Below are 56,847 nucleotides of genomic sequence, written 5' to 3'. Positions count from 1 at the left end.
GTTGTGGCTGATCCCGTCCACGCTCGGCACGAACAGCATCACCGTCGGCACGTGACCGTTGAGGTTGACCGAGTCGTGCCCGGCCACGGTCGACATCGGACGGTGCGACAGCCCGAGCTCGTCGGCCGCGCGGCGGGCCAGTTCGACACCGTCGGCCGGGAACGGCCGGACACCCCAGCCGTGCGAGCCGGCGATCTCGACCCCGACACGCGCGGACTCCTCGATGCCCGGGACCCGCTCGTGCAGCAGCGCGTCGGCGCGGGCGAGCAGGGCCTCGTCGGGGCTGCGCAGGTCGAGGTTGAGCGTGACCTCGCGGGCCACGGTCACCGGGCTGTTCGGCTCGACGGCCATCCGGGACACCGACGTGTGCAGCGGCGCCTCCTCGGTGCCCAGCTCGTCGGACAGGGTGCGGGCGAGCACCACGAGCTGCGCGGCCCCGAGCAGGGCGTCACGCCGATCGGGCATGGGCGTGGACCCGGTGTGCGACTGGTCCCCTACCACGCGGAGGTCGTACTTGCGGGCCGCCCAGGTGTCGGCGACCAGGCCGACCGTCGTGCCGGTCCCGTCCAGCTCCCGGCCCTGCTCGATGTGGATCTCGGCGTAGGCGGCGACGTCGGCGAGCACCGGGGCACCGGTCCCGGTGTGGCCCATCTCGGCCAGCCGGTCGCCGACCCGGACCCCGGCCGGGTCCCGGGTGTCGAGCGCCGCGGCGGGATCGAGCAGGCCGGTGAACACGGCGCTGCCGAACATGCTCGGCGTGAACCGCGACCCCTCCTCGTTGAACCAGTTGACGACGGCGAGGTTGTGCACGGCGCCGCCCGAACCGGCCCGGTCGAGCACCGCGTACGCGGCGGCCAGCACGCCGTACGCGCCGTCGAACCGCCCGCCCCGGGGCTGGCTGTCCAGGTGCGACCCGGCCAGCACCCACGGGGCGCCCGGGACGAGCTCCAGCAGCCCGAACTGGTTGCCCACCTCGTCGTACCGGACGGTCAGGCCGTGCCCGGTCAGCCACCGCTCGAACCACGCGCGCTGCGCCTCGTCGGCGTCCGACGCGGCCTCGCGGTGCACCCCGCCCCGCTCGGTCGCGCCGAAGGCCGACAGGGTCGCGAAGTCGTCCAGGAAACCGCCGCCGGTGGTCATGCGCCCATCGCAGCACGCGTCCACGGGGCCGGTCATCGGACCGCCGCCCCCGGTTCGACGACGGCGGCTGTGCACTCGCACAGACACCGGCCGCGGAGATGACGGCCCGGTTTCGTTGTGCACCTGCACAGCCCGACGCAGTCAGGACGCGACGATCGGGAGTTCCGCCCGGCCGCTACGCCGTCGATGCTGGCACGACCCACACGACGACCTGCGGAGGCAGCATGGCCGGGGACCGGGGACAGGGACGCGCGACGGTGACCGACACCGACGCCCGCAAGGTCGCGTTCGGCGCGTTCGTCGGCACCGCGCTGGAGTGGTACGACTTCTTCCTCTACGGGACCGCGGCCGCGCTGGTCTTCAACCGGCTCTACTTCGCCACCGACGACGTCGTCGTCTCCACCCTGGCCGCGTTCGCCTCGTTCGCCGTCGGGTTCGCGGCCCGCCCGCTCGGCGCGGTGATCTTCGGGCATCTCGGTGACCGGATCGGCCGCAAGCGCTGCCTGATCATCACCGTCACGATGATCGGGATCGTGACCGGCCTGATCGGCCTGCTGCCGTCCTTCGCGACCATCGGCATCGCCGCACCGCTGCTGCTCACGCTGTTCCGGCTGCTGCAGGGCGTGGCAGTCGGCGGGGAGTGGGGCGGCGCGGTCACCCTGGCCGTCGAGCACGCCCCGCCGGAGCGGCGCGGCCGGTACGCGGCGATGCCGCAGATCGGGGCGCCGGTCGGGACGCTGCTGTCGTCCGGTGCGTTCCTCGCCGTGGCGCAGCTGCCTCCGGACAGCTTCGACTCCTGGGGCTGGCGGCTGCCGTTCCTCGCGGCGTTCCCGCTGCTCGCGATCGCGCTGTGGCTGCGCCGCCGGGTCGAGGAGTCGCCGCTGTTCGAGCAGCTGCTGGCCGAGGACGAGCGTGCATCCTCCCCGGTCCGCGAGGTGCTGGTGCGGGCCTGGCCGCAGCTCGCGGTCGGCGCGGGTACCGCGTTCCTCGGCGTCGGCGGCTTCTACCTGATCACCACCTTCATCATCAGCTACGGGACGTCGCAGCTGGGACTGCCGCGCTCGCTCATGCTCGGCGCGACCCTGGTCGCCGCCGTGGTGGAGATCGGCGTCGTGATCCTCGGCGGGCGGCTCGCGGAGCGGTACGGCGCCTGGCGGGTGACGGTCGCGGGCGGTGTCGCGTCGGCGCTCACCGCGTTCCCGGCGTTCTGGCTGATCGACACGGGATCGCCCGCCGCGGTGATCACGGGGGTCACGCTGGCCACGGCCCTGCTCTCGATCCCGTACGCGGTGTCCGGGGCGCTGCTCACCGAGCTGTTCCCGCCGCACCTGCGGTACTCGGGGGTGGCGCTGTCGTCGAACCTCGCCGGCGTCGTCTCCGGGTTCGTGCCGCTCGGTGCGACGGCGCTGCTCGCCGTCGGCAGCGGGACGTCGACCCTGCCCGCCCTGCTGCTCGTCGGCATCGCCCTGGTCACGGCCGGGTCCGGGGCCGTCGCGCCGCGGCTGTTCGCCGACCGGGACCGCGTCGTCGCCGGGACCTGACCGGGCTGCCGGGCCGGGCGCCCTGGCTACCGGGGCCCGGCCGGCGGGAGCACGCCGTGGAACGCGCGGATGTGCTCCTCCATCAGGTCCGCGGCACGGCCGCCGTCGCCCGCCAGGAGCGCCGCGTGGATCGCGCGGTGCTCCCCGCGCAGCCGTTCCCGCAAGGACGGCCAGTCCACCCGCTCGTGCATGGCGTCCAGCAGCACCCCGCGGACGGACTCCCGGATCGCCACCGTCAGCTCGTTGACCAGCCGGTTCCCGGCCGATCCCGCGATGAGGACGTGGAAGGCGATGTCGGCGTCGCTGAACGCCTCGGGATCGAGGTCGGCGTCCATCGCGTCGAGCTCCGCCGTCATCACCAGCAGGTCGTTGGCGGTCCGCCGGGACGCGGCCAGCCCGGCCGAGAACCGTTCGAGCATCACCCGGGCCTCGGTGACGTCGTCGACCGGGAACGAGTCGACGGCGAGATGGAGCTGGAGCACCCGGCCGAGCGCCCGCGCCGGGGCCGGGACGATCACGGTGCCGGAACCGTCGCCGGTCCCGACCTGGGAGCGGATCACCCCCTGGGCCTGCAGCACGCGGAGCGCCTCGCGCACCGCCGTGCGGCTGGCGCCCAGGGTGCCCGCGAGCTCGCGCTCGGCGGGGAGCCGGTCCCCGGGCCGCAGCGCACCCGAGGTCAGCCCCTGCTCGATGTGGGTCAGCACCATCTCGTAGGTGGCGGTCCGCCCGCCGGTTCCCGATGACACGGCACCTCCCCTTCCGACGCTTCCGATGCTTTCGATGCTTCCGGCGTTCCTGTCCCGCACGGGCGGGTCCGTCAGCGCGGATCCGCCCCGGTCGCGAGCAGCTGCGCGTCGCGGTGCCGCACGGTGAGCTCGCGGTAGACCTCCGCGTTGCGCCGGATGTGCTCCAGCTCCTCGTCGCGCAGGCTGCGCCGGACCTTCGCAGGCACACCGGCCACCAGGGAGCGGGGCGGGACCTCCATCCCCTCCGGGACCAGCGCGTTCGCCGCGACCAGCGACTCGGCGCCGACGACCGCACCGTTGAGCACGGTGGCGTTCATGCCGACCAGGCAGTCGTCCCCGACGGTGCAGCCGTGCAGCACCGCACCGTGGCCGACCGACACCCCGTCGCCGATCCGGGCCGGGGACCCGGGGTCGGCGTGGACGGTGGCGCTGTCCTGGACGTTGCTGCCCGCACCGATCGTCACCGTCTCGGTGTCGGCCCGCAGCACGGCCCCGTAGTAGACGCCGGTCCCGGCGCCCACGGTCACCGATCCGACGACGGTCGCGGTGTCGGCCACCCACACCTCCTCCGCCACGGACGGTGCACGGTCGCCGATCGCCAGCACGTTCTGCCGCACGGCCGGGCCTCCTTCGTCTCCACGGGCCGCGCGGGCTCCCCGGCGGGGAGACCGTGGCGCGGGCACCGCTTGCCTGTGGTCCGACCAAGACGCTAGCTTGGTCGGACCACAGCCTCAACCACCACATCGCCGGAGGCACCCATGCCACGCGTCGGCCTGATGGTCACCTGCCTCAACGACGCCCTGTTCCCGGACACCGGCAAGGCCGTCGTGACCCTGCTCCGCAGGCTCGGCGTCGAGGTCGAGTTCCCGGCCGCGCAGACCTGCTGCGGACAACCGATGGTCAACACCGGCTACGTCGCCGACGCGGTCCCGCTCGTCCGCAACCACCTCGACGCCTTCGCCGGCTGCGACGCGATCATCGCCCCGTCCGGGTCCTGCGCCGGGTCGGTCCGCCACCAGCACGGCATGGTCGCGGAGCGGTCCGGCGACCCGGGCCTGGTCCGCGGGGTCGAGAACGCCCCGCCGACCTACGAGCTGACCGAGTACCTCGTCGACGTCCTCGGGACGACCGACGTCGGTGCCTACTTCCCGCACCGGGTCACCTACCACCCGACCTGCCACTCGCTGCGCATGCTCGGCGTCGGCGACCGGCCGGCCCGGCTGCTCCGTGCGGTCCGCGGGCTCACCCTGCTCGACCTGCCGGGCGACGCCGAGTGCTGCGGGTTCGGCGGGACGTTCGCGGTGAAGAACGCGGAGACCTCGATCGCGATGGGCAACGACAAGGCCCGCCACGTGCGGGAGACCGGCGCCGAGGTGCTCGTCGCCGGGGACAACTCGTGCCTGATGCACATCGGCGGGCTGCTGTCCCGGCAGCGCTCGGGGGTGCGGGTGATGCACCTGGCCGAGATCCTCGCCTCGACCGAGCCGGTGATCACCGGCCGCGCCGAGCGGGCGGCCGATCCGACGAGCGTCGGCAGCGCCACACCCGAGGCGGGCACGGCCCCGCGGGAGCAGGAGACGGTCCGATGAGCGGCACCTTCCTCGGCACACCGGCGTTCCCCACCGCGGCGCGGGCCGCGCTGGAGGACTCCCAGCTGCGCCGCAACCTCGCCCACGCCACGGCCACCATCCGCACCAAGCGCGGCGGCGTCGTCGGCGAGGTCGACGAGTGGGAGCAGCTGCGGCTGGCCGGTGAGGCGATCAAGAACCGGGTGCTGCGGCACCTCCCCCGCTACCTCGAGCAGCTCGAACGCTCCCTGACCGCGGCCGGGGCGACCGTGCACTGGGCCCGCGACGCCGCCGAGGCCAACGCGATCGTCGTCGACATCGCCCGGCGGCACGAGACCGACGAGGTCGTCAAGGTCAAGTCGATGGCCACCCAGGAGATCGAGCTCAACGACGCCCTGGAGGCCGCCGGGATCCACGCCTGGGAGACCGACCTCGCCGAGCTGATCGTCCAGCTCGGCGACGACCTGCCCAGCCACATTCTGGTCCCGGCGATCCACCGCAACCGTGCCGAGATCCGCGAGATCTTCCTGCGCGAGATGAGCCGGGCGGGCCGTCCCGCACCGGCCGACCTCACCGACGAGCCGAAGCAGCTGGCCGCGGCGGCCCGCGCGCACCTGCGGGAGAAGTTCCTGCGGGCGAAGGTGGCGGTGTCCGGGGCGAACTTCGCCGTCGCCGAGACCGGGACGCTGACCGTCGTGGAGTCCGAGGGCAACGGGCGGATGTGCCTGACCCTGCCCGAGGTGCTCGTCTCGGTGGTCGGGATCGAGAAGGTCCTGCCGACCTTCGCCGACCTCGACGTGATGCTGCAGCTGCTGCCGCGCTCGTCGACCGGGGAGCGGATGAACCCCTACACCTCGACGTGGACCGGGGTCACCCCCGGCGACGGTCCGCAGGAGGTGCACGTGGTCCTGCTCGACAACGGCCGCACCGACGTCCTGGCCGACCCCACCGGGCGCCAGGCGCTGCGCTGCATCCGGTGCTCGGCCTGCCTGAACGTCTGCCCGGTCTACGAGCGCACCGGTGGGCACGCGTACGGCTCGGTCTACCCCGGACCGATCGGCGCGATCCTCACGCCCCAGCTCCGCGGGGTCGGCTCGGACCCGCAGACCGACTCGCTGCCGTACGCCTCCAGCCTGTGCGGGGCGTGCTTCGAGGTCTGCCCGGTGCGGATCGACATCCCGGAGGTCCTGGTGCACCTCCGCAGCGAGGTCGTCGAGGCCCACCAGCAGGCGTCGCGGGTCCCGTCGGTGCAGGACATGGCGATGAAGGCCGCGTCGTGGACGCTGTCGTCGTCGGCCCGGACCGGTGCGGCGGAGAAGGCGGCCGGCTGGGGCGGCCGGCTCGCCGCCAGGATCGGGCGGACGGCGCCGGGCGGACGCAACGTGCTCGGCGCGATCCCCGGCGGGCCGGCGGGCGCCTGGTCCGACTCCCGCGACGTCCCCGTCCCCGCCGCGGAGTCGTTCCGGCAGTGGTGGGAACGGACCGACGGCGGGCACCGCGACGACGGCGGCGCCGGCAACGCGAACGGGAACGACGGCGGGAACGGGGACCGGCGATGAGCGCACGCGACGCGATCCTGCAGAAGGCCCGCCGGGCGCTGGCCGACGTGCCGGACACCGAGCCGGACGTCGACGTCCCGATCGTCCGGCCGGCCCCGGCCCGGGACCGGTCCCACGCCGACGTCGTCGACCTGTTCGCCGAGCAGGTCGCGGACTACCGGGCCGTCGTGGAGCGCGCGACGCCCGCGACCGCCGCCGGGCTCGTGGCGGGTGCGCTCGCCGGGCGCTCCCCGCTGGCCGGGGGCGGACGGTTGCGGATCCTCGTCCCGCCCGGCTTCCCCGCCGGGCTGGTCCCCGCCGACGTCGAGGTCGTCACCGACGGGCCGGACGTCGGGGTGTCCGAGCTGGACCGTTGCGACGGCGTGCTGTCGACGGCGGCGATCGGGATCGCCGAGACCGGCACGATCATCCTCGACCACGGCCCCGGCCAGGGCAGGCGCGCCGCCACCCTGGTCCCGGACCTGCACGTCTGCGTGGTCCGGGCCGACCAGGTCGTGCCGGGGGTGCCGGAGGGCGTCGCCGCGCTGGACCCCGCCCGCCCGCACACCTGGATCAGCGGGCCGAGCGCCACCAGCGACATCGAGCTGGACCGGGTGGAGGGGGTGCACGGGCCGCGCACCCTGCACGTCGTCGTCGTGGCGGGTGACGACGGCTGACCGTCCCGGGTCACACTGGGGGCCGGCCGCGGCGACGGGAGTTCCGATGATCGTGACGTTCGACCTGTTCAGTGCGTTGACCGACTCGCGGCGCGGCGGGTCCGGTGCCTTCGCGGAGATCGCCGGTGAGCGGGACTGGACCGTCACCGGCCAGGAGCTCTACGACGAGTGGGACCGGCACAACAAAGCCGGCCAGAAGCGGGTCGACACGAACGCGGGCTGGACGAGCTTCCGGACGTTGTCCCGGGACGCCCTGGCGGCCGCCTACACCGGGCTCGGCCTCACGGCGGACCCGGACGCCGACATCGACCGGGTGCAGCGCGGCGTCGCCGGCTGGCCACTGTGGCCGGACGTGGCGGACGGGCTGCCCGCCGTCGCGGAGCACGCGCGGATCGGGATCCTGTCCAACGTCGACGACGCGCTCGCACTCACCACCCGGGCGCACCCGCTCGTCGACCCCGGCGTCGTCCTCACCTCGGAGCGGCTGGGCGCCTACAAGCCGGCGCCCGCCGTCTACCTGCGCGCACGGGACCTGCTCGGCGACGGGTTCGTCCACGTCGCCAGCTCGGCCCGCGACGTCCGCGGGGCGGTCGAGGCCGGGATCCGCACCGTCCGGCTGGTCCGGCCCGGGCACTCCCTCGACCCCGACGGGCCGGCGCCCGCCGTCACGGTCCACGACGTGGCGGAGCTGGCGGGGGTGCTGGCGGCGATGGACCACCCGGCATAGGGGGTGAAGTCCTCCCCCCAACGGATCGGATGCTGGCCCGGCGCCCCACGATCGTCCACCCTCGGTCCGTTCGTCCCCGACCGGTGAAGGATCCCGATGACGGCGCCCGTCCCCCGCACGCAGGACCGCATGACCCACGACGTCTTCCTCCCGCGGGAGACGGTCGAGCTCCGTGACGAGGCCCGGGCCGCGGTCGAGAAGCGGCTCGTCCCGTTCGCTCGCGAGATCGGCACCCGGGAGGAGTCGGCGGAGTCCTTCCCCTGGGAGGCGTTCCGCGGCCTGGCGGAGGAGGGGATGTTCGCGGTCCCGTTCGGCGCCGACTTCGGGCGGGGCCTCGAGTACCCGATGCTCGGGACCTGCACGGTCACCGAGGAGATCGCCTACCACTCGTCGTCGATGGCGGGGGTGTACGACGGCCAGTGCATCCTCGTCCCGCAGACCCTCGTCCACGCCTCCGACGAGCTGCGGGAACGGCTGGTCCCCGAGCTCGTGTCCGGGCGTACGGCGTTCTCCTTCGCGACCACCGAGCCCGAGACCAGCTCGGACCTGACGGCCGAGCGGATGCAGACCGTCGCCGAGGAGTCGGCAGACGGCTACGTCGTGTCGGGCCGGAAGCGGTGGATCACCAACAGCGTCGTCGCCGGATGGGTGTCGGTGCTGGTCCGGGCGGCGGACACCGGGCGGGCGCACATGCTTCTCGTGGACCTGTCCTCGCCGGGGGTCCGGATCGGCACCCCCGACCTGAAGATGGGGCACCGCGGGCAGATCACCGCGGACATCGTGTTCGACGGGGTCCACGTGCCGCGGGAGAACCTGCTCGGCACCCCGGGCGACGGGCTCAGCGTCGCGTTGTCCGCGCTGGTCCGCGGGCGGATCGGGATCGGTGCCGCCGGTGTGGGCGTCGCCCAGGCCGCACTCGACCTGTCGGTCGAGCGGCTGCGCACCCGGCAGGTCTTCGGGGGCCCGCTCGGCGCGATGCAGCACTGGCAGTTCCAGATGGCCGGGCGTGCCACCGAGATCGAGTGCGCCCGCAGCCTCTACCAGAAGGCAGCGGTGCTGCTGGACCGCGGCGACCGCTCCGCCGAGCCGGAGGCCGCGATGGCGAAGGCCTACGGCACGCGGCTGGCGAACGACCTGGTGCGTGACGCCGTCCAGATCCACGGTGCCGTCGGGTTCGCCCGTCAGGTCTCGGAGAGCGGGGAGTCCTACCGGCTCGAGGAGATGTACCGCGACGCGAAGATCCTCGAGATCTTCGAGGGGGCCAACGAGCTCCAGCAGTGGATCGTCGCGCGACGGCTGATCGGCCGCGACGTCACCGGCTGAGCCCGTGGCCCGAGGATTACGCTGCCCCCATGGCGGCAGTACCCGGCACCGGCCCGGCCGGTGCGCCCCGGCCGCGTGGCAGGCGGACCCAGGGGGAGCGGTCGGCGAACAGCAGGACCCTCATCCTCGACGCCGCCCTGCGGGAGCTCCACGAGAACGGGTACTCCCGGGTCACGACCGTGACGATCCAGCAGCGGGCCGGGGTGTCCCGCGGCCGCCTGCTCCACCACTTCCCGAACCGGGACACGCTCCTCATCGCCGCGGCCCAGTACCTGGCGGTCGAGCGGGTCGCCGAGATGGAACGGTGGGTGGGCGACTCCGAGTACGGCCGCACGACGGGCGGTGACCGTGTCGACCGGGCCGTCGAGCTGCTCTGGGAGACCTTCCGGCAGCCGTACTTCTGGGCCGCGATGGAGCTGTGGACCGTGGCCCGTACCAACGAGGACGTCCGCGCCGAGCTGCTGCCCGAGGAGCGCCGCCTCGGCGTCGCCCTGACCCACGTGATCGCGACGATGTTCGGGCCGGCGCTCTCCAGCCACGCCGCGTTCGACGACTTCCGGGAGCTGCTGTTCACCAGCATGCGCGGGGTCGCGCTCACCTACGCGGTGAGCCCGCGCGACCCGGAGACCGACCCGCACGTGGAGCGCTGGAAGCGGCTCGCCCGGCGGATGCTCGACGTCGACGGCTGACCGGCCGGGTCAGGACACGCCGGCGAACTCCAGTGCCTCGGTCCAGCTCGCCCGCTTCGAGATCAGCCGCCTGTACTTCATGATCTGGGCCGGCCGGTCGATCGTGATCGTCCCGACCAGCCGGTCGCCGCGCCGGTACAGCGCCAGGAAGCGGTCGTCGTCCAGCTCGGCCGACACGACGCGGATCTCGTCGGCGGCCGGTCGCCCGACGAACTGGATCCGGCTGGAGTACCAGTCGGACCAGAAGTAGGGGACGGTCCCGAGCTCCGTCGCGTTCGCCGGGTCGAGGGCGTTCTTCGCCGCGAGTGCGCCCTGCTCGGCTGCGGTGGTCCAGTGTTCGAGGCGCATGACCTCGCCGTCGAACAGGTGGTTCGGGAAGTGGACGACGTCGCCGGCCGCCCAGACGCCGTCGGCGGCGCGCAGGGTCGCGTCGGCCACGACGCCGCCGTCCCGCTCGTGCAGCGCGACACCGGAGCCCTCCAGCCAGCCGGTGCACGGCGCCACGCCGACACCGACGACGACCAGGTCGGCCGGGAGCACCTCGCCGGAACCGAGCCGGACGCCCGTCACCCGGCCGCCGTCGGTCTCCAGGCCGTCCACGGTCTCGCCGCAGCGCAGGTCGGTACCGCCCGCGCGGTGCAGCTCCGCGCAGGCCCGGCCCATGTCCTCGCCGACCGAGCGGACCAGCGGCATCGGCAGGGTCTCGACGATCGTCGCGGGCAGCCCGCGCTTGCGGGCCGAGCTGGCGACCTCGGAGCCGATGAACCCGGCGCCGATCACGACGGTGCGCGCCCCGTCGTCGAGCGCCGCGCGCACGGCCAGCGCGTCGTCCCAGGTGCGCAGCGGGTGGACGCCCGCGACACCGCCGGTGCCGGGGAGCGTCCGTGCGGCACCCCCGGTGGCGACGACCAGCGCGTCGTAGCCGAGCTCGGACCCGTCACCGAGGCCGACCAGCCGCTCCCCGGTGTCCAGCGACGTGGCCGGGTGCCCGAGCCGCAGCTCCACCCCGAGCTCGTCGCGCAGGTGGTCCTCGGTGCGGAACCGCGGATCGGCCGGGCCGTCGTCGCCGGCGTCGAGGAACGCCTTGGACAGCGGCGGACGGTCGTAGGGCAGGTGCCGCTCCGCGCCGACCAGCGTGACCGGCCCGTCGTGGCCGGACCGGCGTGCCGCCTCGACGGCCCGGATCCCGGCCAGCGAGGCGCCCACGACGACGAGATGGTGCACGGACACGCAGGATCTCCTTACGGGACGGTCAGCCCTCGACGAGGCGGAGGGCCTCGGTCGGGCAGGATGCGACGGCGGCCTCGCAGGCCTGGCGGTGCTCCGCCGACGGCGTCGCGTCGAGCACCGCCAGCGACCCGTCGTCCTTGACCTCGAACAGCTCGGGCGCCTCCGCCTCGCACAGCCCGAGACCGCTGCACCTGCTCTCGTCGAGCTCGATACGCAGACCCATGACGCTCACTTCTCCGGGGTGAATCGGAACGGCATGCGCTTCACACCGCGCATGAAGTTGGTGCCCAGCAGCTCCGGCTCGCCGGCCTCGAACTCCGGGATCCGGGTCAGCAGCTCGCGGAACAGGGCCCGCAGCATCGACTTGGCGAGCTGGTTGCCGAGGCAGAAGTGCACCCCGCCGCCGCCGAAACCGGTGTGGTCCCTCGCGTTCGCGCGCGACAGGTCGAACGTCCCCGGGGAGTCGAAGACGTCCTCGTCCATGCAGCCGGACGGGTAGAACAGGACGACCTTGTCGCCGGGGATGACGGTGTGCCCGCCGAGCTCGGTCTCCTTCACCGCGGTGCGGCGGAAGGTCATCACCGGGCAGGCGTAGCGGATGAACTCCTCGATGGAGTTGCCGATCCGGCCCTCGTAGTCCTCCATGAGCCACTGCCGCTGCTCCGGGAAGTGGGTCATCGCCCGGACGGTGAGGCTGGCGGTGTGCCGCGTGGTGTCGGTGCCCGCGACGGCCATCAGCACGAAGAACGACCCGATCTCGAAGTCGTCGAGCGTGCGGCCGTCGACCTCGGCGTCGATCAGCGAGGTGACGAGGTCGTCGGACGGCTCGGCCCGCTTGAGCTCGATCAGCTCGGTCGCGATGTCGTGCAGGTTGGTGGCCGCCTGGATCTGCACCTCGTCGGCCTGCCTGCCGGCCAGCACCTCGTCGTCGGCCCAGGCGACGATGTCCGCGGCGTTCTTCTCCGTGGCCTCCCGCAGGTGCTCCGGGATGCCCATGATGTCGCAGAAGATCCGGGTCGGGAGCAGCTTCGCGCAGCGGGCCACGAAGTCGATCTCGCCGGACGGCTCCGACGCGAAGCCGTCGACGATCTCCTTCGCCGCCAGCGTGATCTTGTCCTCGATGCTCTTGATCTGCTTCGGCGTGAACGCCGAGGCCACCAGCTTGCGCAGCTGGTCGTGCTTCGGGTTGTCCATCGCCAGGAACGACTGGGTCAGCTCGAGGAAGATCGGCGGCAGCAGGTCGAACAGCACGCCCTGGCCGGAGATGAAGGTGTCGTTGTCCCGGCTGACCCTCACGATGTCGGCGTGCTTCACGACCGCCCAGTAGCCCGGGTCGTCCGGGTCCGGGGTGACGGCGTCGTCGACGGGGCGCTGCCAGGAGACCGGCTGCTCGCGGCGCAGGACCGCGAAGGACTCCTCGCGCTGCTCGGAGGTCTGGTTCCAGAACGCCTTGGTGGAGATGTCGACCGGGTAGTGGCCGGGCTTCCGCTCGCCGGTCGCCGGGATCATCTCGACCTCGTCCGGGTCGTACATCTCGGACTCGAAGTCGGTGGCGTCGAAGGTGGCGGTCATCGGTCCTCCTGGGGGCCTCGGCGGCGGTCGTGCGCCTGCGGCGAGGCCGACTACTGGTGACGCACGGTCACGAACAAGTGTGCGAGAAGGGGCGGGCGGCGACATCTCCCCCGGTGGGCGACGTCGTGCCCCCAACGGGAGAGTGCGGCGGGTGATACGGGGCTCCGGCCCGGTGGGGGCTGCCCGCCGGGCCGGATCCCGGGCCCCCGTGCGCGGAGCAGAGCGCGCGCCCGGGGCCGGCTGCTCAGTCGTCGGCGTGGCTGAGCAGCACGTCGTACGGCCGGGCGTCCCGGCTGCCCGACAGGTCGAGGTGGACGTTCTTCTCCTCGACGTAGGGGTCCAGCGCACGCGGGCCGAGCTCGCGCCCGACGCCGCTCTGCTTGTACCCGCCGAAGGGCACCTCGCAGTTGATCTGGTGCGCGTCGTTGATCCACACCGAGCCGGCCTGGATCTTCTCCGCCACGTCCAGCGCGCGGGAGTTGTCCCGGCTCCACACCGACGACGCGAGGCCGTACTGGGTGTCGTTCGCCAGGCCGACGCCCTCGGCCTCGGAGCCGTAGCGGATCACCGACAGCACCGGGCCGAAGATCTCCTCGCGGGCGATCCGCATGTCGTTGCGGACCCCGGTGAAGATCGTCGGCTCGATCCAGTGCCCGCCCTCGTAGCCCTCGACGTGGGCCTCGCCGCCGCCCAGGACGGCGGTGGCGCCCTCGTCCCTGCCGGAGGCGATGAGCTCGAGGATGCGGTCCTTCTGCGTCGCCGAGACGACGGGGCCCATGTCGGTCTCCCAGTCCCGGGTGTCCCCGAGCCGGATCGTCGACGCGCGGGCGACCATCCGCTCCACGAACTCGTCGTGCAGCGAGTCCGGCAGCAGCAACCGGGTCATCGACTCGCAGACCTGGCCGGAGTAGAGCATGCAGCCGTAGAGCACGCCGTCGACGGCGACGTCGAGGTCGGCGTCGTCGAGGACGAGGGCCGGCGACTTGCCGCCGAGCTCCAGGGTCACCGGCTTCACGGTGCCCGAGGCCAGCCGCATGATCTCGCGGCCGACGTCGGTGGACCCGGTGAACCCGATCTTCCCGACGCCCGGGTGCGACGCCAGCCGCGCCCCGGCGTCCGGGCCGGGTCCCGGGACGACGTTGAACACGCCCGGCGGCAGTCCGCACTCCTCCGCGATCCGCGCGAACTCCAGCGCGGACAGGGGCGTCTTCTCGTCCGGCTTGAGCACCACCGAGTTGCCGACGGCCAGGGCCGGGGCGAACTTCCAGAGCGAGAGCAGCAGCGGGAAGTTCCACGGCGCGATCGCGCCGACCACGCCGATCGGCTCCCTGCGGAGCGTCGACTGGCCGAGCACCGGGAACGTCGCCCGTGGCATGGGTGTCTCGAACTCGTAGCGCTCGGCCAGGCCCGCGAAGTACTCCAGGTGCGGCGCGCAGTAACCGACGTGGAAGCCGGTGGCCTGGCGCACGGTGGCGCCGTTGGCCATGATCTCCAGCTCGACGATCTCGTCGAGCCGCTCACCGAGCCTGTCCGCGATCGCACGCAGGACCGACGCGCGGTGCGCGGCCGTGGCCCGCGACCAGCTGCCGTCGTCGAAGGCGGCCCGGCCGGCGTCGACGGCGGCGTCGATGGCCGACGCGCCGCCCGAGGCCGCGGTGGCGACCAGCTCGTCGTTCTGCGGGTCGCGGATCTCGAGCCGGTCGTCGCTGTCGACGTCCTTGCCACCGATCCGCATCGGGAAGTGGCGGACGGTCGTCCCGGCGGTCACGAGGTGGGGTCCAGAACGATCTTGGTGGCCTCGCGCTCCTCGAACATCCGGTACGCCTCGGTCGCCTGCGACATCGGCATCCGGTGCGAGATGAACCGGCTCGGGTCGAGCTTGCCGGCCGCGATCAGCGCGAGCGTCTCGTCCATGTGGTTGGTGATGTTCGCGACGCCCTGGGCGATGGTGACGCCCTTGAGGTAGAGGTCGCCGAAGGGCAGCTCGATCGAGTCCTCGGTGTAGACGCCGGGGATCGAGATGGCGCCGCCGGAGCGCACCAGGGAGCAGGCCGAGAGCAGCGCCGACGGGTGGCCGACGGCGTCGATCACGACGTCCGCCCCGCGCCAGTCGGTGAGGTCCTGCACGGCGTCGGCGGGGTCGGTCTCGTCCGCGTTCACCGGGATCGCCCCGATCGCCTCGGCCTCCTTGAGCCGCGCCGGAACCTTGTCGACGACGACGGTCTGCGCGGCGCCGAGGACGTCGGCCGCCATGGCGGCGCACAGCCCGACCGGGCCCGCACCGACCACGGCGACGGTGTCGCCGGGCTGGATGAACCTGCGGACGGCCTCGTAGCCGGTGGCCATGATGTCGCCGACGAAGAGCTTGTCCTCGTCGGTGCCCTCGCCCTCGTCGGTGAGCGTGCGCAGCGTGCGGTCGGCGTTCGGCACGATCACGTACTCGGCCTGGCCGCCGGTCAGGCTGCCGAAGGTCACGCCGAGGCCGAAGATCATGGTGCCGAAGCACTGGCCGGGACGGTTGCGGCGACAGTTGTAGCAGCTCCCGCAGCTCACGACGCAGGACGCGACGGCCCGGTCGCCCTCGGAGATCAGGCCGACGCCGGAGCCGACGGCCTCGACGGTGCCGAGGAACTCGTGGCCGAGGACGACGTCGTCCTCGATCACGATGCGGCCCTCGTACGGGTGCAGGTCGGTCCCGCAGATCGCGGTGAGGTCGACCCGCATCAGCACGTCACCGGGGTCGGTGATCTCCGGCTTCGGGACCTCCATGACCTCGATCTTGTGCGGCTCGCGGAGCACGACCGCCTTCATGGTCGCCATCTGTGTGGGCGTCCTTTCCTCTGCTCGGGGTCGGCCGTCAGGCGTTCGCGGAGGCGTCCTTCTCGGCGACCAGCTCGCGGTACATCGGGAACAGCGGCTTGGTCAGCGGGACCAGCTTCAGGATCTTGTTGACCGGGCCCTTGGCCTTGACCTCGCCCTTGGCCAGACCGACGGCGAGGTTGTACTCACCGCGCCAGAACTTGTCGCCGGTGTCGGCACGCATCATCAGCGTGATGTCGGCCTTGTCCTCGTCGGCGCCGGTGTGCACCTCCATCGCGGGCTCGTGCATCTTGACCCACATCTCGGTGTCCGGGTCGGTGTAGAGCACGCGGAGGTTGAGGTCCGCGGCGCGCATCTTCGGGCCGGACTCGGCGTGCCCGTCGGCCGCGCGGAACACTCCGCCGATGTAGGTGTCGACCTCGGCGCTGTCGGCGAAATAGCCCATTGTCGGTCTCCTCGTTGAGCAGGGTTCGGTGGCACCGATGCTGTCCGGGGCGCCATCTGCGGGGCATCGCTCCCGGGGGGGTGGGTTCGTGCTCCCATCGGGCGCACGGAGGGTGATCAGCCGGCGGTGGGTGCGGGCTCGGTGTAGCGGCGGCGCAGCTCGCCCTTGACGAGCTTCCCGGTGGCGCTGCGCGGCAGCTCGGCGGTGAAGTCGACGCTGCGCGGTGCCTTGTAGTGGGCGATCCGTTCGCGCACGAACCCCAGCAGCTCGGCCTCGAGCGCCGGTGACGCCTCGACCCCTTCCGGGAGCTGTACGACGGCCTTGACCTGCTCGCCCATCTCCGGGTCCGGGATCCCGACGACGGCCACGTCGTAGACCTTCGGGTGCAGCGTGAGGACGTCCTCGACCTCCTGCGGGTAGATGTTCACCCCGCCGGAGATGATCATGAATGCCTTGCGGTCGGTGAGGAACAGATAGCCGTCGGCGTCCAGGTAGCCGACGTCACCGGTGGTGGACCAGTTCTCGTGCGCCGGGTGCCGTCCCTCGCGGGTCTTCTCCGGGGCGTTGTGGTACTCGAACGCCGGTGTCTCCCGTTCGAAGTAGACCGTGCCGACCTCACCGGTGGGCAGCTCCGCGCCGTCGTCGTCGCAGATCCGGATGATCCCGAGGCCCGCCCTCCCGACCGACCCGGGCCTGGTCCGCCAGGTCTCGGAGTCGATGAAGGTGACGCCGTTGCCCTCGGTCGACGAGTAGTACTCGTGCAGGACCGGGCCCCACCAGTCGATCATCTTCTGCTTGACGTCGACCGGGCACGGCGCGGCCGCGTGCACCGCGACGCGCAGGGACGTCACGTCGTAGGACGCGCGGACCTCGTCGTCGAGCTTGAGCATCCGGACGAACATCGTCGGCACGAACTGCCCGTGGGTCACCCGGTACCGCTGGAGGTGCTCCAGCGCGGTCTCGGCCCCGAACCGCCGCGCCATGACGACGGTGCCGCCGAGTGCGTGCACGATGCCGCCGAACCGCAGCGGCGCGGCGTGGTAGACCGGCGCCGGGGAGTAGTAGACGGTGTCCTCGCCGAACCCGTACATCGGCCCGAAGACGGCCGTGTAGAGGTCGCCCGGCTCGTCGACCTGGATGTCCTGCAGCGCGGGCTTGATCCCCTTCGGCCGGCCGGTGGTGCCCGAGGAGTAGAGCATGTCGGCGCCGCGCGGCTGGTCGGGCAGCGGACCGTCCGGTGCCTGTGCCAGGGCGTCGTCCAGGTCCTCGTGACCCTCGACGGCGCCGCCGAAGGCGATCCGGCGCTCGACGCCCGGGGTCCGGGAGGCCATCGCCACGGCGAGGTCCCCGGTGGCGGCGGAGGCGAACAGGACCCGCGCCCCGCAGTCGGTCGCGATGTAGGCGGCCTCGTCCGCGCTCAGGTGGTGGTTGATCCCGGTGACGTACAGGCCGGACCGCAGCGCCGCCCAGTAGACGTCGAAGACCTCGGGCGCGTTGTCCGAGACGAACGCGACGTGGTCGCCGCGGCGCAGCCCGGTCGCACGCAGCACGTGCGCGAGCCGCCGGGAGCGGTCGTCCAGCTCGGCGTAGGTGACGGTGCGGCCCGACTCGGGCTGGACGACGGCCGGGTGGTCGGGCCGGGTGCGCGCATGAGTGCCTGGGAACACGGCTGCTGCTCTCTCCCTCGAGAACGGACGGGAGCACCGATCGTGTCCGCCCCGGACGCGGGCCGAATCGCTCCTCCGGGGTGGTTCCCTCTCCCCTACCGGGGAAGCGCGCTCACGCCGCGCGGCGGTCGCGGTTGCGCCCGGCGAGGTGCCCGGCGAGCCCACCCATGATCACGGCGGTGAGCAGGGTGAGGACGAGCTGGGCCGGGTCGAGACCGCCGGTGCCGAGCACGACCAGCGGCAGCACCAGCACGTACCCCACGACGGCGGCGCCGGCCCCGTGCACGCGGGGATCGACCGCGTCGCCGATCCGGTAGCCGGCCAGTACGAACGCGCAGATCGCGGTGACGATCAGCCACGCCGGACCGATCACCGGGACCCGCGAGCCCAGCGGCGCGGCGAGGCCGCCGATCACGAGCACGCTGAACGCCAGCGAGGAGCCGCGGACGAGGCTGACCCAGTCCACCCGGTCGGAGAACCAGTCGAATCCCGGGACCGTCATGACGTGCCTCCTCAGCGCATCTGCCGCACGGCCGACGGCAGCAGCAGCGGGATCGTCCCCACCACCAGCAGGAGCATCGCCGGGACGGTCTCCCAGCGGGCCGCGACCGCGAGCAGCACCACCGAGACAACGGCGAGGACCACCGCCGGGTGACGGGCCGCGCGGTACCGCAGCGCCAGGGCGGCACCGGCGACCGCCAGCAGGGCGGCCACGACGACCAGCAGGAACGGCGGGAACGGCGCGGCGGAGCCGATCCCGGCGGCGTCGGTCCCGAGGTCGCCGCCGAGGATGCTCGCGGTCTCCTCGTCGACCGTGGGGTCCGGCCGGAGGCCGGCCCACGCCACCAGCAGCAGCACCGCCGTCAGCATCCACGCCGACGCCGAGACCACCAGCGCCCACGGCATCGTCGACGGCACGGGCTCCCGCGTCTCGGTCATGGCGCGCAGAGTAGGACGGCCGCGCGCCGGGGCCGACCCCTCCGGCCCGGAGACACCCACTACGGGGGGCGGAACCACCACCCCCGGGAGACGTGCGCCCCCGGCCCGCGGCGGTCCACTGTTCCCATGCCGGACGCGCACCGGCCGGGCGCGCCGTTGCCGGGCCGACGTCCGGATCCCGCCGGCCCCGCCGTCGAGTTCCGGGACGTCACGACGATGCTCGACGAGACCCCCGTGCTGTTCCGGCTCGGCCTGAGCCTCGACCCCGGCACGGTGACCGTCGTGATGGGACCGTCCGGGGCCGGGAAGACGACCCTGGTCCGGCACCTGGCCGGGCTGGTCGCGCCGGGCCGCGGCACCGTGACGGTGGCGGGCGCCGACGTCTGGACGGCGGGCGAGGCCGAGCTGCGCCGGATCCGCCGCGGCATGAGCGTCCTCTTCGGCGGGTCGTCGGTGTTCGAGTCGAGCCTGTTCGGATCGCTGAGCGCCTACGAGAACGTCACGTACGCGCTCGACGGCCGCGGCCTGGACCCCGGCCGCGTCGAACGGATCGCGATGCACCGGCTCCGCGAGATGGGGCTGCACGACCGGGCCGACGCGCTGCCCGGCGAGCTGCCGGCGCACGGCCGCAAGCGGCTCGCGATCGCCCGCACCCTCGCCGTCGGGGCGCCGGTCCTGGTGCTCGACGAGCTGGAGACCGGGCTGGACGCCACGTACGCCGCCACCGTCGTCGCCGCGGTCCGCGAGCAGCACGAACGGTCCGGGGCCACCGTCCTGGTCACCACGCACAACGTCGAGCTGGCCCGCGCGCTGGCCGACACCGTCGCGATCCTGTGCCACGGGCGGATCGTGGCCGCCGGGCCGCCGTCGGAGCTGCTGCGCGGGGTGCACGACGCCGACGAGTTCGACCGGCGGTTCCGGCTGTCCGACCTGCTCGGGCCCCCCGACCCGGACGCCACCCGGGCCGAGCTGGACGGCGGCCGGAAGCGGTCCCGGACGATCGAGCTGGATCCCCGCACGGTGGCGCCGGCGCTGCTGCTGATCGCGGTCGTCACCTCGTACTGCCTGTTCCTGCTGCTCACCCGCTGAGCGCACCACCGCTCCCGAGAGGACCCCCGTGCCCGTCCCCCGCCACCGCCGTACCGGATCCCGTGCCGCGCTGCTCGCCGCGGCCGCCGTCCTGACACTCGCCGGATGCTCCTCGACCGCCCCGCGCACCGGCGAGCAGGCCTTCACCCTCACCGGCGCCGACACGACCGTCGCGGTCGCCACCACCGAGGCGGGTGCGGTCCTCACCGACGGCGCGGGCCGGGTGCTCTACGCCCGGGTGCCCGGCGGCGGGCCCTGCACCGGCGGGTGCGCCGCACAGTGGCCCGCCTACGTCGCCGAGGGCGTCCCGCATCCCGCCGACGGCACGCTCAACCCGCTGCGCGTCGACCGGCTCGGCACCGTCGTCGCCCCGGACGGCGCCGAGCAGGTCGCCTACGCCGGGCACGCGCTGCACCGGTTCGCCGGGGACACCGCACCCGGCACGATCGCCGGCCAGGGCGTCGAGGCCTTCGGCGGCACCTGGTTCCCGGTGAACCCGAACGGCGACCCGGTGCGGGCCGCGGCCGTGGCGCCGTAGCTCAGAGCAGCGGGGCGATGATCCCGACGACGACGAAGGCGACCCCCACCGCGAGGCAGGTCGTCGCACCGCGGTGGATCACCCGGATCCGGTGCGACTCGTGGGCGGGCAGCATCCCGGGCACCGCGCCGAGGCGCACCGAGTTCCGGCGCCCCGCCCACCCCATGAGGACGAGCAGGACGCCGACCCCGGCGAAGGCCAGGACGACGCTCACCCGCCACCGCCCGGGGCGGGCGGGACCGTGTTCGGGGCTCCCGGCGGCAGGCCGGGGGTGCCGCCGGTCGGTGCCGAGTCCGGGTCGACGGGCCGGTAGTCGTCGGCGTAGCGGACGTCCCCGCCGGACAGCGAGTCGGTCATCCACTCCCCCCAGGCCGCGAGCCTCCGGTCGAAGTCGACGAGCTGGCGGAGCTTGTCCTTCACCTGGTCGAACTCCGCCGGGACGCCCGGGGTGACCGCGCCGACCCGGCCGACGTTCCAGCCGAACTGGTTCTGCACCGGCCCGAACACCTGCCCGGACGGGACCCCGAACGCGGCCTTCGCGTACTCGGGCTGGAGCTGCTCCGCGCTCACCGTGCCCATCGCGCCACCGGCGTCACGGGTGGCGTTGTCGATGCTGTTCGCCCGGGCGGCCGCCGCGAAGTCGCCGCCGCCGCGCAGCTCGGCGGCGACCCGGTCGGCCGCCTCCTTGTTGGTCACGACGATGTTGGCGAGCTCGCGGGACTCCGGCTTCCCCAGCCGCTGCGCGTACTGCGGGAAGGCGGCCCGCAGGTCGTCGTCGGAGGTGGTCACGCCCTCGGTGACCCGGTTGAACAGCTCACCGACCGCCATCTGCTGGCGGATCTCGCCGAGGACCTTGTCCTCCGAGGTGCCGACGTTGCCGAGCACGGTCACGAACTCGTCCCGCGCGGACGGCCCGGGCCCGAGCTGCTGGGTGACGTACTGGTCGAGGGTCTGGCGCACCTTGGCGTCGGCGACCCCGACGCCCAGCTCGGCGGCGCGGTCCTCCAGCACCATGCTCACCGCGACGGCCTTGGCCGCGTCCCGCCGGAAGCCGTCCATCCTCGCCGGATCGTCGGTGGGCGGCTCGACGCCGTAGAGGGCGCGCAGGGTCTGCACCCGCTCGTCGAGCTCGGGGACGGTGACGACCCGTTCGCCGACGGCGAGCGCCGCGCCGTCCGGCACCTGCCGGGACTGCCACCAGAGACCTCCGCCGACGCCCGCGACGACCGCCAGGACGAGCACCGCGGCGACGATCCGCCCCGGCCACGTCGACCGCGCGGCGTGCAGGGCTTCTCCGGCGGTCCACGCCAGTGTGGACTTGACACGCATCACATCACTCCAACGAGCTGCTCACCGGAGGAGGTACTCCGGGGAGGGGGTCCGGCCGGGGCCCCGGCGGGCGGGAACGCCCGCACCACGAGCCGTGCGGCCAGGTAGGACAGCAGGACGGACAGGGCCAGCAGCAGGCCGAACTCGCGCATGACGGCGAGATCGGACAGCGCCAGCACGGCGAACCCGGTACCCGAGGTGAGGGCGGCCAGGGTCACCGCGGTCCGCAGCCGGGGGTCGCGCGTGCGGACCGCGTCGGCGGTCATGACGGTGAACTCGCAGCCGACGGCGGCGGTCAGCGAGCCCAGCGCCACGGTCAGCGGGTTCAGCGGGGTGCCGGTCACCCACAGCAGGAGCAGGTTGGCCCCGGTGGCGAGGACGGCGGCGAGCACCGCACGTCCGGCATCGCGCCGGTGCCGGAGCCCGACGGCCAGGACGAGCCCCGCCGCCACGAGCCCGGCGGTACCGGCGAGGTAGCGGTCCGCCGAGACCAGCTCGTAGCCCTGCACGGCGACGGCGGGCAGGCCGGAGACCTCGGCGACGAACCCGGGCGGTGCCGGTGGCAGCCCGGCCGTGATCGCGCCGGTGAGGTCGCGCAGCCGGTCCAGGTCGTCGAGCCGGACGCCGAACGACAGCACCGCCATGTCGCCGTCGGGCCGGAGCACCGCCCCGGTGAGGTACGGCGGCAGCAGCCGCACCCCGGCCCGGATCTGCTCCGGGGTGGGGGTCGGCCCGAGGAACGACAGCAGCGACGGCGCCGACAGCGCGGGCCGTGCCTCGTCGCCGTGACCGCGGACGATCTCCTGCTGGGCCCGGGTCATCCACTCCCACGCCTCCGGGGTGAGGACGTCGGCCTGTTCGCCCGCCGGGCCGTCCGCGGTGCGCAGGACGACGGCGAGCTCGCCACCGGAACCGAGAACCCGCTCGACCTCACTCGCGTCGGAGACCGCGGGCAGGCCCTCCGACAGCGCGTCCACGCTGGTCTGCAACGGGAGCAGCGGCAGCGTCGCCCAGCCGGCGACGGCGAGCAGCACGGCCGCGACGACCGCGGTCCGCGCCCGGCGTGGCGGCCGGGCCGGGGCGGGGTCCGGCACGGGCACACGGTCCGGCGCGGCGCCGGGGCCCGGCTCCGGCGCGACGTCCGGGCCGACCCACCCGCCGGGCCGGTAGACGAACCAGCCGACCGCCACCGCGAACGCGACGCCGAGGGCGAGCGTGAGCCCGAGGTCCCGGACGAACGGCAGCGGTGAGAGCCCCAGGGCCCCGAACCCGGCCGCCGTCCCGGCCGCGACGACCGCGACCGTCCGCGGCCGGGCGCCCCGGGCGAAGTAGGTCGGGTAGTAGCTGCCCAGCCCGACCAGCACCGGGAGGAAGGCGACGACGCCGAGCGAGACCGGTCGTCCCGCCCACCCGAGGACGGCGAGGGTCGCCGCGGTCGCGGTGAGGGTCACCGCCAGCGGGACCAGCCGCCGTCGCCGCCGGGTCCAGGGCACCAGGAACAGGCAGAGCCCGATCGCGCCGACCGCGACCGCGCCGATCACCGGTGCCTCGGCGTCGACCGCCGAGCCGAGCGAGGCGGTGATGGCGGGGACGCCGGACACGGTCGCCTCGGCGGGCAGCCCCGCCGCCGAGACGGTGTCGCGGACCTCGGCCACCAGCCGCTCGGTACCGGCCTGGTCCAGGCCCTCCCGCGGGCGGACGAGGATCGCCAGCGACCGCTCGTCCGGCACCACGTACCGCCACTGCGGGCGGGGCGCGCCGGCGTCGTTGAAGACCGCGTTCTCGACGAAGCGCTGGTTGCGCAGGGTCGGCAGCCCCACCGGCAGGCCCTGCACGATCAGCGGGCCGTAGCGGGCGTCGAAGGCGTCGGTCGCGGCGCGGCCGGCCGCGGCCGGGTCCTCACCGCGCTGCTCGGCCGTGATCGAGGCGGCGCGCTGCAGGCCGTCCCGGCGGCCGGTCAGCTCGGCGAGCAGCTTCTGCGACTGCGACGCCATCTGGTTGAGCGTGGTCGCCGGCCCGTACACCGACGCCACGTCCCCCAGCCGGGAGAGCTCGCCCTCGGCCCCGAGCACCTGCGGCAGGACCTCGCGGTCGAGGAGGCCGGGCCGCTCCGGAGCACGGAGCAGCACGACGATCGGGTCACCGCCGAAGGACCGGGCGAGCTCCTCGTAGCGCTGCACCGACGGGTCCGACGACGGCAGGAACGACTCGACGCCGGTCTCGACCTCCACCCTGGACACACCGACGACCGTCAGCGCGGCCACGACGAGTGCGAGGAGCAGCGCGGACCAGGAACGCCCCGAGGGGCGCACGGCCGCGAACGAGGCCCCGCGCCCCTCGAGGGTCGGACGGAGACGACGGAACACGCTCATCGGCCTCCCAGCCCGGACAGCAGTCCACCGCCGCCGGAGTCGTCGGCCGGTGCGTCGGCCGGCGGTGCGTCGCCGCGCGCCGCGTCGCCCTCGGGCTGCGGCCCGGCGGTCGGCGCCGGTCCGGGCGCCGGCCGCCGGTCGGCCGGTCCCGGGTCCGCCACCTGCGGCGGCGGGGCGTCGTCCTCGGGGTTCTCCTGGGTGCCGGGCCGCGGGTACGGGTTGTTGTCGTCCAGCGGCGGGACCTCGTTCAACGGGACCGGGTTGCCCTTGAACGACTGGGCGTGGAACACCGGCATCACCCGGAGCAGGGTGCCGTTCGCGTCGCCGCGCGAGACCGTCCAGCCGAAGCTGGTGAAGAACTGGTAGAGGTCGCCGCCGTACGGCTTCAGGTACTCCAGCATCGGGTTGAGCTGGGTCAGGGCCCGGTCGGCGTCCGGCAGCAGCCGCTGCAGGTCGTCGGACAGGACGGGGACCCGGTCCAGCGTCGGCGGCGCCTTGTCCAGCGTCCGGTCCAGCGCCGGCAGCAGCCCGCGCAGGTCGGCCGTCGTCTGCGGCAGCTCGTTCAGGGCCGCGTTCAGCGACGGCGCCGCCCGGTCCAGGTTCTCCGCCACCGGGGCGAGCCCGCCGGCGAGCCGGGACAGGTCGTCGCCGGCGTCGTTCGCCGCGGCCAGCGTCGGCGGGAGCTCCCGGATGGTGTTCTCCAGGTCCGTGCGGCTGCCCGCGGTGACCTCGGTGACCATGTTCGCGTCGGTCACCAGGTCGGCGATCCGGCCGCGCTGGATGTCCAGCGCGGCGAGCACCGCGGCGGTGTTCGTGGACAGCTGCTCCAGGTCCTTCGACTGGGCGGCGAGCGCGTCGAGCGCCGTGCCGCCCTCCCGGCCCAGCTGCCCGAGGCCGTCGAGCGCGCCGGAGACGCCGGCCTGGGTGTCCCGGGTGGCCGACCCGAGCGACTGCAGGGTCGACGACAGCGCCACCCGCCGGTCCTCGGGCAACGTGCGGATCAGGTCGTCCAGGAGCACCGGGGGCTCGACGGCACCGTCCGGGAGCCGGGAGTCCGCGGGGAGCTCGGCCCCGGCGCCGTCGGTGAGGGACACGTAGGTCTCCTCGACGAGGGTCTTGGCGTTGATCCGGCCGGTCACGCCCTCGTGCAGCGGCACGGCGTTCTCGTCGGTCAGGTTCATGACCACCTCGGCGCGCCCCTCGGGCGTCGCCTCGATGGTCAGGACCTTCCCCACCTTGACCCCGTTGAGCGTCACGTCCGACTGGGGCACCAGGTTGTTGACCTGGTCCACGTCGAACGTGGTGCGGTACTCGTCCTGCGTGTAGCCCGGGACGTAGCCACCGACGGAGGTCCAGAAGAACAGGAACACGAACGCCGACGCGGCGGTGAAGGCGAGCAGGATCGTCGTCCGGATCGCCGGCAGCGCGGAGTGGGGGATCTTCATCGTGGAGTCACCTCCTATCGGGGGGTCGGGGTGAGCTCGTCGGCTCCGGGTGCGGGGATGACGGTCGGGCCGACCTGCAGCAGGCCGCGCAGGATCCCGCCGTTGGCGTCGCGCAGGCTGGTCACCGACGACGTCTGGTAGACGAACGCGTTCAGGTCGGGCAGGTACTGCTCGAGGCCCGCCGTCACCGGGTCGAGCCGGCCGGAGACCGCCTGCAGGTCCGGCAGCGTCGCGTTCAGGTCGTTCACGAACGGCCGCAGGTCCGCCGCGACCGGCTGCAGCTTCTGCGCCACCGGCCGGGCCTTGTCGATCGTCGTGTCCAGCGTGTCGACGGTGCCGTTCAGCCGGTCCAGCGCCGACGGCAGCTCCTCGGACGCGGCCCGGACGTTGTCCAGCGTCGGGTCCAGCTGGTCGGACAGCTGCTGGACGTTGCCGGTCGCCGCTCCCAGGTTGTCCACGACCCCGGGGAGCTCGTTCAGGCTGTCGCGCAACGCGTCGCTCTGTGCCGACACCGTCTTCAGCGTGGTCGACAGCGAGTTCGCCAGGTCGGTGAGCCGCTTCTCGTCGCCGCCCACCGCGGTGGACAGCTGCCCGATCGACGTCACCAGCCGGGCCAGGTTGTCCCGCCGCCGGTCGAGCTGGTCGACGACCGGCTTGAGCCGGTTCACCACGTCGGTGGTGGCCCGTGCGCCGGCAGGCAGGTCCTGCGGCGCCGTGGCCAGTGCGACGTCGGACGCCTCCAGCAGGCTCTGCACCGCGCCCAGCGCGTTGTCGTCCAGGTGGGCCAGGGCGGCGTCGACCTGCACCGGCGGCTTCGCGTTCGCCACCGGGAGGACGCCGTACTGCTCGACCGGCTCGCCGGCGGGCGTGCCCGGGTCCATCTCGATGTACATCTCGTTGAGCGGGCTCTTCGGCCGCAGGACGACGGTCGCGTCGTCGTGGATCGGGCCGTCGTAGTCGTTCCGGTCGATCGCCATCAGGACGAGCGCGTCGCCCTCCGGCGACAGCTCCGCGGAGCGGATGTCGCCGACCGGGACGCCGGACATCCGGACCTCCTGACCGCGGCCCGGCGCGAGCGCGGGTGCCTCGGAGAAGGTCGCGTAGACCATCGTCTCGTTCGCCCACGGGGGGACGAACCGCTGCTGCGACAGGATGTAGCCGCCGCAGACCAGGCCCATGGTCATGACCACGAGCAGCGCCAGGACGTTGCGGCCCAGCCCGGGCTCGTTCCGGACGCGGTCGAGACCGCTGCGGACGCGGGCACCGAACCCGCCCGCCGACTCCGTCTCCGCCGAGTGCTCCGCGGCCATCACCGACCACCCGTCCCGTGGAAGAGCTGCTGGTACATGTTCTCGAGGCTCACGTTGCCGACCGCCGGGACCGAGCCGAGGCCCGGTCCGGGGTGGAAGGCGACGGCGTGCCCGTTCGGGTCCACATAGGCACCGGCCTTGTTCAGGCCGCTGAACATGTGGCCCAGTTCGTCCTTCAGCGGGACACCCCGGTTGTCGACCGCGTCGAACGGCCCCTGGCCGACGAACGGGGTGTTCAGCGAGTCGAGGACCGGCCCGTTCAGCCGCTCCAGCGGTGCCGGGAGGTCGTCGAACACGCGGGTGGCGCCCTCACTGGCCGGGATCAGGCCCTCCACCAGCGGCCGGGTGTCGGCCAGCGCGCCGCGCAGGTCCGAGACCAGGGGGCGGGCGTCGGCGAGCACCGGCTCGACCCGGCCGAGCAGCCGGTCGAGCTCCTGCACGGCGGGCCGCGCCGGACCGGCGGTCCCGGCGACCTTGTCCAGGCTCACGTCCAGGCGCTTCAGCCCGGCGTCGGTGGTGTCGAGGACACCGGGGAGCCTGCGGATCGTGTCCGCCATCGCCGGTGAGGTGTCGGCCAGGACCCGGGTGGTGTCCTGCAGGTCCGCGACGATCCCGTCCAGCTGGCCGGGTTCCCGGTTCAGCGTTCCGGTGGTCGCCTGCAGGCCCCGGACGACCTGGTTCAGGTCGGTCTCCGGATCGGTGCCGCGCAGCGACTCGATCACCCCGGCTCCCGGGCCGAGGGTCCCGGGGGCGGCCGCGAGGAGCTCGTGCAGCGCGTCGTTGCCGCCCGCGGCGCCGAGCGTCTCGTCGAACTGCGTGATCGCGGTGCGGGCGCCGGCCAGCGCGTCCGGCTGGAGGCGCTCGGCGACGTCGTCGAGCTCGGTGGGCAGCCGCGTGCGGTCCAGCGGGATCTGCTCGGTCCACTCCGTGGTGCGGTCCCCGCCGGGGACGACCTCGATGTAGAACAGGCCGGACAGCAGGGTCGTGGGTCGCAGCCGGGCCGAGGGCTGGTCGCCCACGGTGCCGGTGACCTCGTCGTCGACGACGACGGTCACGATCGCCCCGCCGTCGTCGGCGGGCCGGACCGACTCGACGACGCCGGAGTCCACCCCGGCGACCTTGACCTTGCTGACGTCGTCGAAGAGGAACTGGTTGGCGCTGAAGTGCATCTCCCGGGTCTCCGCCCCGGTGAGCCGCATCAGCAGCGTGCTGATCTGCGGCTTGAGCAGGCCGCCCGCCAGGGACACGACCATCAGCCCGATCACGGCCAGCGCGGCCACCCAGAGCGGGAGGCGGCGCCGCACGCGCGGCGTGGAAGTCCGGTCACTCATCAGTTGCCTCCGAGGAGTCCGCCGAAGCCGCCGCCCTCGGACGCGCTGTCACCGGCGTCGGGCTGCTCCTCCGGACGTGCGTTGGACTCGCCGGGGGCGGGGAGGATCCCCTGCGAGGCCTGGCCGGGCGTCTCGCCCGGAGCCGGGTACGGGTCGCCGCTGCGCAGCGGGTCCTCGACGCCTGCGGCGCCGGTGAGGCTCTCGGTCCGCGGGAGCAGGGTGAACCGCAGGTGGTGGCCGGCGGCGTCGCCGTCGGACAGGGCGAAGCTCGCGCTGGTGAACCACTGCGAGATCTCCGGCGAGTAGGGCGCCAGCACCTGCAGCGGGGTGTTCGCGAAGCCGACGGCCTGGGTCACCTTGGGGGCGACCGGGCGGGCGTCCTCCACCGCAGGGGTCAGCGAACCGAGTGCGGGCTCGGCGGACTCCGAGACACCGGGCAGCTTGTCCAGCGGCCGCGGGGCCTCGGTGAGCACGCCCCGCAGGTCCGGGGTGGCGTCGCCGAGCGACCGCGCACCGGGCTGCAGCTGGGTCATCGCCGAGTTCGTCGACGCCAGCGGCTGCTGCAGGTCCTCGAGCGCCTTGCGGGCGGTGGGCAGCGCCTCCGGAGCGATGTCGAGCGCACCACCGAGTGCCTCGCCCCGATCGGCGTCGATCGCGGCGAACGTGGTGTCGAGCTGCCCGACCAGCGACGAGATCTCCTGCTCGCGCCCGGAGAACCGGGAGCTCAGGCTCTCCAGGGACCGGAGCATCGTCGTCAGGTCGCGGCCTCCGTCCAGCGACAGCGACCGGGCGGTCGTGCCGAGGTCGGGCAGGATCTCGGGCCCGGCCTTCGCGACGTCCTGGAGGTCCTGGCCGTGCCCGGCGGCACCGTTGCCGAGCTGCTGCAACGACGACCGGGTCGCGTCCTGGGTGGCCGGGTCGAAGACCTCGGCCAGGTCCAGCAGCTGGACCGCCCCGCGGGAACGGCTCTCCGGGAGGACCTCGTCCTCGCCGAGCTCACCGGCCTGCGGGGTGCCCGAGTCCAGGTCCAGGTACTGCTGACCGAGGCCGGACCGGCCGGTCACGGCGGCCGAGCCGTCCCGGTAGACCGAGGTCTCGCCGTCGTCGAGCTGCATCCGGACCTGCGGCACACCGTCGGCCAGGTCGATCGCGTCGACCCGCCCGACCCGGACCTGCCCGATCCGGACGTCGTTGCCGACCGCGAGGTCACCGGTGTCGGTGATCGCCGCGGTGCGGAACTCGTGCTGGGCGAAGGGCAGCCCCTTCTGCGCGGTCAGCGCCACGTAGAGGGAGAAGCCGGCCGCCACGAAGATCAGCAGGCCGATCACCCCGGAGCGGAAGCGCGCTCCGCGCGCGGGCTTGGCACTCGCCATCACTGGCCTCCCAGGAGGGTTCCGAGCGCGCCCTGCTCCTGCTCGGGCGAGAGCCCGGTTGCGCTGCTCTCGGGGGTGGGCTGGCTCTGCAGCAGGGTGTTCGAGTCCTGGCCCGGCTGGGCCGCCGTGCCCGGGCCCGGCCCGCTCGGCGCGGGCTCGTTCACCTGCGGGTTCGGCGACGGGTCCGGGCCCGGCGCGGGTGCCAGGTCCGGCAGGCCGCCGGGGACGAACCCACTCACCGCGTCCGGGTTCGCCACGTAGCTGGCCCGGAAGTAGTGCGAGAGGCCGTCCTTCTCGTTCGTGGTGAGCGCCCAGTTGCGGATGAAGCCGAGGACGTTGCCCAGGTTCCCGTTCAGGTCCCGGACGATCGGTTCGGCACCGTCCACCGTGCGCTGCAGGTCCGGGCCTGCGGCCCGCAGCTGCGCGGCGACGGGCTGCGCCTGGTCGAGCAGCTCGCTCGCCCGGTCGAGGACCGGGTCCGCCGAGGCGAGCGCGGGGTCCGCCGAGTCGGCGAAGCGGTGCAGCTCCTCGCTGATCTGCACCAGGTTGTCGGTGGTCGGGCGCAGGTTCCCCAGCGTCACCGAGGTCGACTGCGCGGTGCCGGCGAGCTCGCCGAGCGTGGCCCGGGCGGCCGCGAGGGTGCCGGGCAGCTCCTGCAGCGTGCCGCGCAGCTGCGCGTCGCGGGCGGCCGTGGTGCCCAGCAGCGACGTGGTCGAGGCGACCAGGCCGTCGAGCCGCCTGCCCTCGTCGACGGCGAACGCGCCGGTGACCGGCTCCACCTGGTCGACGACCCGGCCGAGCAGCTCGTTCTGGTCGGCCAGCACCGACACCAGCTGGTCGGTGTCGGTCATCGCCGGGCCGAGCGCGGCGAGCGTCTTCTGCACGTTCTCGCCGTTGTTCGCGGTGCCCTGCCCGAGCGTGGTGACCAGTGCCGCGAGCGAACCGGCCGTCGGGTCGTCCAGGGTGTCGAGGATGTTCTGGAGGTCCTCCTCCTGACCGGTCCGGTCGACCCCGATCACACCGTCCATCGGCAGCTCGGGGGCCGCCGGGTCGCCGGTCCTCAGGTCGAGGAACCGCTCACCGAGCAGCGACACGGGGGCGACCCGGACGGTGGCGTCGGTGTGGACCGGCATGGCCCGGGCGTCCACCCGCAGCGGGACCTGGGCGACCTTGCGCACCGGGTCGAACTGCGGCTCCCCGACCTCGCCGACCGTGACCCCGTTGATCTTGACCTGCTGTCCGGCCAGGATCGGGCTCACGTCGGCGAACTCGGTGATCAGGATGCGGCCGTCCTCGGAGTTCCCGATGCCGGCCGCCGCACCGGTGCCGGCCACGATCGCGACGGTCGCGATCACCAGGATCCGCAGGCGGGAGAATCCGAGGGTCATCGCGGACCCTCCCCGCTCGCGTCGCCCAGCTGCGGGAGCAGCGGGGTCTGCGCGCTGTCCCCGTTGCCGGCGGTGTCGTCGGCCTGCCCGGGGGCGGGGGCGACCTCGGGGACGATGCCCGGCGGGGTCACCCCCGGCGGGTAGACGGTCGGCGTGGCGGTGCCGGCCTGGGCGAAGATGCGCATGTAGCGGCCGTTCGCGTCGTAGTTCTGGCCGGCCGAGCCCCACGTGGTGAGGAATCCGGTGACCTCGGGGGTGCAGGGCCGCAGGGTCTCGAGCACCGGGGCGTAGCCGCCGGCGAGCTCGGCCAGGCCCGGCAGGGAGCGGTGCGACGAGTCCAGCAGGCCGGGGGTCCGGTCCAGCAGCGTGGACGCCGCCTCGAGCGTCGGCTTGAGGTCGGCGACCAGCGGGCGCAGGTCGGCCAGCAGCGGGGCGAGTTGTTCGGAGACGCCGGGCAGCTTCTCGGTGGCCGGGCGGAGGTCCTCCAGCAGCGGCAGCGCCTCGTCGGTGACCCCCGGGACCTTGTCCAGGGTCCCCTGCGCGGTCCGCAGCGTCGGCGGCAGCTTGGCCAGCGCCGCCCGCAGCTGCTCGCGCTCCCCGGCGGTCGCCCGCGCACTGGTGGAGAGCTCGTCGATCACGGCGCCGACGTCCTGCTGGCGCCGGGCCAGGGTGTCGACGGTGCCGTTCAGGTCGGTGACCAGGTTCTTGATCGCCGGACCGTCGGTGCCGATGCCGCGCAGCACCGAGCCGACCGCCGCGAGCGCCGGACCGGCCGTCTGCACGGTGGCGTTGAGGTCCTGCTCGTGCCCTGTGACGGTGTTCTGCAGGGTGCCGACGAGGCTCGTCAGCCGCTCCCGGGTCGGCTCGTCGAGGGCGGCGAGCACGTCGGCGACCTCGGTCGGCTTCGGGAAGTCGCCCTCGACCATGCCACCGCTGGGGATCTCGGCGTTGGTCGCCGGCCCGTCCTCGACGAAGAGCAGGCGCTCACCGACGACGGCCTTCCACTGCACGTGCAGGAAGGCACCGGCGTGCAGGGGGGCCAGGTCGTCGTCGACCGAGATCTCGACGACCGCGTGCCCCTCCTCGGGCCGGACGGACTCGATCTTCCCGGCCTGGAAGCCGTCGACGTAGATCGGCGCGTCGGGGATCAGGTTCGGGTTGCCGGCGGGCAGGACCGCGGTGACCGTGTACGGCGCGGTGCCACCGGCGGCCACGAACACGCCGCCGATCACGAGCAGGGCCACCATCCCGGCGGCCAGCTTGCTGAGGATTCCGGCCATCGGTCAGTCCATCCCCAGCGGTCCGGCGGACTGCCCGGCCAGGAACTGCTTGACGAAGGGGTCCTGGTGCTCGAACGCCTCGTGCGCGGGTCCGTAGTGGACGACCTCGCCCTTCCAGATCAGGCCGACGTAGTCGCTGACCTTCCTGGCGGTCTTGATGTCGTGCGTGACCAGCAGGTACGTCCCGCCGTGCTGGTTGTGGACGTCCATGATGATGTCGCACAGCAGCGACGTGCGGACCGGGTCCAGACCGGAGTCGGGCTCGTCGAACAGCACGATGTCGGGGTTCATCACCAGCGCCCTGGCGAACCCGGCGCGCTTCTTCATGCCGCCGGACACCTCGTTCGGCGCCTTGTGCGCCGCCTTGGCGAGACCGACCTCGTCGAGGGCGGTCATGACCGTCTTCTCGACCTCCTTCTCCGTCTTGCGCGTGTGCTTGCGCAACGGGAAGGCGACGTTGTCGTAGAGGTTCATCGAGCCGAACAGGGCGCCGTCCTGCCAGCAGACGCCGAACCGGGTCCGCATGTCGTAGCGCTCGTTCTCGCTCATCGACCAGATGTCGCGGCCGTCCACGAAGACCGAGCCGCGATCCGGGGCCAGCAGACCGACGAGGTGCTTGATCAGCACCGACTTCCCGGTGCCGGAGGGTCCCAGCACCGTGGTGATCGCGTTGTGCCGGAAGTTGAAGTTGATGTTCTTCAGGATCTCGGCGCTGCCGAAGGACTTCGCCAGCCCCTCCACCTGGACGATCGGGTCGTCGCCCTGCCGGAAGTCACGGGTCTCCGTCGACCACCCGGGGCCGCGCGACGCCTGTGCCGTGGTGGCGTGCGTCTCCCCACCGGGCACGGTGGGGATCTGCTGGGTGGGGTACTCGGAGTCCGGAGGGGTGTATCCGGGCTGGTTCGGCGAGGTCACTGATCCTCCTGGACTGCCTGCCGCGGACCGGTGACGGGGCTACCGGCGCGGGTCACGTGCTTCGGGGGCGGTCGGGACGGGTCCCGGACCGTGGACGCGGTGGTCGCGCCCGGGGGGTGGGAGTGCGGACGGCACCGTGGAGCGGGGAGCGACCGTGGTGCGCGGACCGGGCGACGGGGAGCACCGTCCGGTCGGGTAGCCGGTGGGGAGACCGGCCGGGGAGCGTGCGGGGGAGCTGCTCGGGGGAGCGTCGGGGTGGCTTGGTGATCGGGACGGATGCCGGGGCCCGGCCGCGGGGAGTGGTGCGGCCGGGACCCCGGCCGGTCAGTTGGCGATCGGCGAGTTCGTGTCGAGCCCCCAGAAGGCGAGGGTGCCGATCGCGCCGATCGCGGAGATCAGCACCAGATTGATGATCATGGACTTGGCGGTCGCCCGGCCGACGCCGACCGGGCCCCCACTGGCGTTGTAGCCGTAGTACAGCCCCACACCGACGATGACGATCGACTCGACCATCACCTTCGTCAGCGCCGCCGTCATGTCGTAGGGGCTCTGGTACAGCCAGAACAGGTAGAGGAACCCGCCGGGTGACACGCCACCGAGGTTGACCACGGTGACCAGGTACATCGCGAGGTAGAGGATCGCCAGGCCGACGAAGTACATGAACGGCACCGCGATCACGGTGGCCGCGATCCGGGTGCCGACCAGGAAGGACTTGGACTTGATGCCCATGACCTCCATGGCGTCGATCTCGTCGGAGATCCGCATGGAGCCGATCTCGGCGACGTAGCCGCAGCCGACCTTCGCCGCGAGGATCCAGCCCCACATGTACGGCGAGAGCTCGCGCAGTCCGCAGTAGGCGTCGAACACCGCGGAGTACAGCGGGGCGCCGATCTGCTTGAGCGTGTAGCTGGCCTCCAGGCCGCACTGCCCGCCCATGATGAACATCATGAACCAGATGATCAGCGCGGAACTGAAGATCAGGATCCCGGCCTGGCGGAACACCTCGGGCACGTAGCGCCGGAACATGTCCGGGAAGTCCCGGACGACGTCGGCGGTGAACCGGCCGATGTCGCCCGCCTCGTTCAGGCCACCCCGCATCTTGCCGGCGATCGAGCCCAGGCTGACGTCGACGCCCTGCTTCTCGGGTGCCCGGAGCTCGGACTCCTCGGGGTCGCGGCCGGAGCCGCGGTCGTCGAGCTGTGTCATGTCTCCCGACACCTCCTCACTTGTAGACGCTCATCTGCGGGTTCAGGCCGAGCATGGTCAGCGTGAACACGAAGTTGATGACCCAGACACCGGCGAAGCAGATGACGACCGACTGGTTCACGGCCCGGCCCACGCCCATCGGGCCGCCCTTGGCGTTCAGGCCGACGTAGCAGGAGACGACGCCGATGATCAGGCCGTACAGCGCGCACTTCGCGACGCTGCCCCACAGGTCGACCGTGTTGAGCAGGTCGAACAGGGAGCCGTAGTAGCCCGCGTAGCTGGCGTCGAAGATCGGGCCTGCGGCGACGTAGCCACTGACCAGGCCGACGACCAGCGCCAGGATGTCCAGGACCGCGGTCATGATCGTGCAGGCGAGCACCCACGGGAGCACCAGCGTGCGGATCGGGTCGACGCCGAGGACCTCCATCGCGTCGATCTCGTCCCGGATGCGCCGGGCGCCCAGGTCGGCGGTGATCGCCGTGCCGACGACGCCCGCGACGACCATCCCGTTGATGAACGGGGCGAACTCGCGCACCGACGCGAACTCGAAGAACGCACCGAGCCGGTAGGGGATGCCGAAGGTGTAGAAGATCGCGCCGCCGGTCAGGCCCGGCGCACCGAAACCGAACCCGAACGCCGCGAGCGACATCGGCAGCCAGGTGAGCTTGAGGATGTCGAAGCACTGGTCGCGGGTGTCGCCCCAGAACCCGACGGGCTTCCGGACGGCCAGGACGAACACCTTGACCATCAGCTGCCACATCTCGCCCGCGACGACGAACGGTTCGGCGGCCTTCTTCAGCACGCCCGCTCCGCCGGCACCCGTCGTTCTGCGCGGTACCTCGACGGAGTCGTCGGGCGACTGGGTGAGGGTCCCAGGCGTGGTCATGAACTCTCCTTCGAGTCGACCAGTCGTCGGTGGTGTCGGGGGGCCGGGTGCAGGTCGGACCCACCGGATCAGCAGTCTCGTGGGCGGCGACCGGGGTCACACCTCCCGTGGGGGGCGGTTCCCCCTCCCCCTCGGGGGGTATCCGGCCCCCTACTGCCGGCGGGCGCGCAGGAGGACGACCCCGAGGAGGACTCCCGCGAGCGGGGCGCCGGCGCCGAGCCCGCCGAGGACGGCCCCCGGCACCGGATGCACCGGGGCCAGTACCGGCAGCGCGACCGCCCCGGCCAGGACCACGAGGGTGGCCACGAACGCGTCGCGGCGCGGCCACGAGGGGGCGCGCCACACGCGGACGAGACCGATCACCCCGGTGATCCCGGCGCTGAGCAGGGAGCAGCCGAGGAGGTGCACCACCGCCGGGTCCCGCAGCCCACCCGGCCCGCCCCCCGCCCGGGCGGGGACCAGCCCCTCGGGCGGCCCCAGCTCACCGAGCACCCGGGCCAGCCGGTCGCCGGTGGGCGCGGGGCCTGCGGCCGCCGCGACGTCGGTCCACACCCGGGCCCGGAGGTCCTGGCGCTCGCCGGACGGCAGCGCCCTGGCGGCGGCGTCGAGCCGCCGGAGGTAGTCCTGCAGCACGACGGGGACGGCTCCCCGCCGCGCCGCCGGGCCCGGGTGCCGCTCCGTCATCGGGGCGTGGCGGGACGGGACGGACCGTGGCCCGCCCGGTCGTACCCGCTGCGCAGCCAGTGCGAGACGGCCTCCGCGCGGTTCGCGGCACCGAGCTTGCGCAGGATGTGCTTGACGTGCGACTTCACCGTGCCCTCGGAGATCACCAGGCGGGTCGCGATGCGGGCGTTGGTGTCGCCTCCGGCCATCAGCCGCAGGACCTCGACCTCCCGGCGGGTGAGCGAGGGATCGTCCGGCACGCTCCGCAGGTACCCCTCGACGCCCCGTGGGGGCGTTCCGGCGGTGACCCCCTCGCCGTCGCCGTGTCCCCACCAGCCGTCGCCGAGGTTCCCCTCGCGGGCGTCGGAGATCCGCTGCGAGAGCCGCTCGACGTCGGCCCGGACGAGGTCCATCTCGTCCAGGACCATGGTGCGGGTGAGTGCCTGGCCGAGTGCCTGGGCGTAGAGGGTGACGAGCTGCCGGTCGAGCGGGTCCACGTTGCGCTGCTGGTAGTAGCAGTCGGCGTGGACGAAGCCCGCGACCACGCCGTGGACGACGATCGGCGCCGCGCAGTAGCTGCGCGACATGGACGCGTCGGCGATCGGCTTGTTGACCCCCGGCCGCTCCTGGACCTGGTCGACGAGCAGCGACGTGCGCCGGCGCACCATCTCGCTCTCGACCAGGCGACCGTCGAGGGTCTGGGGGTGGGTACGGCCGAGCTCCAGGATCTCCCCCGCCCAGGCGGGGTCCTTCGCGACGTGGACCCGCTCGGGGATCCACAGCGAGTCGGCGACGCGCGAGACGATCGAGCGGTCGAAACCGAGACCGCACGCCGTCGCGGCGGCGGTGTCCAGCAGCGCCGCGCTCGTCCGCGCCTCCCCGAGGTGGGCGAGTGCGGCACGGACCCGCTGGAGCGCCTGGTCCTGGTGTGCGAGGTGGTCGAGCAGGAGCTGCTCGTCGAGCTCCTTGATCGCCTGCAGCAGGGTCACCAGGTCGCGGGACGGGCTCCCCTCGCTCGCGCCGAGCGCGGCCATGACCTCGGACCACAGCGCCCGCAGGACCGACCGGGCCGAGCCGAAGTCGATGACGTGCTCCGGGTGCGGGAGCCGGGTCTGGTCCAGCAGGCGTCGCCCGGCGAGCAGCAGGTCGATGACCTTCCCGGCCTGCCGGCGGGGCATCTGCCGGCCCTGGCCGGGCCACCGGTCCCCGGAGTCGCAGCGCCGCATGTGGGCCACGCGGCTCGTGGTTTCACCCATACCCTCCTCCTCCTCGAGGTGGCATCGGTCGGGCAGTGCTCGCCCCGGCCGTTCCCGGTCAACGACGACGCCGTCCACTTGGGTGCGGACGCGCACCCGGCCGCCGGCGGCCCAAGTTACAGTCACCGCTGACGGTTAATGATGCGACGAAGGTCACCCCAGATGCAAATCGAGGACGGGTGTGAACGGCATCCACGCAGGTGGAACCGCTCCTCGTCGAAAGAACTCCGCGGATTCCACAGTGGAAGAGCGCAGGCGGCGACGCCCGCTCACCTGCAAGGCTGACCGCAAGCCACAATCACCCGTACGGTGTAACGGTCCGGAACTTTGCACTCCGGTACCGCCTGTCCGCCGACATCGACGCCGACGCCGACCCGACCCCGGAGGTCCCGTGCGCACCCCCACCGCCAGCGCCACCACCACCGTCGCCGCCTCGCCGGAGACGGTGTACCACCTGGTCAGCGACCTGCCCCGGATGGGCGAGTGGAGCCCGGAGAACACCGGCGGCCGCTGGGTGGGCACCCCCACCGGGCCGGTCGTCGGAGCCCGGTTCGCCGGCACCAACCGGCGCGGGCTGCGGCGCTGGCCCACCACCACCGTCGTCACCGACGCCACGCCCGGGCGCCGGTTCGCCTTCGAGACCCGCCTCGGCCCGGTCACCGCCGCGGAGTGGATCTACGAGATCACGCCGACCGGCACCGGCTGCGAGGTCACCGAGTCCTGGGTGGACCTGCGCCGCGCCCCCGTCGTCGCCATCGGCCGGGTCGTCACCGGCGTGCGTGACCGCGCGGCGTTCACCCGCGACATGCTCACGACCACGCTCGAGAAGCTGAAGGCGACCGCCGAGCGGGAGGACTGACCGCCCGGCTGGGCCGTCAGCCGCCGTCGAGCACCCCGCGCAGCACGGCGGCGAACTCGGCGGGCTTGCCCGGGTAGCCGAACTCGCCGCCGGCGAAGCCCCCGTGATGGCTCGGGAACATGACCGGCTCGCTGCCGAGCGCGGCCGCGACGCCACGGGCGGTCCGCGAGGTGAAGGTGTCCCCGGTCTCCTCGCCGATGGCGAGCACGATGCGGGTCCGCGCCGCGGTCAGTGCCGCGACGTCCGGGACGAAGTCGCTGACCGCCCAGGACCGGTCGGACAGCAGCGGGTCGTCCCGGGAGCCGTCGTCCTCGGTGGGCAGCCCGAACGCTGCCGGGTCGGGGGCCGGGCCGGCGAGGTAGGCGTCGGTGAGCGGGCCGGTCCAGCTGGTCATCGCGATGAACGCGGCCATCCCGGCACCCCAGCCCTTCGCCTCGTAGGCGTCGCGCCAGGCGGCGCGGGCGCGCCGGGCCTCGTCCGCGTCGGGCAGGACGGAGATCACCGGCGGCTCGTGGGCGACCAGCACGCGGACGTCCGACGGGTACGCCGTGACCAGCGCCAGCGCCGTCACCGCGCCGCCGCTGCTGCCGAACACGTCCACCGGCCCGGCGCCGAGGGCCGTGATCAGGGCGTGCACGTCCGTGGCCTGCACGTCCGGGTCGTGGTCGGTCCGGCCGTCGTGGCGGGTGCTGCGGCCGAGGCCACGCGGGTCGTACGCGACGACCGTGCGCTCGGGCAGGTGCGCGGCCAGCGAGCGGAACCCGGTGGCGTCCATCGGCTGGCCGATCGCGACCAGCGGCGGCGGGCCGCCGGGAGCGGGGTCGGGGCCGTGGACGTCGTAGGTGATCTCGGCGCCGTCGGTGCGGAGGGTGTGGGTGCGCATGCCGTTCCGACCGGCGCGGCACCGGGAACTCATCGGCCGGTGGGACGGGTCAGGGCAGCAGGGCCCGCACCCGCTCCGGGTCCGGCCCGCCCGGACCGATCACCACGACGGCGTCGTCGAAGCCCGCGTCGGCGTAGCGGCGCAGGTGCTCGCCGGTGCGCCCGAGGTCGGCCCCCGCGGGCACCGGGACCGCGTACGCGACGGCACGCCCACCACCGGCGGCCCGGAACCGGCCGAGCGCCGCGACCATCTCGTCGGGTGTGGCGCGGGAGCCCGACCCCAGCCAGCCCTCGAAGTGCCGGGCGGCCTTCTCGACGTTCGCGCCCCACGAGCCGAGCAGCAGCGGCGGCCGGCCGGCCGGCGGGTCGGACAGCCGAGCGTGGTCGTCGCCCCCGGCGGCGAGCAGCGCACGGAGCCGGACCACGTTCTCGTCGAACACGCGGAAACGGGTCCGGTGGTCCCGGTCCAGGGCGGCGTGGTCGCCCCGGGTCGAGCCGGGGCTCACGCCGAGCGACAGCCGGTCCCCGCACACCGCGCGCAGCGAGAGCATCCGGTGCGCGAGCTCGGCGGGGTGGTGCAGCGGGACCTGCACCGTCCCCGTCCCCAGCTCGACGCCGTCGGTGGCGGCGGCCGCGGCGGCGAGGGCGACGAACGGGTCCGGGACCAGCCGGCCGCGGCCGATGATCTCGGGCGCCCACAGGCTCCGGAACCCCGCACCCGCCAGCCGGCGCGCCCACTCCGCCACCGGGTACGGCGGCGCGTCGGACAGGTGCGCGAGCGTCGCGCCCAGGCGCACGGCTACGCCGACCGGTCCGCCGCGAACCGGGCGTACCAGCGCAGCGCGTCGGGGTCGTCGACCGAGGCGATGTTCGCCGCCTTCTCCAGCGGCCTGCCGGACAGCAGCTTCTTGATCGGCACCTCCAGCCGCTTGCCGCTCAGGGTGTGCGGCACGGCAGGCGCCTCGACGATCTCGTCCGGGACGTGCCGGGGCGTCAGCCGGGTCCGCAGGGTGCTGACGATCTGCTGCCGGAGAGCGTCGTCGAGCGCGTGCCCGGGTGCGGGGACGACGAACAGGCCCAGCCAGTACTCGTCGTCCGGCAGGTCGACGCCGACCACCAGCGCCTCGGTGATCTCCGGCATCGGTTCGAGGACGTCGTAGAAGTCGCCGGTGCCCAGCCGCACGCCCTGCCGGTTGAGCGTCGAGTCCGAGCGGCCGTGGATGGAGACGCTGCCGTCGTCGTGCAGCGTGACCCAGTCGCCGTGCCGCCACACGCCGGGCCAGGTGTCGAAGTAGGACTCGGTGTAGCGCACCGCGTCCGGGTCGTTCCACAGGTACACCGGCATCGACGGCATCGGCTGCGTGACGACGAGGTCGCCGACCGACCCGACGACCGGTTCGCCGTCGTCGTCCCAGGCCGCGCAGTCGACGCCGGCGAGCCGGCCGCCGATGCGGCCCGCCCGGACGGGCGCGTACTCGTTCGCGCCGACGAACGAGCCGGAGATGTCGGTGCCACCGCTGGTGGAGTCGATCCGCACGTCCGGGCTGACGTGCTCGGCGATCCAGTGGTAGCCGGCCGGGGGCAGGGCCGAGCCGCTGACCATCACGTGCCGCAGCCGGCCCAGGTCGTGCTCGGCCCGGGGTGAGACGCCGGTGTTCGCCGACGCGGTGACGACGGCGGCACCGAGCAGCATCACGTCGGCCCCGGTGCGGGCCGCGGCCTCCCAGACGGCGCCGGCCGGGTGCCCCGGGCTGCCCTCGTACAGCACGACGCCCGCGCCCTGCGTGAGCGCGCCCAGCTGCATGTTCCACAACGCCCAGCCGGTCGAGGTGTAGGCGAACATCCGCTCGCCGGCGCGCAGCCCGCAGTACAGCCCGGACCACTTGAGCCCCTCGAGCGTGATCCCGCCGTGGCCGTGCACCAGGCCCTTCGGCAGCCCGGTGGTGCCCGAGGTGAACAGCACCCACAACGGGTGCGAGAACTCGACCTGCTCGAACTCGGGCGCCGCGTCGGTGGCCAGCAGCTCGTCCCACGGCGTGCAGCCGTCGGGCGCGGGGCGATCGGACACGTACGGGACGTGCACGACGTGCCGCAGGGTCGGGAGCTCCTCGCGCAGCTGCGCGACGACGTCGGTGCGGTCGATCTCCTTGCCGTTCCAGTGGTAGCCGTCGGCCGCGACGAGCACGGTGGGCTCCAGCTGCGCGAGCCGCCCGATGGTCCCGTCCGCGCCGAAGTCCGGGGAGCAGCACGACCACACCGCGCCCACCGCGGCGGTGGCGAGCAGCCCGACGACCGTGTGCTCGGTGTTCGGGAGGTAGGCGCAGACCCGGTCGCCCGGGCGGACACCGGCCCGGCGGAGCCAGCCGGCGGCGGCCGCCACGGACCGGCGCAGCTCGCCGAAGGCGATCTCCCGGGCCCGGCCGCCGCCCTCCTGCACGCACACCAGCGCGGGGTCGTCCTCGGCGCCGCGGCGCAGCGCGTGCTCGGCCCAGTTCAGCCGGGCACCGGTGAACCAGCGGGTGTGCGGCATCGGGTCGGCGGTCCGCACCCGGTCCCACGGCGCCGAGAAGGCGACCTCGTAGTGGTCGACGATCGAGCGCCAGAACCGGTCGACGTCGGCGACCGACCAGGCCCAGAACTCGTCGTGGTCGGCGAACGCCCGCCCCTCGCGCTCCTCCAGCCAGGTCAGGTACGCGCGCAGCGCGGAGCGCTCGATCCGGTCCTGCGACGGGCTCCAGAGGATGTCGGTCATCCGTTCAGCCTCCCCCTGCGTGAGCCGGCGGGCCCGCTCGCGAGCGGGCCCGCCGACGCGTGCGATCTCAGACCAGCGACGCCGTCAGCCCGCCGTCGAGGACGTAGTGGCTGCCGGTGACCCACGACGCCCGGTCGGACGCGAGGAACGCCGTCACCTCGGCGATGTCCTCCGGGGTGCCGAGCCGTCCCTGCTTCATGGCGACGAGGTCCCCGAACGGGACCTGGGTCGCCGCCTCGAAGTCCGGGACCAGGCGCTCGACCATCGCCGTGTCGGCGAAGCCGGGGCAGACCGCGTTGACCCGGACGCCCGTCGGCCGCATCTCCACCGCCGCGACCCGGGTCATCTGGATCACCGCCGCCTTGCTCGCGCAGTACGACCCGAGCAGCGGGCTGCCGCCGATGCCCGCGATCGAGGCGATGTTGACGACGTTGCCCTTCGACTCGACCAGGTGCCCGATCGCCGCCTTCATCGCGACGAAGGGCCCCCGCACGTTGACGGCGTGGATCCGGTCGAAGCTCTCCGTGGACTGCTGCAGCAACGGCGAGGCCACCTCGATCCCGGCGTTGTTGACCAGGACGTCCAGCCCACCGAGGATCTCGACGGCTCGGGCGACGGCCGCCTGTACCTGCGCCTCGTCGGTGACGTCGCAGTTGGCGACGCCGGCGGCGCCGATCTCGGCCGCCACCTTCCCAGCCGCGTCGGCGTCGATGTCGCTGATCACGACCCGGGCGCCGCGCTCCGTGAACAGGGCCGCGATCGCCCGGCCGATCCCGGCCCCGGACCCGGTGACGAGGACGCGCTTACCCTCGAGTTCGGCCATCGGTCAGGACGCCTCGACCTTCGGCATGATGTCGTTCTTGATCCGCTTGAGGTCGTCGAGCGTCTTCGACACCGGGACGTCGGCGAACGGCGGCCAGATCAGCGGCATCGTCATCCCGGCCTCCTTGTAGGCCTTCAGCCGGTCGGTGACCTGCCGCTCGGAGCCCACGAGCAGGTTCGACGCGACGCCGTTCACGGTCTGGTCGGTGTCCTCGTCGGTGATGACCGTCCAGATCATGCTGCAGATCTCGAGGTCCTTCGACCGCTTCGGGCTGCCGATCTCCTCGAACTGCTCGTCGATGGCGGTCCGCCACCTCCCCAGCCCCTCCGGGGAGTCCTGGATGCCGATCCACCCGTCGAGGTCGTACTTCGTGATCCGCCGCGCCGAGCGCAGCGGGTCCTTGAGGCCGCTCATGAAGATCGGCGGACGCGGCTGCTGGAGCGGCTTCGCTCCGAACCCGCACTTGTCGAAGTCGGCGAACTCGCCGTGGTACTCGAAGTGGTCGTTCTCGGCGGCCCAGATGCCCTGCATGATCTCGATCGACTCGCGCACGTGCTTGTGCCGCTTCGGGAAGATGTGCGCGGCGCTCGCGGCGGCGAACTCCTCGGGCATCCAGCCGGACCCGACACCGACGTTGAGCCGGCCGTTCGAGAGGTGGTCGATCGTCGACAGCTCCGCGGCGAGGACGCCGGGCGAGCGGAACGGCGTGTCGATGATGCTCATGCCGATGCGGACCTTCGAGGTCTTCGCGGCGAGCCACGGGATCAGGGGGTAGCCCTGGAACCACTGGCCGCGGGAGCTCACGGGCAGGGCGTTCGGCAGGCCGTCCATCATGCCGAACGAGTACTGGAGCCCCTCGTGGTCGGACGCCTCCGGGACGACGATCCGGTCCAGCGTCCAGACCGAGTCGAAGTCGAGCTCCTCGGCGAGCTCGGTGAGGTCGGTCAGCTCCTTGATCGTCACCTTGTCGCGGAAGTTCGGCAGGTAGAGAGCGAGCTTCATGTGATGCGGCCTCCTTGCGGCATGACAGTGCCTCGATCGGTGTGACGTGGATCTCTCCCTCCGGGGGACCTTACCCACGATCGGGCGGGAACGATCGTGCACGACCGAAACCCGGTCGGCCACGACCGATCAGGCACGCGACACCGGCGACCCACTCGGGGCGCCACCTCGCTCGTCAGGGCGGCGAACCCGGTGCCCCACCACAGCACCTCCCGTACGGGACGGTTCGGCACGGGAGCGCACCGGTGATGTGTACGTCAGGCACTGTCGGCGGCACAGAACAGATTCGAGCGTGGAACCTCGAAATCACCGCAGTAGTCGATGAGGATCGGGTCGCTGGCGCAGTCGCCGAAGTCGTACAGCCCGCCTTCCCAGGTCACGCGACTGGTGACGGCGTAGCGGTAGTGATGCCCCGGGATGCAGACGAGCTCGGCGCCGATGGGACCGGCGGACCAGGCCCTTTCCTCGGTCTGTTGATTGTTCTCGGACGAGGCGAGCGTGTCGTTCGTCAGGGTGACCGACAGGACGATGCTGTCGGGCGAGTCACCACTCTTCTCCCGGCACTCGACCTGCCCGAAGATCCGGACGCGGTTGAACTGGACGTCGAGTCCGCCCAGGGCGTCGTTCGTGCAGTCCAGCGTCATCGTTCGCGCAGAGGCCGGTGCGGCACCCGCCAGCGACGTCCCGAGCAGAAGTGCCGCGACGAGGAGTGGCACGGTGAGCATGCGACACCGAGGACGCCGGCGGCACAGATCTCCGAGCGCGTGCAGAAGAACGGATTTCCGGATCACGGGGAAACCTCCATGTCGACCCTGTCGCACCGAACGGGAACCACGAACTCTGCTCGGCTCGCAATTCCAGGACACAGCAGAGTCCTCGGACGTCTTCGTAGTCAAGTTCGCCGATCAGGAACCGCCCTCCCGTTCACGGGACATGGCAGGTCGCGATTTCACCGAATGTCGACTCTCCGACAGAACCGTGTACCGTGCTCTTTCCGGATCCGGTTTCCCGCGAGCAGGTGACAGTCCGTGGTCACTGTCCGGGCGACATGACACAGCCGCACCGAACGGAGCGGGCCGGCTCCCGCCACTCCGCGGAGGAGGCGCATCACGGTGTCGGGGCGGCCACCGGCGCCCGGCCGATCGACGGGAACGGCGAACGTGCAGGTCACGTATGGAGCCGGAGGTCGGGATCGAACCGACGACCTACTGTTTACAAGACAGTTGCTCTACCACTGAGCTACACCGGCGGGTGATCCCAGCCTAACCCGCAGCCGTCGTCGCAACCTCCGGGCCTGCCCGGCCGTCGCACGATGTGAGGCCGGGTGTGAGGTCGGCGGAGCCCCCGTCACCGTGCCGGGACACAGCCCTAGCCTTGTAGGCGCAGGCACCGCTAGGACATACGGAGGTGACGGGGTCGTGGCCGAGGAGACGCCGACGGGCGACCGGTTCGCACGCCGGTTGCGCGGAGCGTTGCGACGCGACGCGAAACGGCTGCTGACCCCGGGTCCGTCGACGGTGCCGATGCTGATGCTCGGCCCCCAGGTGCCCGACGACGCACAGGTGCAGCAGGTCCTCGACCTCTGCATGCGGATCGGCGAGATCGAGCTGTCGTCCGGTGAGTCGGTCGACGAGGTCACGGCGACGATGCTGCGGCTGGCGAACGCCGCGGGTCTGCCCGCCGTGGACGTGGACATCACCTTCACCTCGATCACGATGTGCTGCCACCGCGGCAACGCGGCCCAGCCGGTCACGACGATGCGGCTGGTCCGCTACCGGACGCTCGACCTGTCCCGGCTCGCGGAGACCGAGGAGATCGTCCGGGATCTCGAGGCGGGAAAGCTGGACGTCCGGGCGGCGTCGTCGCGGGTCTCGGACGTCATGCGCAGCCCGCACCCGTACCCGCGCTGGATCGCCACGGTCGGGTGGGCCGGGCTGGCCGCATCCATTGCGCTCCTGCTCGGCGGTGGCCCGATCACGGCCACGGCCGCCTTCGTCACGACGGCGATCATCGACCGGATCGGCCGGCTGCTGGCGCGCCTGGGAGTGGCCGCGTTCTTCCAGCAGGCGCTCGGCGGCTTCCTGGTCACCGCGTCGACGATCCTGCTGATCTCGCTGGGCCTGTTCCCCGCTGGGACGAGGCCGTCGTTCATCGTGGCGGCAGGCATCACGGTGCTGCTGTCCGGGCTGAGCGTGGTCAGCACCGTGCAGGACGCGCTGACCGGCTACTACCTGACGGCGTCGGCCCGGGTCGTGGAGATCTCGCTGCTCTCGGCCGGGCTGCTGACCGGCGTCGTCATCGGGCTCCAGCTCGGGTTCCAGTTCGACGTCACCATCGAGGTCTCCGGCGACCTGCCGTCGAGCGTCGGGCAGTTCGGCTTGTCGGTCGTGTCGGGTGCGCTGGCCGCGGCGTTCTACGCGCTGGCCGGCTACTCCCCGTTGAAGTCGCTGCCGATCGCCGGTGCGGTCGGCGCGGCCAGCTGGGCCGTGTACGGGGCGATGACCCAGATCGTCGGGCTCGGCACGATCACCTCGACCGGTCTGGCGGCGCTCGTCGTCGGCCTGGCCGCCGGTCTGCTGCGGCGCGGCACCGACACCCCGCCGATGGTCGTCACGCTGGCCGGCGTCACCCCGCTGCTGCCCGGTCTCGCCGCGTACCAGGGCTTCTACCAGCTCGCGGTCGAGGGGGTCTCGGAAGGCCTGGTGACGGTGACGATCGCGCTCGCCACCGGCCTCGCGCTGGCCGCCGGTGTGGCCCTTGGCCAGTTCGTGACCCGGCCGCAGCGCACGCCCGAGGAGCGGCCGACCTCGACCGACGCACCGAGCCCCGCCACGAACAGCGGGTTCATGTTCGGCCCCGGCTCCGACGGCGCCGCCGAGAACGGGGCCGCGTCGCAGGATTCGAAGTAGGGTCGGCGGCGGGCCGCGGGACGAGCCCGGGGCCCGCGCGTCGAGGAGGGTATGTGACCAGCGGCGAACCGGTGACCGCAGCGGACCTCGTGGTGGTGGCCAACCGGCTGCCGGTGGACTACGAAAGGCGGCCGGACGGCAGCACCGGCTGGAAGCGCAGCCCGGGGGGCCTGGTCACGGCGCTGGAGCCGACGCTGCGGGCCCGGGAGGGCGCCTGGGTCGGCTGGCCCGGCGTTCCGGACGTCGAGGTCGAGCCGTTCGCCGAGGACGGGTTGTCGCTGTTCCCCGTACGCCTGTCCGCCCAGGAGGTCGAGGACTACTACGAGGGCTTCTCCAACGGCACGCTCTGGCCGCTCTACCACGACGTCGTCGCGCAGCCGCAGTTCCACCGGCACTGGTGGCGCGCCTACACGACGGTCAACCAGCGGTTCGCCGAGGAGGTCGCGAAGGTCGCCGCGCACGGCGCGACGGTCTGGGTGCAGGACTACCAGCTCCAGCTCGTCCCCGGCCGGCTGCGCGAGCTGCGCCCCGACCTGCGGATCGGCTTCTTCCTGCACATCCCGTTCCCGCCGGTCGAGCTGTTCCGCCAGCTCCCGTGGCGGACCCGGATCCTGGAGGGGCTGCTCGGGGCCGACCTGGTCGGTTTCCACACCGACGGCGGTGTCCGCAACTTCCACTGGCTCGCCCAGGAGCTCACCGGTGCGGCACCGGACCGTGATCCCGAGATCGTCCGCTACGGCGATCGACGGGTGCAGCTCGGCGCCTTCCCCATCTCGATCGACGCGAAGCACCTCGACGCCCTGTCCCGCCGCCCCGAGGTGATCGAGCGGGCCGCCCAGATCCGCCGGGAGCTCGGGAACCCGGAGCGGATCGCGCTCGGGGTGGACCGGCTCGACTACACCAAGGGCATCGACGTCCGGCTGCGCGCGTTCCACGAGCTCCTCGAGGAGGAGCGGATCACGGTCGACGACGCCGTGATGATCCAGCTCGCGACGCCGTCCCGCGAGCGGGTCGAGCACTACCAGCAGATGCGGGACGACATCGAGCTCTCGGTCGGGCGCCTCAACGGCGAGTTCGCCCGGGTCGGGCACCCCGCCGTCCACTACCTGCACCGGTCGCTGCCCCGCGAGGAACTCGTCGCGTTCTTCCTGGCGGCCGACGTCATGCTGGTGACCCCGCTGCGCGACGGCATGAACCTCGTCGCGAAGGAGTACGTGGCCTCCCGGCACGACGACGGCGGCGTCCTCGTCCTGTCCGAGTTCGCCGGTGCGGCGATCGAGCTGACCAGCGCGCTGCTGGTGAACCCGCACGACACCGACGGGGTCAAGGAGGCGCTCTACGCGGCGCTGACCATGAACCCGGACGAGGGTGCGAAACGGATGCGGACGCTGCGCAGGCAGGTCCTCGACAACGACGTCGACCGCTGGGCGCGCGGGTTCCTCGAGTCGCTCGGGGTCACGGTGGCCCCGTGAGCCTCGACGCCGACCTGGACCGGCTGGCGTCGGCGGGGGCACTGCTCGTCGCGCTGGACTTCGACGGCGTCCTCGCGCCGCTGGTGGACGACCCGTCGGCCTCGCGGCCGCTGCCGGAGTCCGCCGAGGCGGTCCGGCGCCTCGCCGCGCACGACACGACGACCGTCGTGATGCTGTCCGGCCGCGGGCGCGACGACCTCGCGGCCGTCTCCGGGTTCGGCCCGCCGGTCGGGCTGGTCGGCAGCCACGGGGCGGAGTACGACGACGAGCTCGCCGCCCGCCTCGGCCGCACCGGGCTCCTGACCGCGGCGCAGGCGGAGCGGCGCGAGGCGTTGCTCGCGGGCCTGCGGGAGCTCGTCGACGCCGCTCCGGGCTCCCGGCTGGAGACGAAGCCGGCCGGTGCGGCCGTCCACGTCCGCGGCATGGATCCGGCCGACGGCGCCGCCCTGCTCGAGCGGGTGGCGGCCGGGTGGGTCCGGGACGGGATCGACGCGACCCCCGGCAAGGACGTGCTGGACCTGGCCGTGCTGCGGACGACGAAGGGCGCGGCGGTCGAGATCCTGCGTGACCAGCTCGGGGTCGACGCGGTGCTGTTCGCCGGGGACGACGTCACCGACGAGACCGCGTTCCGGGTGCTGCGCGACGGCGACGTCGGCATCAAGGTCGGCGACGGCGACACCGCGGCCCGGCACCGGGTCCCCGGCCCGCCGGAGATGGCGGGGGTCCTGGATCGGCTCGCCGCGCTGCGCGGCTGACCGGGGTCAGTCGAGGTCGGCCAGCGCGGCGGGTGGCTCGCGGCACGGGTCGTCGGCGGCGGGCAGGTCGGAGGCGCTGCCGGCGATCCCGATGCCCTCGGTCGCGGAGACGCCGCCCATCTGGCTGTACCAGCGGGGTGCGCGTTCACGGGCGTGCCAGTAGCCCTTCGCACTGATGAACCCGCGCTCGCCGGGATCGGCGGCACCGTTGCCGTTGGTGTCCCCGAGGAAGCGCATGCCCCCGCCGGGGGCGCGTTCCACGTGCAGCGGCGACGGCAGCAGCCCCACGAGCTGGGCGGACTCGTCGATGCTCAGCGCCCGGCTGGACTTGCCGAAGTAGTACCAGGACGCGGCGCACACGCCGTAGACGCGCGGCGCGAACTGCGCGACGTTGACGTAGATCTCCAGGATCCGGCGCTTGGGCATCACCAGTTCCATCGTCTCCGCCGGCGGGATCTCCAGCGCCTTGCGCACGGGTTCGAGCGGCGGGTACCGCCCGCCCCACAGGAACAGGTTCTTCGACGTCTGCTGGGTGATGGTCGATCCCGACGGGTCGTCGGTCCCGTCCATGTAGGCCTGCACACGCGCCCACTGCATCCCGTAGTCCACCGCGAGCGTCCGCTCGGGGAACTGCTGGTCCTCCTGCCCCATGACGACGACCAGGAAGTTGCGCGACACGTGGTCGGCGTCGGTCCACTGCGCGACGGTCGGCCCGAAGTTCCACAGCCGGAACATCGAGTACGGCGGGTCGACCAGCGTGAACAGCAGCACCAGGACCAGCGGGACGGCCTGGGCGACGAGTGCCCAGCGCAGGCCCTGGCGGAGCCGGGCCCGTGTCGACGGCGCCGGTGCACCCGGGGCCCGCTGCGGGAGCAGGCGGCGCCGCAGCGCCGCGATGCGCGGGCCGATCGGTTCGAGCGGGCGACGCGGGGCGCCACGGCCGATCCCGGGACGTGCGTCCGGGGCCGCACCCCGGCGCGGTGGCGGTCCGGTCCGGCGCGGACCGCCGCGGCGCGGGGGCAGGGGGCGCTCGGCGGGGTGCAGGTCCGCCGGATCCGGGGACCGCCGGTCGGCCCGGTCCCACCCGGAGACGTCCGGGGGCGGCGGCGCGACGGGCCACGCCGCCTGCGGGGCGGACGACGGCGGGCGGGCGGCGGCGCGCTGCCCGGCCCGGGGACCCGCCGCCCCACGCCCGGCGCCGGCTCCCGGGGCCGCACCGCGGCCGGGTCCTGCGGGCGGCTGAGGTGCGGGCCGGCCGGACCCCGGCACGGACCGCCGCGGCCCGGCCGGAGGCGGACCGGCGGGGCGGGGCCCGGCAGGAGGCGGACCGGCGGGCCGCGCCCCGGGAGGCGGCGGTGCCGGAGGGGGCGGAGCGGACCGTCCGGGTGGTGGCGCGGAGGCGCGACCGGGCGGGGGGCCGCGGCGCGGGCGTCGGGGCGGGCCGGCGTCGTTCAGCGCAGCCTCCCCGTCGGTCCGTCCGGCCACCCGGACGGGGGACCCGGGCCCGACGATACCGACGAGACGGACGGCGCCTCGCCGGCCCGGGGTCAGCGCGGCGGCCCGTCCGCCGGGTCGGCGGCGTCGAGGACCTCGACCGGGTCACCGACGTGCAGCTCCGTCCCGGGGTCGTCGGGGACGAGGTTCATCCCGAACCAGACGCCCTTGTCGAACCGTCGGTGCCGGGCCAGGGTGACCATCGGCTCCCGGCCCTTCACCGCCGTCACGGGGTCCACGGTGGTCAGCACGCACCGGGCGCAGCCCTTCACGATCCGGAACCGCGCGTCCCCGATCCGCACCCGGCGCCAGCCGTCCTCGGCCCACGCGGGAGCACCGGAGACGACCAGGTTCGGGCGGAACCGGACCATCGGCAGCGGGCCCTCGCCGGCGTGCGGACCGTCGGCGACCCGGGCGTTCAGCGCGTCGAGGCTGCTCGTCGACGTCAGCAGCAGCGGGTAGCCGTCGGCGAACGAGACCCGGTCGTCGTCCCGGGCGAACTCCGGATCCGGGCGACGGCGGTCCGGGTCGTCGAGGTGCACGAGGCGGACCTTCTCGCCGAGCAGCTCGGAGAACCAGGCGTCGGCGTCGTCCCCGGCCCGCACGCCCGCCGTCTCCCACCGGTGCACCCGCACCGGTTCGACGCCCGGCGACGGGTCGGGCACGGCCACCCGCAGCGCGGGCAGGTCCGGCCCGGTGATCTCCAGGCCGTCCACGACCGGCTGCGGCACGGCCAGCACCAGCCGCGGGTGGGTGCGCGCGGTGACCATCCGGCCGTCGTCGCCGGAGACGAGCATCCACCGGCGGTCGCCCGCGAGACCGGCCCGTTCCACCACGGCTCGTCGCAGGTCGGCACCCCGGCAGGACTTGACCGGGTACCGGCGCAGGCCGGTCAGCGTCACCACCCGGAGAAGAACTCCCCGGACTGGCGGAGCGCCCGCGTGGTGCTGCCGACGATCAGCTCGGTGGGCAGCACGACGTGCTCGGAGACGTTGCGGTCGCCCCGCTCCAGCAGCAGGCGACCCGCCTCCCGGCCCTTCTCCCGGAACGGCTGGCGGACCGTGGTCAGCCCGGCCCGCTCGGCCTCGGGGACGCCGTCGAACCCGGCGACCGACAGGTCCTCGGGGACCCGCAGGCCACGCTCGCGGGCCTCGCCGAGCGCGCCGAGGGCGAGGATGTCGGACGTGCACACCAGCGCCGTGATGCCCGGGTGCGCGTCGAGCAGGGTGGCGGCGCCGTCGGCACCGGCCTCCAGGGTGTGCTCGTACCGCTCGATGACGGGCACGCCAGCCCAGTCCACACCGGCCTCGGCGAACGCCGCGCGCAGGCCCGCGAGGCGTTCGCGTTGCACGCTGTAGGAACCCGTCTCCTGCCGGGCCTGGTCGGCCGGCCCGTCGTGCCGGCGCGAGCCGAGGCGCATGCAGAGCACCCCGATCCGCCGGTGCCCGAGCTCGACCAGGTGCCTGCCCAGCGCGAGCGTGCCGGCGCGGTCGTCGACACCGACCCGGTCGACGCCCTCGACGTCGGCCGGCTGGTCGCACACGACCGTCGGCACCGGGCGCTGCAGCACGGCCCGGAAGTGCGGGTCGTCCTCGCTGACCGAGTACACGACGAAGCCGTCGACGCCGGCCTGGAACACGGCGTCGACGTCGGAGTGCTCGGGGCTCACCGGCACGAGCAGCAGACCGGTCCCGGCCTTCTCGCAGGCCAGCGCGAGCCCTTCGAGGAAGCCCGTCGCGCCCGGGTCGCGGAAGGCGTAGCTGAGGGCCTCGGTGAGCAGCAGACCGACCGCACCGGCCCGGCGGGTACGGAGTGACCGCGCGACCGGGTCCGGGCCCGGGTACCCCAGCCGCCGGGCGGCCTCGAGCACCCGCTCGCGCAGCGGCGCGGACAGCTGGTCGGGACGGTTGTAGGCGTTCGACACGGTCGTCCGCGAGACCCCGAGCTCGGCCGCCAGCGACGCCAGCGTCGCCGGGCGCCGCTGGTGCTGGGGACCGGTCATCCCCGAACGGTAGCGGCGCCGTCACCGGCGTGAAAGTCCACCCCGTCCGGGCCTGCGCGGATCACACCCTGCGACGTGGGATGGGGGCATCGTCCGACGGTAGAGTGAATCGAGAACGGTTATCGATAAAGATATGCCGATATGTTGATAGGAGCTCCGTCCGTGTCCCGATCCCCGCTCCGGCCCGCCACTCTCGTGGCCGGGCTGGCCGCGTTGTCCCTCGGACTGTCCGCCTGCGGTTCCGGCCAGGTCGACACCCCCACCAGCCCGGACACCCCCCAGGTCCGGATCGTCACCTCCACCGACGCCTGGGGCGCCGTCGCGAAGGCCGTCGGCGGCAACTACGCACAGGTCGACCCGATCATCGACTCGGCGAACCAGGACCCGCACGGCTACGAGGCCACCCCCGGCGACGCGGCCACCGTCGGCGACGCCCAGCTGATCGTCACCAACGGCGGCGGCTACGACGCGTTCATGACCGGCCTGGTCGACGCGTCGGGCAACCGGGCCCCGGTCGTCGACGCGGTCGCGGTCTCCGGGCTGGAGGGCGCCGCCGAGGCGGCGGAGGCCGGTGGGCACGACCACGCGCACGGCGCGCACGCGGGTGAGAGTCCCGAGGAGCACGCCGCGCACGCCGGCGAGGGCGAGGAGGCCGGACACGAGGGCCACGACCACGGCGCGTTCAACGAGCACGTCTGGTACAGCCTGCCGACCGTGCAGAAGGTCGCCCAGCAGATCGCCGACCGGCTCGCCGAGATCGACCCGAGTGCCGCCGAGTACTTCCGCAGCAACGCGCAGACGGTGGGCGGCGGGGTCGCGCAGCTGACCTCGAAGGCCACCGAGATCGGCCGCGCCCACCCCGGCGCACGGGTCGCGGTGACCGAGCCCGTGCCCGACCACCTGCTCGAGACCGCGGGGGTGCAGAACGCGACGCCGCAGGAGTTCTCGTCCGCCGTCGAGGAGGGCACCGACCCGCCCGCCGCCGTCGTCGCGCAGATGCTCGACCTGTTCCGTGCCCAGCCGCCGGTCGACGCGCTGATCGTCAACACCCAGACCGAGTCGGCGAGCACCGACCAGGTCCGGGCCGCGGCCGAGCAGGCGGGCGTCCCGGTGGTCGAGATGTCGGAGACGATGCCCGACGGCGTCGACGACTACGTGCAGTGGATGAACACCAACCTCGATGCGCTGAACGCGGCGCTGGCACGCTGATCCCGTGCACCCTGCAACGACCACCCGCCCCGCGCTCTCACTGCGCGGGGCGGGCCTGCGTTTCGGCGACCGGACCCTGTGGTCCGGCCTGGACCTCGACGTCGCGCCCGGCGAGTTCGTCGCCGTGCTCGGCCCGAACGGCTCCGGCAAGACGACGCTGATGCGCGTCCTGCTGGGCCTGCTGCCGCTGTCCGAGGGCGAGGTACGGGTGGCGGGTGCGGCGCCGCGGCGGGGCAGCCCGGAGATCGGCTACGTGCCCCAGCAGCAGCCGCTCGATCCGGACCTGCCGCTGCGCGGACGCGACCTGATCGGCCTGGGGCTGGACGGGCACCGGTTCGGGCCGGGCCTGCGCGGCCGGCGGGTGCGGCGGGCGAAGGTGGACCGGGCGCTGGAGCAGGTCGGCGGGACCGGGTACGCCGACGCCCCCGTCGGACGGCTGTCCGGCGGCGAGCAGCAGCGGCTCCGCGTCGCGCAGGCCCTGGTCGGGGACCCGGCCGTCCTGCTGTGCGACGAGCCGCTGCTGTCGCTGGACCTCTCCCACCAGCGCACCGTCACCCGGCTCATCGAGGACCGCCGCCGGGCCGACGACACCGCGGTGCTGTTCGTGACCCACGAGATCAACCCGGTGCTGCCGCTCGTCGACCGCGTGCTCTACCTGGTCGACGGCCGGTTCCGGATCGGGCCGACGGAGGAGGTCATGACCTCGGAGGTGCTGTCGGAGCTCTACCGCACCGAGGTCGACGTGCTGCGTGTACGGGACCGGCTGGTCGTCGTCGGCGCCGAGGACCACGAGCACCACGGCGACACGCTGCCGGTGGGGGGTGCCTGATGGACGAGCTGTTCTCCCTCGACGGCACCGCGGAGCTGCTCGGCGAGCCGTTCGTCCAGAACGCGCTGATCGCCTGCGCGGTGCTCGGCCTCGTGGCCGGGCTGCTCACCCCGCTGGTCGTCAGCCGCGGCATGGCCTTCGCCGTGCACGGCACCGCGGAGCTGGCCTTCACCGGTGGCGCGGCCGCGCTGCTCGTCGGTGTCGAGGTCGGGCTCGGCTCCGTCGTCGGGGCCGTCGTCGCCGCGACGATCTTCGGGGTGCTCGGCCTGCGGCAGCGCGAGCGGGACTCGGTGATCGGCGTCGTGATGGCGTTCGGGCTCGGCCTCGGGGTGCTGTTCCTGTCGCTGTACGACGGCCGGTCCGCGAACCGGTTCGGCCTGCTCACGGGATCGATCGTGTCGGTCGACGGCACCAACCTGTGGGTGCTCGCCGTCGTCGCGCTCCTCGTGCTGGGCACGCTGCTCGTGGTCTACCGGCCGCTGCTGTTCGCCAGCACCGATCCCGACGTCGCACTCGCCCGCGGCGTCCCGGTGCGGGCGCTGTCGCTGGTGTTCGCGGTGCTGATCGGCCTGGTCACCGCGCTGGCGGTGCCGATCGTCGGTGCGATCCTGGTGCTCGCGGTCATGATCGTTCCCGGGGCGGCGGCGAACCGGGTGACCGCCAACCCGGTGCTCGCCACGGTGATCGCGATCGTGATCGCCGAGGTGGCGCTGGTCGGCGGGACGGTCCTGTCGCTCGCCCCCGGAGTGCCGGTGTCGGCGTACGTGGCGACGATCGGCTTCCTGGCCTACGTGCTGTGCCGGGTGATCGCCCGGCTCCGCGGGCGGGCCCCCGTCCGGGCCTGACCCGGCACGCACCCCCTGACCGCGCCGCGCACCCGCTGCGAGGGGTGCGTGACGCGGCGACGGGGTGCGTGGCGCGGCGACGGGGTGCGCTCAGCGCTCCAGACGACGACGGCGCGCGACCTCCGCGAGCACGACGCCGGTGGCCACCGAGGCGTTCAGCGACTCCACCCGGCCGGCCAGCGGGATCGACACCGTCAGGTCGCAGGTCTCGCGCACCAACCGGGAGAGGCCCTTGCCCTCCGACCCGGTGACGAGCGCCAACGGCCCGGTGGCGAGGTCGAACTCGTCGAGGGAGACGTCACCGTCGGCGGCCAGGCCGACGACCATCAGCCCGGCCGAGGCGTACTCGCGCAGGGTTCGGGTCAGGTTCGTCGCCCGGGCCACCGGCACGCGCACCGCGGTGCCGGCCGAGGTCCGCCACGCCACGGCCGTCATCCCGGCCGCGCGCCGCTGCGGGACGACGACACCGTGCCCGCCGAACGCCCCCACCGACCGGACGACCGCACCCAGGTTCCGCGGGTCGGTCACCCCGTCCAGGGCGACGGTCAGCGCCGGGCGGCCGGAGTCGGCCGCCGCCTCGAGCAGCTCGTCCGGGTGCGCGTAGCTGTACGGCGGCACCTGCAGCGCCAGGCCCTGGTGCAACGCCCCGCCGGTGAGCCGGTCCAGGTCGTTGCGGGGTACCTCCAGGATCGAGATCCCCTGCTCCGCGGCGAGCGAGACCGCCTCGGCGACCCGCTCGTCGGCGGACATGCCGGTGGCGACGTGCAGCGCCGTCGACGGGACACCGGCCCGGAGGCACTCGACGACCGGGTTGCGGCCGAGCACGGTCTCCGGGCCCTCGCCGTCGCCGCGCCGCCCGGCGACCGGACGGCGGCGCTGTTGCTGCTGGTCCTGCCGGTCGCGGCGGGCGGCCGCCTTCTGCTTGGGGTGGCCCGGGCGCATCTCGCCGGACGGGGTCGGCCCCTTGCCGCGGAGCGAGCGCCGGGGCTGGCCGCCGGAACCGATGACCGGGCCCTTCTTCGTGCCCTCCTTGCGGACGGCACCGCGTCGCTTGGAATTGCCTGCCATGCTCTTATGCGTCCTTCAATGTCCAGGTGGAGCCGCCGGCGCCGTCCTCGACGGCGATCCCGGCGGCGAGCAGCTCGTCGCGGAGCCGGTCCGCGGTGGCGAAGTCGCGCCCGGCGCGCGCCGCCTGCCGGCGCTCCAGCATCGACTCGACCAGGGTGCCGAGTGCCTGCCGGGCGGCGTCGCCGGCGTTGTCGGCCGCGCCCCCGGCGGCCAGCGGGTCGAGGCCGAGCACGCCCGTCGTCGCGCGGACGCAGGACGCGGCCTGCGACGCGGTGCGGGCGTCGCCGGCGTCGAGGGCGGTGTTGCCCTCCCGCACCAGCTTGTGCACCGCACCGAGCGCGATCGGCGTGCCCAGGTCGTCGTCGAGCGCGGCGGTGAACTCGGCGGGCAGCTCGGTGGAGGGCTCGGGCAGCCCGTGCCGCTCCCGCACCCGGTTCACGAACGACTCGACCCGCCGGTACGCGGCGACCGCCTCGTCCAGCGCGGCGTCGGAGTACTCGATCGCCGACCGGTAGTGCGGGCCGACCAGGTAGTACCGCAGCTCGATCGGGCGGACCCGCTGCAGCAGGGCCTCGATCGCCAGGGTGTTGCCCAGCGACTTCGACATCTTCTCGCCGCCCATGGTCACCCAGGCGTTGTGCAGCCAGAACCGGGCGAACGGGTCACCGGCGGCGTGCGACTGGGCCCGCTCGTTCTCGTGGTGCGGGAACACCAGGTCCAGGCCGCCGCCGTGGATGTCGAACTCCGGGCCCAGGTAGGCGGTCGCCATCGCCGAGCACTCCAGGTGCCACCCCGGACGGCCGTGCCCCCACGGGGTGGGCCAGCTCGGCTCGCCCGGCTTCGCGGCCTTCCACAGCGTGAAGTCGAGCGGGTCCCGCTTGTCCCCGGCCTCGCCCTCGCCCTGGTGGACGTCGTCGACCTTCTGGCCGGACAGCGTCCCGTA

General features: G+C 73.5%; 53 protein-coding genes and 1 tRNA gene (2 of these 54 running past the window's edge). 16 read left to right on the top strand and 38 right to left on the bottom strand.

Going from position 1 to position 56,847, the window contains the following annotated elements; genetic code table 11:
• Positions 1-1,140, bottom strand: partial view of a M20 family metallo-hydrolase gene (locus tag AD017_RS15350; protein ID WP_010240900.1) — the 5' portion only. 99 nt of this gene lie to the left of the window's left edge; 1,140 of the gene's 1,239 nt are visible here — the first part of the coding sequence; the start codon lies at positions 1,138-1,140; its stop codon lies beyond the left edge, outside the window.
• Positions 1,141-1,397: 257 nt separating this feature from the next.
• Here AD017_RS15350 and AD017_RS15345 point away from each other — a divergent pair, with 257 nt between their 5' ends.
• Entirely contained in the window at positions 1,398-2,681 is a 1,284-nt protein-coding gene (locus tag AD017_RS15345; RefSeq protein ID WP_227012756.1) for an MFS transporter, read from the top strand.
• A gap of 26 nt (positions 2,682-2,707) precedes the next feature.
• On the opposite strand, the gene AD017_RS15340 is transcribed toward AD017_RS15345, so the two are convergent.
• The gene (locus AD017_RS15340) at positions 2,708-3,427 is read right to left on the bottom strand and encodes a FadR/GntR family transcriptional regulator (protein ID WP_010240894.1); all 720 of its coding nucleotides are present in this window, start codon (positions 3,425-3,427) and stop codon (positions 2,708-2,710) included.
• Positions 3,428-3,498: 71 nt separating this feature from the next.
• Positions 3,499-4,044, bottom strand: coding sequence for a gamma carbonic anhydrase family protein (locus AD017_RS15335; RefSeq protein WP_010240892.1), 546 nt, complete (start codon positions 4,042-4,044; stop codon positions 3,499-3,501).
• Positions 4,045-4,185: 141 nt separating this feature from the next.
• Here AD017_RS15335 and AD017_RS15330 point away from each other — a divergent pair, with 141 nt between their 5' ends.
• The 6 genes from AD017_RS15330 (at position 4,186) to AD017_RS15305 (ending at position 9,949) form a co-directional block, all read left to right on the top strand.
• Positions 4,186-5,016: a (Fe-S)-binding protein gene (locus AD017_RS15330; protein WP_010240890.1), complete on the top strand. Its 831-nt coding sequence runs from the start codon at positions 4,186-4,188 to the stop codon at positions 5,014-5,016.
• Positions 5,013-6,554 (top strand): LutB/LldF family L-lactate oxidation iron-sulfur protein, encoded by a 1,542-nt coding sequence (locus AD017_RS15325; RefSeq protein ID WP_060574637.1) that lies wholly within the window; start codon positions 5,013-5,015, stop codon positions 6,552-6,554. The genes AD017_RS15330 and AD017_RS15325 overlap by 4 nt, the downstream gene beginning before the upstream one ends.
• Positions 6,551-7,210 carry an LUD domain-containing protein gene (locus tag AD017_RS15320; RefSeq protein ID WP_010240886.1) on the top strand — a complete coding sequence of 220 codons (660 nt, stop codon included), beginning with the start codon at positions 6,551-6,553 and terminating at the stop codon, positions 7,208-7,210. The genes AD017_RS15325 and AD017_RS15320 overlap by 4 nt, the downstream gene beginning before the upstream one ends.
• 46 nt (positions 7,211-7,256) lie before the next feature.
• Positions 7,257-7,937, top strand: a complete 681-nt coding sequence (locus AD017_RS15315) for an HAD family hydrolase (RefSeq protein ID WP_060574636.1) — start codon at positions 7,257-7,259, stop codon at positions 7,935-7,937.
• A 96-nt stretch (positions 7,938-8,033) separates the two neighbouring features.
• Positions 8,034-9,260, top strand: coding sequence for an acyl-CoA dehydrogenase family protein (locus tag AD017_RS15310; RefSeq protein ID WP_060574635.1), 1,227 nt, complete (start codon positions 8,034-8,036; stop codon positions 9,258-9,260).
• 29 nt (positions 9,261-9,289) lie between these two features.
• Positions 9,290-9,949 (top strand): TetR/AcrR family transcriptional regulator, encoded by a 660-nt coding sequence (locus tag AD017_RS15305; RefSeq protein WP_060574634.1) that lies wholly within the window; start codon positions 9,290-9,292, stop codon positions 9,947-9,949.
• 9 nt (positions 9,950-9,958) lie between these two features.
• Here AD017_RS15305 and AD017_RS15300 read toward each other — a convergent pair whose 3' ends face one another.
• From AD017_RS15300 to AD017_RS15260, 9 genes are all read right to left on the bottom strand, one after another.
• Positions 9,959-11,179 carry an NAD(P)/FAD-dependent oxidoreductase gene (locus tag AD017_RS15300; protein ID WP_060574633.1) on the bottom strand — a complete coding sequence of 407 codons (1,221 nt, stop codon included), beginning with the start codon at positions 11,177-11,179 and terminating at the stop codon, positions 9,959-9,961.
• Positions 11,180-11,201: 22 nt separating this feature from the next.
• A complete protein-coding gene (locus AD017_RS15295; protein WP_369821677.1) occupies positions 11,202-11,402 on the bottom strand; it encodes a ferredoxin in 201 nt (66 codons plus the stop codon).
• 5 nt (positions 11,403-11,407) lie between these two features.
• Positions 11,408-12,751 carry a cytochrome P450 gene (locus AD017_RS15290; RefSeq protein WP_145982773.1) on the bottom strand — a complete coding sequence of 448 codons (1,344 nt, stop codon included), beginning with the start codon at positions 12,749-12,751 and terminating at the stop codon, positions 11,408-11,410.
• A 244-nt stretch (positions 12,752-12,995) separates the two neighbouring features.
• Positions 12,996-14,519 (bottom strand): aldehyde dehydrogenase, encoded by a 1,524-nt coding sequence (locus tag AD017_RS15285; protein WP_227012755.1) that lies wholly within the window; start codon positions 14,517-14,519, stop codon positions 12,996-12,998.
• Positions 14,516-15,571: an alcohol dehydrogenase catalytic domain-containing protein gene (locus AD017_RS15280; RefSeq protein WP_060574632.1), complete on the bottom strand. Its 1,056-nt coding sequence runs from the start codon at positions 15,569-15,571 to the stop codon at positions 14,516-14,518. Before AD017_RS15280 ends, AD017_RS15285 begins: the two co-directional genes overlap by 4 nt.
• 37 nt (positions 15,572-15,608) lie before the next feature.
• The gene (locus tag AD017_RS15275; RefSeq protein ID WP_060574631.1) at positions 15,609-16,016 is read right to left on the bottom strand and encodes an SCP2 sterol-binding domain-containing protein; all 408 of its coding nucleotides are present in this window, start codon (positions 16,014-16,016) and stop codon (positions 15,609-15,611) included.
• A gap of 116 nt (positions 16,017-16,132) precedes the next feature.
• Positions 16,133-17,683 carry an acyl-CoA synthetase gene (locus AD017_RS15270; RefSeq protein WP_060574630.1) on the bottom strand — a complete coding sequence of 517 codons (1,551 nt, stop codon included), beginning with the start codon at positions 17,681-17,683 and terminating at the stop codon, positions 16,133-16,135.
• A gap of 112 nt (positions 17,684-17,795) precedes the next feature.
• A complete protein-coding gene (locus tag AD017_RS15265) occupies positions 17,796-18,185 on the bottom strand; it encodes a hypothetical protein (RefSeq protein ID WP_060574629.1) in 390 nt (129 codons plus the stop codon).
• Positions 18,186-18,196: 11 nt separating this feature from the next.
• On the bottom strand, positions 18,197-18,622 hold the full coding sequence (locus AD017_RS15260) for a hypothetical protein (RefSeq protein WP_060574628.1): 426 nt from the start codon (positions 18,620-18,622) through the stop codon (positions 18,197-18,199).
• A 126-nt stretch (positions 18,623-18,748) separates the two neighbouring features.
• On the opposite strand from AD017_RS15260, the gene AD017_RS15255 reads away from it, so the two are divergent.
• Together AD017_RS15255 and AD017_RS37220 are read left to right on the top strand one after the other, a co-directional pair.
• The gene (locus tag AD017_RS15255; protein ID WP_060574627.1) at positions 18,749-19,711 is read left to right on the top strand and encodes an ABC transporter ATP-binding protein; all 963 of its coding nucleotides are present in this window, start codon (positions 18,749-18,751) and stop codon (positions 19,709-19,711) included.
• Positions 19,712-19,739: 28 nt separating this feature from the next.
• Positions 19,740-20,249: a hypothetical protein gene (locus tag AD017_RS37220; RefSeq protein WP_060574626.1), complete on the top strand. Its 510-nt coding sequence runs from the start codon at positions 19,740-19,742 to the stop codon at positions 20,247-20,249.
• 1 nt (position 20,250) lies between these two features.
• On the opposite strand, the gene AD017_RS15245 is transcribed toward AD017_RS37220, so the two are convergent.
• The 14 genes from AD017_RS15245 to AD017_RS15180 all read right to left on the bottom strand — a co-directional run bounded on the left by AD017_RS15245 (position 20,251) and on the right by AD017_RS15180 (position 37,003).
• Entirely contained in the window at positions 20,251-20,463 is a 213-nt protein-coding gene (locus tag AD017_RS15245) for a hypothetical protein (RefSeq protein WP_060574625.1), read from the bottom strand.
• A complete protein-coding gene (locus tag AD017_RS15240; protein WP_145982772.1) occupies positions 20,460-21,578 on the bottom strand; it encodes a peptidyl-prolyl cis-trans isomerase in 1,119 nt (372 codons plus the stop codon). Before AD017_RS15240 ends, AD017_RS15245 begins: the two co-directional genes overlap by 4 nt.
• Positions 21,578-23,950 (bottom strand): RND transporter, encoded by a 2,373-nt coding sequence (locus AD017_RS15235; RefSeq protein ID WP_145982771.1) that lies wholly within the window; start codon positions 23,948-23,950, stop codon positions 21,578-21,580. Before AD017_RS15235 ends, AD017_RS15240 begins: the two co-directional genes overlap by 1 nt.
• On the bottom strand, positions 23,947-25,395 hold the full coding sequence (locus AD017_RS15230) for an MlaD family protein (protein ID WP_075298156.1): 1,449 nt from the start codon (positions 25,393-25,395) through the stop codon (positions 23,947-23,949). Before AD017_RS15230 ends, AD017_RS15235 begins: the two co-directional genes overlap by 4 nt.
• Before the next feature lie 14 nt (positions 25,396-25,409).
• On the bottom strand, positions 25,410-26,705 hold the full coding sequence (locus AD017_RS15225; RefSeq protein ID WP_060574623.1) for an MlaD family protein: 1,296 nt from the start codon (positions 26,703-26,705) through the stop codon (positions 25,410-25,412).
• Positions 26,705-28,036 carry an MlaD family protein gene (locus AD017_RS15220; RefSeq protein ID WP_145982770.1) on the bottom strand — a complete coding sequence of 444 codons (1,332 nt, stop codon included), beginning with the start codon at positions 28,034-28,036 and terminating at the stop codon, positions 26,705-26,707. Before AD017_RS15220 ends, AD017_RS15225 begins: the two co-directional genes overlap by 1 nt.
• Entirely contained in the window at positions 28,036-29,409 is a 1,374-nt protein-coding gene (locus AD017_RS15215; RefSeq protein WP_139316917.1) for an MlaD family protein, read from the bottom strand. Before AD017_RS15215 ends, AD017_RS15220 begins: the two co-directional genes overlap by 1 nt.
• Positions 29,409-30,797: an MlaD family protein gene (locus AD017_RS15210; RefSeq protein WP_060574620.1), complete on the bottom strand. Its 1,389-nt coding sequence runs from the start codon at positions 30,795-30,797 to the stop codon at positions 29,409-29,411. Before AD017_RS15210 ends, AD017_RS15215 begins: the two co-directional genes overlap by 1 nt.
• Positions 30,794-32,077 carry an MlaD family protein gene (locus tag AD017_RS15205; protein ID WP_193408782.1) on the bottom strand — a complete coding sequence of 428 codons (1,284 nt, stop codon included), beginning with the start codon at positions 32,075-32,077 and terminating at the stop codon, positions 30,794-30,796. Before AD017_RS15205 ends, AD017_RS15210 begins: the two co-directional genes overlap by 4 nt.
• Before the next feature lie 3 nt (positions 32,078-32,080).
• Positions 32,081-32,827: an ABC transporter ATP-binding protein gene (locus tag AD017_RS15200; protein WP_227012848.1), complete on the bottom strand. Its 747-nt coding sequence runs from the start codon at positions 32,825-32,827 to the stop codon at positions 32,081-32,083.
• A 489-nt stretch (positions 32,828-33,316) separates the two neighbouring features.
• The gene (locus AD017_RS15195) at positions 33,317-34,198 is read right to left on the bottom strand and encodes an ABC transporter permease (protein ID WP_060574619.1); all 882 of its coding nucleotides are present in this window, start codon (positions 34,196-34,198) and stop codon (positions 33,317-33,319) included.
• Positions 34,199-34,214: 16 nt separating this feature from the next.
• Positions 34,215-35,084, bottom strand: a complete 870-nt coding sequence (locus AD017_RS15190) for an ABC transporter permease (RefSeq protein WP_227012754.1) — start codon at positions 35,082-35,084, stop codon at positions 34,215-34,217.
• A gap of 150 nt (positions 35,085-35,234) precedes the next feature.
• On the bottom strand, positions 35,235-35,768 hold the full coding sequence (locus tag AD017_RS15185) for a hypothetical protein (protein ID WP_060574618.1): 534 nt from the start codon (positions 35,766-35,768) through the stop codon (positions 35,235-35,237).
• Positions 35,765-37,003: a LuxR C-terminal-related transcriptional regulator gene (locus AD017_RS15180; protein WP_145982767.1), complete on the bottom strand. Its 1,239-nt coding sequence runs from the start codon at positions 37,001-37,003 to the stop codon at positions 35,765-35,767. Before AD017_RS15180 ends, AD017_RS15185 begins: the two co-directional genes overlap by 4 nt.
• A 391-nt stretch (positions 37,004-37,394) precedes the next feature.
• On the opposite strand from AD017_RS15180, the gene AD017_RS15175 reads away from it, so the two are divergent.
• A complete protein-coding gene (locus AD017_RS15175) occupies positions 37,395-37,862 on the top strand; it encodes an SRPBCC family protein (RefSeq protein ID WP_010240881.1) in 468 nt (155 codons plus the stop codon).
• Between the two features lie 16 nt (positions 37,863-37,878).
• Here AD017_RS15175 and AD017_RS15170 read toward each other — a convergent pair whose 3' ends face one another.
• From AD017_RS15170 to AD017_RS15140, 7 genes are all read right to left on the bottom strand, one after another.
• Positions 37,879-38,745 (bottom strand): alpha/beta fold hydrolase, encoded by an 867-nt coding sequence (locus AD017_RS15170; RefSeq protein ID WP_060574616.1) that lies wholly within the window; start codon positions 38,743-38,745, stop codon positions 37,879-37,881.
• Between the two features lie 49 nt (positions 38,746-38,794).
• A complete protein-coding gene (locus AD017_RS15165; RefSeq protein WP_060574615.1) occupies positions 38,795-39,541 on the bottom strand; it encodes an LLM class flavin-dependent oxidoreductase in 747 nt (248 codons plus the stop codon).
• Positions 39,542-39,543: 2 nt separating this feature from the next.
• Positions 39,544-41,496, bottom strand: coding sequence for an acetoacetate--CoA ligase (locus AD017_RS15160; protein ID WP_060574614.1), 1,953 nt, complete (start codon positions 41,494-41,496; stop codon positions 39,544-39,546).
• Positions 41,497-41,563: 67 nt separating this feature from the next.
• Complete coding sequence (locus AD017_RS15155; protein WP_060574613.1) at positions 41,564-42,319, bottom strand: SDR family NAD(P)-dependent oxidoreductase; 756 nt, start codon at positions 42,317-42,319, stop codon at positions 41,564-41,566.
• A 3-nt stretch (positions 42,320-42,322) separates the two neighbouring features.
• On the bottom strand, positions 42,323-43,321 hold the full coding sequence (locus tag AD017_RS15150) for an LLM class flavin-dependent oxidoreductase (protein WP_010240871.1): 999 nt from the start codon (positions 43,319-43,321) through the stop codon (positions 42,323-42,325).
• Positions 43,322-43,578: 257 nt separating this feature from the next.
• Entirely contained in the window at positions 43,579-44,046 is a 468-nt protein-coding gene (locus tag AD017_RS15145; RefSeq protein WP_010240870.1) for a hypothetical protein, read from the bottom strand.
• 449 nt (positions 44,047-44,495) lie between these two features.
• Positions 44,496-44,570: transfer RNA gene (locus AD017_RS15140), tRNA-Thr, on the bottom strand.
• Positions 44,571-44,739: 169 nt separating this feature from the next.
• On the opposite strand from AD017_RS15140, the gene AD017_RS15135 reads away from it, so the two are divergent.
• The 3 genes from AD017_RS15135 to otsB are packed head-to-tail and all read left to right on the top strand — an operon-like array spanning position 44,740 to position 48,457.
• On the top strand, positions 44,740-46,230 hold the full coding sequence (locus AD017_RS15135; protein ID WP_010240868.1) for a threonine/serine exporter ThrE family protein: 1,491 nt from the start codon (positions 44,740-44,742) through the stop codon (positions 46,228-46,230).
• Positions 46,231-46,283: 53 nt separating this feature from the next.
• Positions 46,284-47,702, top strand: coding sequence for a trehalose-6-phosphate synthase (locus AD017_RS15130; protein WP_060574612.1), 1,419 nt, complete (start codon positions 46,284-46,286; stop codon positions 47,700-47,702).
• On the top strand, positions 47,699-48,457 hold the full coding sequence (otsB, locus tag AD017_RS15125; protein WP_060574611.1) for a trehalose-phosphatase: 759 nt from the start codon (positions 47,699-47,701) through the stop codon (positions 48,455-48,457). The genes AD017_RS15130 and otsB overlap by 4 nt, the downstream gene beginning before the upstream one ends.
• 6 nt (positions 48,458-48,463) lie before the next feature.
• On the opposite strand, the gene AD017_RS36290 is transcribed toward otsB, so the two are convergent.
• The 3 genes from AD017_RS36290 to AD017_RS15110 all read right to left on the bottom strand — a co-directional run bounded on the left by AD017_RS36290 (position 48,464) and on the right by AD017_RS15110 (position 51,953).
• Positions 48,464-49,726, bottom strand: coding sequence for a transglycosylase domain-containing protein (locus tag AD017_RS36290; protein ID WP_082399259.1), 1,263 nt, complete (start codon positions 49,724-49,726; stop codon positions 48,464-48,466).
• A 278-nt stretch (positions 49,727-50,004) separates the two neighbouring features.
• Positions 50,005-50,856 carry an MOSC domain-containing protein gene (locus AD017_RS15115; RefSeq protein WP_060574610.1) on the bottom strand — a complete coding sequence of 284 codons (852 nt, stop codon included), beginning with the start codon at positions 50,854-50,856 and terminating at the stop codon, positions 50,005-50,007.
• Positions 50,850-51,953 (bottom strand): LacI family DNA-binding transcriptional regulator, encoded by a 1,104-nt coding sequence (locus tag AD017_RS15110; protein WP_010231441.1) that lies wholly within the window; start codon positions 51,951-51,953, stop codon positions 50,850-50,852. The genes AD017_RS15115 and AD017_RS15110 overlap by 7 nt, the downstream gene beginning before the upstream one ends.
• 162 nt (positions 51,954-52,115) lie before the next feature.
• Here AD017_RS15110 and AD017_RS15105 point away from each other — a divergent pair, with 162 nt between their 5' ends.
• The 3 genes from AD017_RS15105 to AD017_RS15095 are packed head-to-tail and all read left to right on the top strand — an operon-like array spanning position 52,116 to position 54,836.
• Entirely contained in the window at positions 52,116-53,162 is a 1,047-nt protein-coding gene (locus tag AD017_RS15105; protein ID WP_010231438.1) for a metal ABC transporter solute-binding protein, Zn/Mn family, read from the top strand.
• Between the two features lie 4 nt (positions 53,163-53,166).
• Positions 53,167-53,991, top strand: coding sequence for a metal ABC transporter ATP-binding protein (locus tag AD017_RS15100; RefSeq protein ID WP_010231436.1), 825 nt, complete (start codon positions 53,167-53,169; stop codon positions 53,989-53,991).
• The gene (locus AD017_RS15095; protein ID WP_060574609.1) at positions 53,991-54,836 is read left to right on the top strand and encodes a metal ABC transporter permease; all 846 of its coding nucleotides are present in this window, start codon (positions 53,991-53,993) and stop codon (positions 54,834-54,836) included. Before AD017_RS15100 ends, AD017_RS15095 begins: the two co-directional genes overlap by 1 nt.
• Positions 54,837-54,926: 90 nt before the next feature.
• Here the strand turns inward: AD017_RS15095 and rlmB are convergent, their stop codons facing one another.
• Positions 54,927-55,904, bottom strand: a complete 978-nt coding sequence (gene rlmB / locus AD017_RS15090; protein WP_060574608.1) for a 23S rRNA (guanosine(2251)-2'-O)-methyltransferase RlmB — start codon at positions 55,902-55,904, stop codon at positions 54,927-54,929.
• Positions 55,905-55,908: 4 nt separating this feature from the next.
• On the bottom strand, positions 55,909-56,847 hold the 3' portion of the coding sequence (gene cysS / locus AD017_RS15085) for a cysteine--tRNA ligase (protein WP_082399257.1). 453 nt of this gene lie beyond the right edge of the window; 939 of the gene's 1,392 nt are visible here — the last part of the coding sequence; the start codon falls outside the window, past its right edge; its stop codon occupies positions 55,909-55,911.

The sequence above is a fragment of the Pseudonocardia sp. EC080619-01 genome, from assembly GCF_001420995.1.
GTDB lineage: Bacteria > Actinomycetota > Actinomycetes > Mycobacteriales > Pseudonocardiaceae > Pseudonocardia.
The sequence above is the reverse complement of the archived record's forward strand: the minus strand, read 5'-3'. Positions and strand labels throughout refer to the sequence as shown.

Bases quoted from the DNA above. Each gene is read 5' to 3' on its own strand.
- AD017_RS15255 (WP_060574627.1), top strand. From the start codon at position 18,749: ATGCCGGACGCGCACCGGCCGGGCGCGCCGTTGCCGGGCCGACGTCCG.
- AD017_RS15315 (WP_060574636.1), top strand. From the start codon at position 7,257: ATGATCGTGACGTTCGACCTGTTCAGTGCGTTGACCGACTCGCGGCGC.
- AD017_RS15260 (WP_060574628.1), bottom strand. From the start codon at position 18,622: ATGACCGAGACGCGGGAGCCCGTGCCGTCGACGATGCCGTGGGCGCTG.
- AD017_RS15330 (WP_010240890.1), top strand. From the start codon at position 4,186: ATGCCACGCGTCGGCCTGATGGTCACCTGCCTCAACGACGCCCTGTTC.
- AD017_RS15190 (WP_227012754.1), bottom strand. From the start codon at position 35,084: ATGACCACGCCTGGGACCCTCACCCAGTCGCCCGACGACTCCGTCGAG.
- AD017_RS15230 (WP_075298156.1), bottom strand. From the start codon at position 25,395: ATGAAGATCCCCCACTCCGCGCTGCCGGCGATCCGGACGACGATCCTG.
- AD017_RS15185 (WP_060574618.1), bottom strand. From the start codon at position 35,768: ATGACGGAGCGGCACCCGGGCCCGGCGGCGCGGCGGGGAGCCGTCCCC.
- AD017_RS15180 (WP_145982767.1), bottom strand. From the start codon at position 37,003: ATGGGTGAAACCACGAGCCGCGTGGCCCACATGCGGCGCTGCGACTCC.
- AD017_RS15215 (WP_139316917.1), bottom strand. From the start codon at position 29,409: ATGGCGAGTGCCAAGCCCGCGCGCGGAGCGCGCTTCCGCTCCGGGGTG.
- AD017_RS15240 (WP_145982772.1), bottom strand. From the start codon at position 21,578: ATGCGTGTCAAGTCCACACTGGCGTGGACCGCCGGAGAAGCCCTGCAC.
- AD017_RS15205 (WP_193408782.1), bottom strand. From the start codon at position 32,077: ATGGCCGGAATCCTCAGCAAGCTGGCCGCCGGGATGGTGGCCCTGCTC.
- AD017_RS15310 (WP_060574635.1), top strand. From the start codon at position 8,034: ATGACGGCGCCCGTCCCCCGCACGCAGGACCGCATGACCCACGACGTC.
- AD017_RS15235 (WP_145982771.1), bottom strand. From the start codon at position 23,950: ATGAGCGTGTTCCGTCGTCTCCGTCCGACCCTCGAGGGGCGCGGGGCC.
- AD017_RS15145 (WP_010240870.1), bottom strand. From the start codon at position 44,046: ATGCTCACCGTGCCACTCCTCGTCGCGGCACTTCTGCTCGGGACGTCG.
- AD017_RS15325 (WP_060574637.1), top strand. From the start codon at position 5,013: ATGAGCGGCACCTTCCTCGGCACACCGGCGTTCCCCACCGCGGCGCGG.
- AD017_RS15160 (WP_060574614.1), bottom strand. From the start codon at position 41,496: ATGACCGACATCCTCTGGAGCCCGTCGCAGGACCGGATCGAGCGCTCC.
- AD017_RS15290 (WP_145982773.1), bottom strand. From the start codon at position 12,751: ATGACCGCCACCTTCGACGCCACCGACTTCGAGTCCGAGATGTACGAC.
- AD017_RS15305 (WP_060574634.1), top strand. From the start codon at position 9,290: ATGGCGGCAGTACCCGGCACCGGCCCGGCCGGTGCGCCCCGGCCGCGT.
- AD017_RS15110 (WP_010231441.1), bottom strand. From the start codon at position 51,953: ATGACCGGTCCCCAGCACCAGCGGCGCCCGGCGACGCTGGCGTCGCTG.
- AD017_RS15295 (WP_369821677.1), bottom strand. From the start codon at position 11,402: ATGGGTCTGCGTATCGAGCTCGACGAGAGCAGGTGCAGCGGTCTCGGG.
- AD017_RS15280 (WP_060574632.1), bottom strand. From the start codon at position 15,571: ATGGCGACCATGAAGGCGGTCGTGCTCCGCGAGCCGCACAAGATCGAG.
- AD017_RS15150 (WP_010240871.1), bottom strand. From the start codon at position 43,321: ATGAAGCTCGCTCTCTACCTGCCGAACTTCCGCGACAAGGTGACGATC.
- AD017_RS15095 (WP_060574609.1), top strand. From the start codon at position 53,991: ATGGACGAGCTGTTCTCCCTCGACGGCACCGCGGAGCTGCTCGGCGAG.
- AD017_RS15195 (WP_060574619.1), bottom strand. From the start codon at position 34,198: ATGACACAGCTCGACGACCGCGGCTCCGGCCGCGACCCCGAGGAGTCC.
- AD017_RS15320 (WP_010240886.1), top strand. From the start codon at position 6,551: ATGAGCGCACGCGACGCGATCCTGCAGAAGGCCCGCCGGGCGCTGGCC.
- AD017_RS15155 (WP_060574613.1), bottom strand. From the start codon at position 42,319: ATGGCCGAACTCGAGGGTAAGCGCGTCCTCGTCACCGGGTCCGGGGCC.
- AD017_RS15275 (WP_060574631.1), bottom strand. From the start codon at position 16,016: ATGGGCTATTTCGCCGACAGCGCCGAGGTCGACACCTACATCGGCGGA.
- AD017_RS15220 (WP_145982770.1), bottom strand. From the start codon at position 28,036: ATGAGTGACCGGACTTCCACGCCGCGCGTGCGGCGCCGCCTCCCGCTC.
- rlmB (WP_060574608.1), bottom strand. From the start codon at position 55,904: ATGGCAGGCAATTCCAAGCGACGCGGTGCCGTCCGCAAGGAGGGCACG.
- AD017_RS15210 (WP_060574620.1), bottom strand. From the start codon at position 30,797: ATGACCCTCGGATTCTCCCGCCTGCGGATCCTGGTGATCGCGACCGTC.
- AD017_RS15170 (WP_060574616.1), bottom strand. From the start codon at position 38,745: ATGCGCACCCACACCCTCCGCACCGACGGCGCCGAGATCACCTACGAC.
- AD017_RS15225 (WP_060574623.1), bottom strand. From the start codon at position 26,705: ATGGCCGCGGAGCACTCGGCGGAGACGGAGTCGGCGGGCGGGTTCGGT.
- AD017_RS15265 (WP_060574629.1), bottom strand. From the start codon at position 18,185: ATGACGGTCCCGGGATTCGACTGGTTCTCCGACCGGGTGGACTGGGTC.